Origin of the sequence: Xenorhabdus bharatensis, from assembly GCF_037996705.1 — a bacterium.
GTDB lineage: Bacteria > Pseudomonadota > Gammaproteobacteria > Enterobacterales > Enterobacteriaceae > Xenorhabdus > Xenorhabdus bharatensis.
On record NZ_JBBMXG010000027.1, the window covers coordinates 1 to 41,425 of the forward strand.

The 41,425-nt window shown below is 49.6% G+C and carries 39 protein-coding genes and 6 pseudogenes; 27 read left to right on the forward strand and 18 right to left on the reverse strand.

The window, feature by feature from the left end; all coding sequences use genetic code 11:
* The first annotated feature begins 249 nt into the window (after nucleotides 1-249).
* Complete coding sequence (locus AAC855_RS18970) at nucleotides 250-582, forward strand: phage tail protein (RefSeq protein ID WP_340611635.1); 333 nt, start codon at nucleotides 250-252, stop codon at nucleotides 580-582.
* A 1-nt stretch (nucleotide 583) separates the two neighbouring features.
* Nucleotides 584-766, forward strand: coding sequence for a phage virion morphogenesis protein (locus AAC855_RS18975; protein ID WP_340611636.1), 183 nt, complete (start codon nucleotides 584-586; stop codon nucleotides 764-766).
* On the opposite strand, the gene AAC855_RS18980 is transcribed toward AAC855_RS18975, so the two are convergent.
* From AAC855_RS18980 to AAC855_RS19005, 7 genes are all read right to left on the reverse strand, one after another.
* Nucleotides 767-973 (reverse strand): transposase, encoded by a 207-nt coding sequence (locus tag AAC855_RS18980; protein ID WP_422824409.1) that lies wholly within the window; start codon nucleotides 971-973, stop codon nucleotides 767-769. It abuts the gene before it with no gap.
* Between the two features lie 16 nt (nucleotides 974-989).
* Nucleotides 990-1,241 (reverse strand): transposase, encoded by a 252-nt coding sequence (locus AAC855_RS21700; protein WP_422824410.1) that lies wholly within the window; start codon nucleotides 1,239-1,241, stop codon nucleotides 990-992.
* Between the two features lie 22 nt (nucleotides 1,242-1,263).
* Complete coding sequence (locus AAC855_RS18985) at nucleotides 1,264-1,587, reverse strand: IS630 transposase-related protein (RefSeq protein WP_340611638.1); 324 nt, start codon at nucleotides 1,585-1,587, stop codon at nucleotides 1,264-1,266.
* A 417-nt stretch (nucleotides 1,588-2,004) separates the two neighbouring features.
* Complete coding sequence (locus AAC855_RS18990; RefSeq protein ID WP_340611639.1) at nucleotides 2,005-2,286, reverse strand: helix-turn-helix domain-containing protein; 282 nt, start codon at nucleotides 2,284-2,286, stop codon at nucleotides 2,005-2,007.
* Complete coding sequence (locus AAC855_RS18995) at nucleotides 2,283-2,474, reverse strand: type II toxin-antitoxin system RelE/ParE family toxin (protein WP_340611640.1); 192 nt, start codon at nucleotides 2,472-2,474, stop codon at nucleotides 2,283-2,285. Before AAC855_RS18995 ends, AAC855_RS18990 begins: the two co-directional genes overlap by 4 nt.
* 467 nt (nucleotides 2,475-2,941) lie before the next feature.
* Nucleotides 2,942-3,634 carry an SGNH/GDSL hydrolase family protein gene (locus AAC855_RS19000; protein ID WP_340611641.1) on the reverse strand — a complete coding sequence of 231 codons (693 nt, stop codon included), beginning with the start codon at nucleotides 3,632-3,634 and terminating at the stop codon, nucleotides 2,942-2,944.
* Between the two features lie 632 nt (nucleotides 3,635-4,266).
* Nucleotides 4,267-5,068 (reverse strand): IS5 family transposase gene (locus AAC855_RS19005; protein ID WP_340611643.1). Its coding sequence is split into 2 segments (ribosomal slippage): nucleotides 4,267-4,803 and nucleotides 4,805-5,068, totalling 801 coding nucleotides; the frame shifts between segments, so codons are not numbered across the junction.
* Nucleotides 5,069-5,478: 410 nt separating this feature from the next.
* On the opposite strand from AAC855_RS19005, the gene AAC855_RS19010 reads away from it, so the two are divergent.
* The 13 genes and pseudogenes from AAC855_RS19010 (at nucleotide 5,479) to AAC855_RS19070 (ending at nucleotide 15,478) form a co-directional block, all read left to right on the forward strand.
* The gene (locus tag AAC855_RS19010) at nucleotides 5,479-5,664 is read left to right on the forward strand and encodes a phage holin family protein (protein WP_228857893.1); all 186 of its coding nucleotides are present in this window, start codon (nucleotides 5,479-5,481) and stop codon (nucleotides 5,662-5,664) included.
* Nucleotides 5,645-6,184: a lysozyme gene (locus AAC855_RS19015; RefSeq protein ID WP_340611644.1), complete on the forward strand. Its 540-nt coding sequence runs from the start codon at nucleotides 5,645-5,647 to the stop codon at nucleotides 6,182-6,184. Before AAC855_RS19010 ends, AAC855_RS19015 begins: the two co-directional genes overlap by 20 nt.
* Nucleotides 6,181-6,633: a lysis protein gene (locus tag AAC855_RS19020; protein WP_340611645.1), complete on the forward strand. Its 453-nt coding sequence runs from the start codon at nucleotides 6,181-6,183 to the stop codon at nucleotides 6,631-6,633. The genes AAC855_RS19015 and AAC855_RS19020 overlap by 4 nt, the downstream gene beginning before the upstream one ends.
* Nucleotides 6,633-6,863 (forward strand): hypothetical protein, encoded by a 231-nt coding sequence (locus AAC855_RS19025; RefSeq protein WP_340611646.1) that lies wholly within the window; start codon nucleotides 6,633-6,635, stop codon nucleotides 6,861-6,863. Before AAC855_RS19020 ends, AAC855_RS19025 begins: the two co-directional genes overlap by 1 nt.
* A 467-nt stretch (nucleotides 6,864-7,330) precedes the next feature.
* The gene (locus AAC855_RS19030) at nucleotides 7,331-7,897 is read left to right on the forward strand and encodes a terminase small subunit (RefSeq protein ID WP_340611648.1); all 567 of its coding nucleotides are present in this window, start codon (nucleotides 7,331-7,333) and stop codon (nucleotides 7,895-7,897) included.
* 2 nt (nucleotides 7,898-7,899) lie between these two features.
* On the forward strand, nucleotides 7,900-9,519 hold the full coding sequence (locus AAC855_RS19035; protein ID WP_340611685.1) for a TerL protein: 1,620 nt from the start codon (nucleotides 7,900-7,902) through the stop codon (nucleotides 9,517-9,519).
* A complete protein-coding gene (locus AAC855_RS19040) occupies nucleotides 9,519-11,201 on the forward strand; it encodes a DUF1073 domain-containing protein (RefSeq protein ID WP_340611650.1) in 1,683 nt (560 codons plus the stop codon). The genes AAC855_RS19035 and AAC855_RS19040 overlap by 1 nt, the downstream gene beginning before the upstream one ends.
* Nucleotides 11,194-11,799, forward strand: coding sequence for a phage head morphogenesis protein (locus AAC855_RS19045; protein ID WP_340611651.1), 606 nt, complete (start codon nucleotides 11,194-11,196; stop codon nucleotides 11,797-11,799). Before AAC855_RS19040 ends, AAC855_RS19045 begins: the two co-directional genes overlap by 8 nt.
* Nucleotides 11,800-11,801: 2 nt before the next feature.
* On the forward strand, nucleotides 11,802-13,010 hold the full coding sequence (locus tag AAC855_RS19050) for a DUF2213 domain-containing protein (RefSeq protein ID WP_340611654.1): 1,209 nt from the start codon (nucleotides 11,802-11,804) through the stop codon (nucleotides 13,008-13,010).
* Between the two features lie 4 nt (nucleotides 13,011-13,014).
* Complete coding sequence (locus AAC855_RS19055) at nucleotides 13,015-13,506, forward strand: structural cement protein Gp24 (RefSeq protein WP_340611656.1); 492 nt, start codon at nucleotides 13,015-13,017, stop codon at nucleotides 13,504-13,506.
* A gap of 8 nt (nucleotides 13,507-13,514) precedes the next feature.
* Nucleotides 13,515-14,120 (forward strand): annotated as a pseudogene (locus AAC855_RS19060) (major capsid family protein); the annotation flags it as partial.
* A gap of 38 nt (nucleotides 14,121-14,158) precedes the next feature.
* A pseudogene (locus AAC855_RS19065) lies at nucleotides 14,159-15,327 on the forward strand (IS701 family transposase).
* Nucleotides 15,328-15,343: 16 nt separating this feature from the next.
* A complete protein-coding gene (locus AAC855_RS19070) occupies nucleotides 15,344-15,478 on the forward strand; it encodes a hypothetical protein (protein ID WP_340611658.1) in 135 nt (44 codons plus the stop codon).
* A 3-nt stretch (nucleotides 15,479-15,481) separates the two neighbouring features.
* Here AAC855_RS19070 and AAC855_RS19075 read toward each other — a convergent pair.
* The 3 genes and pseudogenes from AAC855_RS19075 to AAC855_RS19085 all read right to left on the reverse strand — a co-directional run.
* Nucleotides 15,482-15,586: pseudogene (locus tag AAC855_RS19075) on the reverse strand (IS6 family transposase); the annotation flags it as partial.
* A gap of 238 nt (nucleotides 15,587-15,824) precedes the next feature.
* A complete protein-coding gene (locus AAC855_RS19080) occupies nucleotides 15,825-16,976 on the reverse strand; it encodes an LLM class flavin-dependent oxidoreductase (protein WP_340611660.1) in 1,152 nt (383 codons plus the stop codon).
* A gap of 521 nt (nucleotides 16,977-17,497) precedes the next feature.
* A pseudogene (locus AAC855_RS19085) lies at nucleotides 17,498-17,956 on the reverse strand (site-specific integrase); the annotation flags it as partial.
* Nucleotides 17,957-17,991: 35 nt separating this feature from the next.
* Here AAC855_RS19085 and AAC855_RS19090 point away from each other — a divergent pair.
* Nucleotides 17,992-18,327 (forward strand): helix-turn-helix transcriptional regulator, encoded by a 336-nt coding sequence (locus AAC855_RS19090; protein WP_340611661.1) that lies wholly within the window; start codon nucleotides 17,992-17,994, stop codon nucleotides 18,325-18,327.
* Between the two features lie 98 nt (nucleotides 18,328-18,425).
* The gene (locus tag AAC855_RS19095) at nucleotides 18,426-18,668 is read left to right on the forward strand and encodes a SymE family type I addiction module toxin (protein ID WP_340611662.1); all 243 of its coding nucleotides are present in this window, start codon (nucleotides 18,426-18,428) and stop codon (nucleotides 18,666-18,668) included.
* Nucleotides 18,669-18,712: 44 nt separating this feature from the next.
* Here AAC855_RS19095 and AAC855_RS19100 read toward each other — a convergent pair whose 3' ends face one another.
* Both AAC855_RS19100 and AAC855_RS19105 read right to left on the reverse strand, forming a co-directional pair.
* On the reverse strand, nucleotides 18,713-19,027 hold the full coding sequence (locus tag AAC855_RS19100; protein ID WP_021324629.1) for a hypothetical protein: 315 nt from the start codon (nucleotides 19,025-19,027) through the stop codon (nucleotides 18,713-18,715).
* Complete coding sequence (locus tag AAC855_RS19105; protein ID WP_340611664.1) at nucleotides 19,024-30,894, reverse strand: hemagglutinin repeat-containing protein; 11,871 nt, start codon at nucleotides 30,892-30,894, stop codon at nucleotides 19,024-19,026. The genes AAC855_RS19100 and AAC855_RS19105 overlap by 4 nt, the downstream gene beginning before the upstream one ends.
* Nucleotides 30,895-30,927: 33 nt before the next feature.
* Here AAC855_RS19105 and AAC855_RS19110 point away from each other — a divergent pair, with 33 nt between their 5' ends.
* Nucleotides 30,928-31,095 (forward strand): hypothetical protein, encoded by a 168-nt coding sequence (locus AAC855_RS19110; protein ID WP_340611665.1) that lies wholly within the window; start codon nucleotides 30,928-30,930, stop codon nucleotides 31,093-31,095.
* On the opposite strand, the gene AAC855_RS19115 is transcribed toward AAC855_RS19110, so the two are convergent.
* Entirely contained in the window at nucleotides 31,092-32,801 is a 1,710-nt protein-coding gene (locus AAC855_RS19115) for a ShlB/FhaC/HecB family hemolysin secretion/activation protein (RefSeq protein WP_422824411.1), read from the reverse strand. The two genes, AAC855_RS19110 and AAC855_RS19115, sit on opposite strands and share 4 nt — an antisense overlap.
* A 782-nt stretch (nucleotides 32,802-33,583) precedes the next feature.
* On the opposite strand from AAC855_RS19115, the gene AAC855_RS19120 reads away from it, so the two are divergent.
* From AAC855_RS19120 to AAC855_RS19135, 4 genes are all read left to right on the forward strand, one after another.
* Nucleotides 33,584-33,985 (forward strand): defense against restriction DarA-related protein, encoded by a 402-nt coding sequence (locus AAC855_RS19120; RefSeq protein ID WP_340611668.1) that lies wholly within the window; start codon nucleotides 33,584-33,586, stop codon nucleotides 33,983-33,985.
* Nucleotides 33,961-34,554 (forward strand): hypothetical protein, encoded by a 594-nt coding sequence (locus tag AAC855_RS19125; RefSeq protein WP_340611669.1) that lies wholly within the window; start codon nucleotides 33,961-33,963, stop codon nucleotides 34,552-34,554. The genes AAC855_RS19120 and AAC855_RS19125 overlap by 25 nt, the downstream gene beginning before the upstream one ends.
* 1 nt (nucleotide 34,555) lies before the next feature.
* Nucleotides 34,556-34,873: a hypothetical protein gene (locus AAC855_RS19130; RefSeq protein ID WP_340611671.1), complete on the forward strand. Its 318-nt coding sequence runs from the start codon at nucleotides 34,556-34,558 to the stop codon at nucleotides 34,871-34,873.
* Nucleotides 34,874-34,999: 126 nt separating this feature from the next.
* Complete coding sequence (locus AAC855_RS19135; RefSeq protein ID WP_340611672.1) at nucleotides 35,000-35,128, forward strand: hypothetical protein; 129 nt, start codon at nucleotides 35,000-35,002, stop codon at nucleotides 35,126-35,128.
* A gap of 14 nt (nucleotides 35,129-35,142) precedes the next feature.
* Here AAC855_RS19135 and AAC855_RS19140 read toward each other — a convergent pair whose 3' ends face one another.
* Together AAC855_RS19140 and AAC855_RS19145 are read right to left on the reverse strand one after the other, a co-directional pair.
* Nucleotides 35,143-35,628, reverse strand: coding sequence for an IS630 family transposase (locus AAC855_RS19140; protein WP_340611687.1), 486 nt, complete (start codon nucleotides 35,626-35,628; stop codon nucleotides 35,143-35,145).
* A gap of 22 nt (nucleotides 35,629-35,650) precedes the next feature.
* Nucleotides 35,651-35,974: an IS630 transposase-related protein gene (locus AAC855_RS19145; RefSeq protein ID WP_340611674.1), complete on the reverse strand. Its 324-nt coding sequence runs from the start codon at nucleotides 35,972-35,974 to the stop codon at nucleotides 35,651-35,653.
* Nucleotides 35,975-36,063: 89 nt separating this feature from the next.
* Here AAC855_RS19145 and AAC855_RS19150 point away from each other — a divergent pair, with 89 nt between their 5' ends.
* From AAC855_RS19150 to AAC855_RS19165, 4 genes and pseudogenes are all read left to right on the forward strand, one after another.
* Nucleotides 36,064-36,429: a hypothetical protein gene (locus tag AAC855_RS19150; RefSeq protein ID WP_340611675.1), complete on the forward strand. Its 366-nt coding sequence runs from the start codon at nucleotides 36,064-36,066 to the stop codon at nucleotides 36,427-36,429.
* 2 nt (nucleotides 36,430-36,431) lie between these two features.
* Nucleotides 36,432-37,736: pseudogene (locus tag AAC855_RS19155) on the forward strand (DUF2800 domain-containing protein).
* A gap of 20 nt (nucleotides 37,737-37,756) precedes the next feature.
* Nucleotides 37,757-38,308, forward strand: coding sequence for a DUF2815 family protein (locus AAC855_RS19160; RefSeq protein ID WP_340611676.1), 552 nt, complete (start codon nucleotides 37,757-37,759; stop codon nucleotides 38,306-38,308).
* A gap of 52 nt (nucleotides 38,309-38,360) precedes the next feature.
* A complete protein-coding gene (locus AAC855_RS19165) occupies nucleotides 38,361-38,987 on the forward strand; it encodes an Nmad5 family putative nucleotide modification protein (protein ID WP_340611678.1) in 627 nt (208 codons plus the stop codon).
* A gap of 46 nt (nucleotides 38,988-39,033) precedes the next feature.
* Here the strand turns inward: AAC855_RS19165 and AAC855_RS19170 are convergent, their stop codons facing one another.
* Nucleotides 39,034-39,804 (reverse strand): hypothetical protein, encoded by a 771-nt coding sequence (locus AAC855_RS19170; protein ID WP_340611680.1) that lies wholly within the window; start codon nucleotides 39,802-39,804, stop codon nucleotides 39,034-39,036.
* A 30-nt stretch (nucleotides 39,805-39,834) separates the two neighbouring features.
* On the opposite strand from AAC855_RS19170, the pseudogene AAC855_RS19175 reads away from it, so the two are divergent.
* A pseudogene (locus tag AAC855_RS19175) lies at nucleotides 39,835-40,749 on the forward strand (3'-5' exonuclease family protein); the annotation flags it as partial.
* Nucleotide 40,750: 1 nt separating this feature from the next.
* Here the strand turns inward: AAC855_RS19175 and AAC855_RS19180 are convergent.
* Entirely contained in the window at nucleotides 40,751-40,885 is a 135-nt protein-coding gene (locus tag AAC855_RS19180) for a hypothetical protein (protein WP_340611682.1), read from the reverse strand.
* Between the two features lie 16 nt (nucleotides 40,886-40,901).
* On the reverse strand, nucleotides 40,902-41,425 hold a 524-nt coding region (locus AAC855_RS19185; RefSeq protein WP_340611683.1), incomplete at its 5' end, for a transposase.

Here is a 41,425-nt window from a genome sequence, read left to right on the forward strand (position 1 = left end):
TCACTCACCCAGATGGGAGAAAAATTCATCCGGACGATAGGTCAACTGCGGGCTAATTTCACGATGATGTTAATGGTGACCTGCTATGATTTACAACGTTTGGTTTATTTTAGAAAATCGGGTATTCATGTCTTTTAATCCTTGAAAAAGTCAGAAAGCGTCACACTCAATAGGGTCAATTTTATTACGGATAGGTACAAGATTGATCTTATTTTTCATGGGATAGTTTTTAGAGGTTCCCACCTGTTTGTGGAAGACGGCGCGGTGCTGGCCACCTTAGCGCCGTCGTTGTCGTATGAATACGAATATACCCTGAACCTGATTATTGAAGCCTATCCGGGCGACCAGAATATTTTAATGGCGGTGGTTAGCCACTGGCTGCGCGAACACCAGCCGGATATCTTTGCCAGCCCCGATAACCGCCGCAGCGGCTTTACTTTTGATGTCAATATCCTCAATGACCAGACCGCCGATATCAGTCTTGATCTGAAACTCACTGAGCGGGTACTGGTCAGCACCGAGGGTGGCACCAGCACCGTGACCGCTATCCCGGAGCCGGCCAATCCCTTTGAACAATGGTGAGATGATGGATGACGACTTACAACCACTGGACAGTGCCCTGACCGCCTTACTGACTAAGCTTTCCCCGGCTAGCCGAAAACAACTGGCCCGCGATATTTCCCGCGACCTGCGCAAGAGCCAGATGCAGCGTATCCGCGCCCAGCGTAACCCCGATGGCAGTCGCTATATATCTAAATCAGAATAACTAGACACATTTCACGCGTTCCATAAACAGCTCGTCAATTGAACACCTCTCTCGCCGTCTTATCGCTTTGACTTCAGCCCATTTCGGTTCGATAGGATTCAAATCCGGGCTGTAAGGAGGTAACCATTCCAACAGGCAACCGTGGTCTGCTACCGCTTTTATCGTGTCATGCCGTTTATGGAAGGAGGCATTGTCCATGACAATCACGGCGCCGCTGGGGAGCTTAGGCAGTCATCCAGGCGTGAAAGACATCTGCATTAATGCTTCCCGAAAATAAGCTTAAGGTCACGAAGGTCTTTTTGAGGATCGCACCAATGACATTGATGCGGCCTTTGGCCTGCCAATCGTGTGTCCCAAAGCAGCACCGCCCTTTCGCCGAATAGCCGTGTGTGCGAGGCATAGACTGGGCAAAACCGCTTTCATCGAGATAAACAATCGGTTTCCCCGCTTGCTTATAGTGGTCGATACGTTCGATAAAAGCCTGACGAGCCTGAGCGTCAGCGTTGGGGTGCCTTAGCGTTTTTTTTGACCGTTATTTTCAGCCGTTTCAAGGCGTAGTGGATAGCAGACTGCGCAACACCCAGGCGTTTTGCTCTTTCCCATTGATAATCATCGGGATAATTTTGGACATCGGTGAGAAGCGCTTCATCACTGATTTTCGTGGGCGGCTTATTCCGTGTCACACAGGGTTCTATTTTGTGATGCCACCGAAATAAAGTTCGCATAGAAATATCAAAATGGTGACTCGTTTGTTCGAATGTCAACGAATGTTTGTCTTTGTATGCCAATACTCGCTTTCGAAAGTCCAGGCTGTAGCCCATCGCACTTTATCCTTTGTTATGTGAATCCAGATATTATGTCATATTAATATGATTCTGCTATAGCTTGGGTAATCACAACACAGCGCACGATATTTATCGTTTGATTCTGCGTCATTATTAATAAATTTAAACGTTACCCCACTGGTTTTGCGAAGACTAATTATTGATGACATAAACGGCCTATCGGCCTGATGAAAAACCTAAAGGTTAAGATGGCTTATTAAAGCCGAGTGGTTTTTTAGGCACATCAGGCGCGGAACTCATCGAGGCGCAGGCATCCTTGCCTATAGTGACGCCGGATAGATTTAAGCAAGCCCAACATTCATCAAAATTTGCGTTGCAAAAACGAGGGTGACCATAGATTTAACCTTGGATTAAAACCAGTCAATTCAGATAAGTCACTTAATGCGGTTTTTTTTAACTGTTGCGTCGATAGCTGAAATCAAGCTGGAAACCACAGGCTTTTGCATAATTTACCAGTGTGCTTAAAGCTGGGTTGCTTTTTCCTTTTTCCAACCGGGAAATGTTGCTTTCTTTGGTTCCCATTCGATCCGCTACTTGTTGTTGGGTTAACTTCGCCTCAATACGCATACTTAGCAATGTGTTGATGAGTTCAAACTCATCATTTAACTCATCATAAGCCTGTTTCACTTCTGGATTTTGTAATGCTTTAGCTTTAAGGGCTTGTAGTTGACTCATTTTTTCACCTCTTTCATACGGCTTTTGGCTAAGTCTAAATCTTTCTTAGGTGTTTTTTGGCTCTTTTTAACAAAAGCATGGAGAATGTAGATATGCGAGCCATCAAGGTAACAGAATAATCCCCGACCAATTCCTTCCTGCGCTTTTGCTCGTACCTCAAACAAGCTGGCACGGATCGCGTGGGCCAACACCACTCAGCAAAATGGATATCAGATCTGATAGATGTCAATCTGATTCAATGGAGTGATTATAAAGCAGTTAAAGAAAAATGACTCATCTGGTTTTGTGAAGATTGGTTATTGATGACATGAACGGCCTATCGGCCTGATGAAGAATCTGTGGATAAAAATGGCTCATTGAAGCCGAACAATTTTTCAGGTTCATCAGGCGCGGGTATTCTTGCCCAAAATGATGCCGGATAGATTTAAGCAAGCCAACCCGACATCAAAATCAGTGTTGCAAAAACGGGGGGGACCATAGATTATCCTGTGTTTTTTTGCGCCATTTTTCTCATCAGACGGCGTTCGTGGCGGGGGATCGGTGATATGATGATACGTATAACTCAGTTCTTCCTTTTGCTTTTTTTATTGACAATTAAAAAATTCGCAAAAAAAGGATTGAGTTCTTTGACTTGTCTATCATTTTGAAAAGGCATTTAGCCTATGGCATTATTCAGTTTTATCTTCCATAGCTTGTACGCTTCTACGTTAAAATGAATACCATCATCCAACGAAAACTCAGGTTTTAGTCCCTGCTCCCCTATCATACCTTCGGGTAAGGGAGAAATTTCACAGTTGCTATGTTTACTGCAAGCGTTTTTTACCTTGATATCAGCAAGCTCAGCATCTTTTGCTATTTGTTTGATTTTATCTCTATTCGGAATAATTATCTGTGATATATATATTTTTTTTGTTTTTGAAGCAGTGTAATTAATTAGCTCTGCAATATCACCCCCTAACTTAGATCCTGTCTCACCTGCTAAGAGGTTATTTGTTCCTATTTCAATAAATACAGCTTTGTATTTCGAGATGTTAACTTCCTTTATGCGTTTGCTAATGCCATTTACGGTATCACCACCAATGCCTAAGTTAACATATTCGAAATGCAGCCCATTATGGTTCAATCCTTGAGTTATCGAATCGCCGAACATAAGTATTGCACTGGTACTAACCTGAGATAGCTTAATGTTATTAATTGTATTCGTTATACTATAAAAATCATCTTTTGGTTTATCTTCATGTTCATTACATGCAGAAACAAATAAAATAAATAAAATAAATAAAATAAATAAAATAAATAAAATAAATAAAATAAATAAAATAAATAAAATAACAATTATTATCTTCAATTTAATTCCTTCCTATGAATACTGATGCATTCAAAAGACTAAAATTAAAGCTTTGGTTTTATAATCAGAATACTCTTGGTTTTTTATTTATTCCCATTTTTTGTAATTGTTTTTATTTCTGCTTGTTATTATTACGTGTACAGAAGCTTTTTTTTAGGTTGTATAATTGATATATGAATCTCAGTGAAAGTCATAGAAATAAATCCATATTTGCCCAGTTTTTAGTGTATTGACTGAGCATTTAGTTAGTACGATTACTTTTCTACTCCACTCTATACCATCCCATTAACATAATGTATCTATTGGTAATGTTTAGCGCTTCTCCATTGCCAATGCTAGATGTCGCTCCTGAGACGGTATGGCTATGCGAGCCAATATTTACGGTGTGAGAGTGGTCACCCTGCGTGTCCGTAAATGCAACTTTATAATCATAATCATAGAAATATCCCCCAATAGATACCGCGTCTAGTGTTCGACCTCCCCACTTTGGTTCGTTTGTTTGATCATAAGCCAAAGGTGTAGTATGTTGATGGCTACCTGCAGTACTAGTTGTTTTTATACCATAATCAAATGAGTCAGTTGTGGTTGAAAATGAGTGATTATGTGGAGGAATATTTTTTATCTCTAAGTGCCTATTCAATATTTTTTCTGCGCAACAGTAAGACAAGGAATGCCAGATTGACGAACTGAAGGCTGGTATTCAAATCCCCCTCGCAGTTCTTCCACAGTCGTCGACATTTTTCCAACCAACCCAATGAACGTTCGACGACCCATCGCTTTGGTATTACCTTGAAAGTATGGAGTTCATTGCGTTTGGCTATCTCGACGGTTGCGCCCAAGATATGATGCACACCGTCCGCGAAGGCTTCCCCCGTATAACCACCATCGGCTAAGACATTCTTCACGCCAGCAAGTGAGTTTTTGTGCCGGGTAAATGTCATCAAAGCACCTTTTCGGTCCGTCACATTGGCCGTTGTAACGGTTATTGCATGGGGTAGCCCCTGGGTATCTACCGCAATATGTCGTTTGATACCGGAAACCTTTTTACCGGCATCATAACCTTTTTCGCGTGCCGTATCCGTATTCTTAACGCTTTGCGCATCAATGATCACGAAAGTTGTGCTGGCGTTCCGACCATGGTTGATACGGACCTCGCCAACCACATTTTTTTAAAGCTTGCTCGAGCAGGCTAGGAGCGGTATCTGAGGGCTTCTCTTTCCAGAGTTTGAAGTAATAGTAAACCGTGCTTTTTGAGGGGAAATCACTGGGTAGCATATCCCACTGACAGCCACTTTTGAGCAGATATAACAAGGCACAAAATATCTCGTAAACATCTACTTTTCTGGGACGTGTGCGTTTCCGGTTGCTAAGCAATAGGGGTTCAATTTCCATGAACACTTCTCGACTAATGTCGCTGGCATAGACTTTTCTCATGCCCACAGTTTACATGAAAAACTATTCTGGTTTAAAAATATTCTGAATAGCTTCTAAGTTCCATTATGTTAAATAGGCCCCTTTTTTAATAAATTATCTATGCCATTGGCTGACCGTCCATAAACGTTAAAATCTCGCTACACGGGGGTGTAATAAGACTCTAACCAGGATGGGCGGTCAGCCAATGGTGTAATACTGGTCGCCAACTACCGAGAAAGTGTTGGGTGCGTTGCGGATTTACATGTTCCAGCCGACCGCAAACGCTCATATTGGCAGGACCACAATCTAATATTTGAAAACAGGCAGGCTAGACCTGCTACAAACTGCGCACAGCGCATCTACAGCCCTCAACTTTGAGGGCTTTTTCATATCAACACTTCTAATGGTCACTCCGTCAGTGGGGTGGAAATATGCGTATGGATAAATACTCAAGCCCCACTGCCTATGGATGGGGCGCACTTACTGCCATGCTCGGTGCGTTATCCCTGAACGACTGGGCAATCATCATCGGCATCATCTGCACAGTCGGCACCTTTGCCTTGAACTGGTACTACAAGCACAAGGAACACACCCGAAATGGCAAAGACGAAGACTAAACTCACGGCGGCGGTCATTGGTCTGGTGCTAACCGGTGCAGGTGCGACAGCAATTCTCTCTCAGTTTCTGGACGAGAAAGAAGGTAATCGATTATCGGCGTATCGGGATGCAGGCGGCATCTGGACTATTTGCCGAGGTGTTACCCGAATTGAGGGGGCTCCCGTTCGGCAGGGCATGCGACTGTCTGAGAGCCAATGCCGTGACCTCAACGCCAAAGAAGCAGAACAGGCCATCGCTTGGGTCAGAAGCAACATCAAAGTGCCGTTGACTGAACCCCAGATAGCCGGTATTGCCAGCTTCTGCCCATACAACATCGGCCCCGGTAAATGCTTCTCGTCCACGTTCTACCGGAAATTAAACGCGGGGGACAGGCAAGGGGCGTGTGCTGAGATTAAGCGCTGGATATTTGACGGTGGTAGGGATTGCAGGCAGACCAAAGGTCAAGCCAAGGGCTGTTATGGTCAGGTAGAGCGGCGTGCTCAGGAATCAGAACTAACGTGCTGGGGGCTGGATGAATGAAGCTCAATTTTACCTACGGCGTGGTTATTGCGCTGATTATTGCTTCCGGTGCGGCTTACCTTTATCGCTCTGGCTACAAGAAACAGCTCAGTATCAATAACGACCAGCTAACCGAAATCCAGCAACTGACCGACCGAATCAACTATCAGAACACGCACATTGACATGCTGCATGAACTAGACACCAAACACACTCAGGAACTCGCCAATGCCAAGACTGAAATTGACCGGCTGCACACTGCTTCTCTTGCTCATCCTGAGCGGGTGTACATCAAAGCTAAGTGCCCCGTGCCTGAAACCGCTACCACCTCCGGCATGGATGATGCAACCACCGCCCGACCTACAGACTCCGCTGTCCGAAATTATTGGTTACTCAGAGAACGCATTGCCGAATCAGAGCAAATGATCCGAGGCTTGCAGGATTACATCAAAACGGAGTGTTTACGCTAATGTCTATCCCCCCATATCACAATGTAGAGATTGGATTAACAGGGTGTTTCCGATTTCGACCAAGCAAATTAATGGGTACTCCGATTGTTCAGGTTGAAGTCAAAACACGTCGGTATCAGATACGGTTCAGTGACGAAGACACCATATCTATCAAATGGCGTGACGCTACTTTCCAAGAAGCGATAGAAATTCAAATGAAGTATCGGTGTGATCAACCAACTACATTCTGAATAACTACCCCAGAACAAATAATTCTGGGTGGCAGGAGTATGTTAGGACACAGTGTAGGTGAGAGGACGGCGGGAGTACCGTCCTTGATTTTATTATAAACAAGCAAGGTAATCATTAGGGTGACCGAAACTATTTAACATGCACCACCCCATACATGCTGTCCAGTTTTGACCAGTCTCATGTGAACAAATCGCAGCATAAGTTCCCATTGAAGCGAAAAGCGTCGTACCAGCTACTAGGCAAAGAAGAAGATACTTTTTCACAGTTATTCTCCGCATCGTTACTATCACAAAAACTGGGAAATGTAATAAATCCACGACACCGTAACTACAAGCGAATAATACTTAACAATTGATTAATACTTGAAACTAAACCCAATATTTCTTTCCCCATTCCCTGAGTGGTTAAAGGAATACCCCAAGCCATCACATCCGTGGTGGCTTTTTCTTTTTAAGGAATCAAGAAAATGGCCAGAAAAATGACGGAAAAACAAAAGCTTTTTTGCCAAGAATATCTGGTCGATTTAAACGTTACGCAGGCCGCCATCAGAGCCGGATACAGTAAAAATCGCGCCAGTGAGATTGGCTATCAGCAGATGCAGAAGCCCTACATCATTGAGCGCATTGATGCGCTGAAAGAAGCGCGCAACCGGCAACTGAGCATCGATGCCAACTACGTATTGATGCGCCTCGTTGAAATCGACCAGATGGATGTAGCTGACATTTTGGAAGAAGACCTGAGCATCAAGCCAATAAGCCAATGGCCGGAATCATGGCGCCGGTATTTAAGCGGGTTCAATCTGGCAGAGATGTTTGAAGGCCGGGGTGATGAGCGCGATATCGTTGGCATTCTCAAAAAAATCAAATGGCCGGATAAGGTCAAGAACCTCGAACTACTGGGCAAACACGTCTCCGTACAGGCATTCCGCGAAAACGTGAAGAACGAACTCACGGGAACGAATGACGGGCCAATTGAAGTGGCTAATCTGACTCCTGAACAGGCAGAGGCTGCCTATAAGAAAATGATGAGGTGATGATGCCGGTTCCGTTTCCGTTTGATTTTCGCAAGCCCGATTACAACGTGGTGTTCGAATGGCGAATGGAGCGGCTACAGCGCATTCGCCAGACGCCCACCCTGTTACCGGCGATGCGGTCGTTTTACCGCGATAACCCGGGGCAATTTATTATTGATTGGGGCATGACCGTAGACCCGCGTAACGTGGAGCGCGGTTTGCCTGCCCGTATCCCGTTTATCCTGTTTCCCCGTCAGGAAGAGTGGATTGAATGGTTTATGGAATGCTGGCGTACCCAAGAGCCAGGCATTACGGAGAAAACCCGTGATATGGGCATCAGCTGGCTGACCGTGGCGACGGCCTGTTCAATTTGTCTCTTCAATCGGGGCGTAGCGGCGGGATTTGGCTCACGCAAAGAAGAGTACGTGGACAAACTCGGCTCGCCTAAATCATTGTTTGATAAAGCACGGAACTTTATCAATCTGTTACCGGCTGAATTCCGCGGGACGTGGGACATACGCAAGCATGCTCCTCACATGCGTATTCTTTTCCCGGATACTGATTCGGTGATGACGGGTGAAGCAGGCGACGGTATCGGGCGCGGCGACCGTGCGTCTTTCTACTTTGTGGACGAAGCTGCTTTCCTTGAGCGCCCGGAGCTGGTCGATGCGTCATTGTCCGCCACCACCAACTGTCGGCAGGATGTGCCGACACCGAACGGCATGGCAAACTCATTCGCCCAGCGTCGGCACAGTGGCAACATTGAGGTCTTTACTTTCCACTGGCGCGATGACCCGCGCAAAGATGATGAATGGTACGCCAAGCAGAAAGAGAAACTGGATCCGGTCACCCTGGCACAGGAAGTCGATATCAACTATCAGGCTTCCGTGGAAGGCATTCTTATTCCGTCTGAATGGGTACAGTCTGCGATAGATGCGCATATCAAGCTGGGAATTAATCCCACCGGTATTCGCATGGGTGCGATGGACGTTGCCGATGAAGGCAAGGATAAAAACGCCTTTGCCTGGCGGCATGGCTTCCTGATGCAGGGCATCAAAGAATGGTCAGGCAAGGGCAGTGATATTTTCGGTTCGGTTGAAAAAGTTTTCGGCTGGTGCGGCCAGCTTAATTTGGACTCTTTCCGGTTCGACAGTGATGGACTGGGAGCGGGTGTGCGGGGTGATACCCGTATTATCAACGAGCAACGTAAGTTACTCCGGTTAAATACCCTTACCGCTACGCCTTTCCGTGGCAGTGGTGCGGTATTCGACCCAGAAGGCGAAGCGGTGCCGGGTGATGCCTTCAGTGTGGCGCGGTTGAATAAGGATTTTTTCGCCAATGCCAAAGCGCAGGGCTGGTGGGCATTGCGTACCCGATTCCAGAAAACTCACCGGGCAGTGTCTGAGGGCCATTTCTATGATCCTGATGAACTGATATCACTTTCGGGCGATATGCCACTGAAAGACAAAATCATCATGGAACTGTCACAGCCGACCTATTCCGTGAATGGAGTGGGAAAAATCGTGGTGGACAAAAAACCTGACGGCACGAAGTCCCCCAATCTGGCTGATGCCACCATGATCCTTTACGCCCCGATGGATATCTCAATGGAAATCTGGAAAATGCTAGGACGAGGTTACTAATGGCGAAAAAAATACACCCTACCGCCGACAGTTACGAGAACATGATGGCCCGTGTCGGGATGCACACACCGAACCTTCATGCCGCCTCAACATACCGCCCGAACTGGACAAGCCGCAACCAGACGCTGATAGAGAATGCGTATCGTTCGTCATGGATTATCGGAGCAGCGGTGGATTCTGTCGCGGATGATATGACCCGCAAGGGCTTTCGTATTACATCGGAAATAGACCCGAAAGCCCGTGGCGTGCTGGAGTCATTGTTTGATGAGCTGGAATTGTGGGAAAACCTGAACAATATCATCAAATGGTCACGGCTTTACGGTGGGGCGCTGGGCCTGATCCTGATTGAAGGCCAAGCGCCTTTTACTCCACTACGACCTGAAACCATTGGCAACGGTAAATTCAAAGGAATATTACCGCTTGACCGCTGGCAGGTAGACCCCGATTTAAACCGCCGGATTAAGGAAATTGGTAAGGATTTAGGTAAGCCCGAATTCTATCAGGTGACTAATACCGGTCGGGGCATTCCTGAGTGGCGAATTCACCACAGCCGCCTGATCCGGTTTGATGGTGTGACCCTGCCATACCAGCAGGCACAGACTGAAAACGAGTGGGGCATGTCGATTGTTGAACGCATTTTCGACCGGCTCACCGCCTTTGACAGTGCTACTACAGGCGCAGCGCAGTTGGTCTATAAGGCGCATCTGCGTACTTACAGTATCGACAAATTGCGTGAAATCATTGCAATGGGGGGGGAGCGGCTGGATGGGTTACTGAAACATGTCGATATGATCCGCCAGTTTCAGAGCAATGAAGGTATGACGCTGATGGATAAAAACGACGTGTTTGAAACCCATCAGTATTCGTTCAGCGGGCTGGATAACGTACTAGCCCAGTTTGCCGAGCAGATATCAGGGGCGGTGGGTATTCCGTTGGTACGGTTGTTTGGTCAGTCGCCACAGGGTTTTTCTACCGGAGATGCTGACCTTGCCAACTATTACGACAATATTGGCACCCAGCAAGAGCGCCGGTTACGCCAACCTATCCGACGTTTACTGGATATTATGCACCGTTCTGAGTTCGGGCAGCCCTTGCCGGATGATTTTACTTTCGAGTTCAACCCACTGTGGCAGATGTCCGACCTTGACCGCTCCACGATTGCCGTGAATACCGTCAATGCCCTGAATGGAGCGCTGGATGGCGGCATGATGAACCTGAAAGCAGCCATGAATGATCTGCGTGAAATGGCTGACGTAACGGGCATTGGCGGCTCAATAGCCGATGAGGATATCAACAATGCCGATGATGGCGCACCACCGCTTTCGGGTGAGTGGGATAATCCGCGTCTACAGTCTGCAAATGCAGAGGGTACCGGTAATACCGACCTGAATGGTGCGCAGATATCAAGCATGGTTGAAATTGTCAGCTCCGTCGCTGCGGGTACCTTACCCCGCGATACCGGTATACAGATGTTGATGTCATCCTACCGGATGGCGCAATCAGAGGCTGAACGCATCATGGGGAGTGTAGGAAATGGCTTTGTCGCACAGACGGAAGAAAACACGTCCGAAAAACTCCCGTCAGGCAGAAACGCAGTATCGAACCAGTCTACAAAAGATAGCGCAAGCCGTCGGGGAAATAGTAAGAAATTCCTACGATGGTTCCAACGATTCGGTGACTGAAATCATGGCGGCACTGGACAGCTACAGCGAGATAATCACGCCGTGGGCGCAACGGGTGGCTCAGCGTTTCGCATTGGATATCAACCGCCACAATGAGAAAGAGTGGCGGCAACGCAGCCAGCTTATCAGTCAGGAACTGCGATATCTGGTGGACAATGCCCCCGTCGGGCAGGTGATGCGCTCAATTGTGGAGGAGCAAATCAAGTACATCAAATCGCTACCTATCGAGGCGGCGGATAGGGTGTACGACATCCACAACAAAGCCATTGAAGCCGTGGTGACGGGCGGTCGGCATGAACCCTTTGCACAGGAGATAACCAATACAGGCGAAGTGGCATTGTCACGGGCGAAACTGATTGCGCGTACTGAACTGGGCAGGGCACAGACTGCATTGACGCAGGCGCGGGCACTGTCTGTCGGCTCGACGGGCTATATCTGGCGCACCGCGGAGGATGGTGATGTTCGCCATTCTCATCAAAAAATGGAAGGGAAGTTTATTGATTGGGCCAGACCGCCCACCTTAGACGGGCTGACAGGGCATGCAGGTACTATTCCTAATTGCCGTTGTTACTGTGAGGTCGTTATTCCGGAAGATTAAACATGAAATATTTCTTTACGACTCGTATTGGTAACACCCGTTACCAACTGTCGGATGGTTCTCTGTTGTGTAAAGACGTGCCGATTGCCCGGACAGGTACACAGCTTTATGCCGATTTTGAGCTGACCAATCTTGAGCCGGATGATGACGGCGAGATTGTGGTTGAACGTTCTCCTGAAGAAGTATTCAGCGAGGCCACAATTGCTTCTTTCGAAGGAATGACCGTCACGATAAAACATCCCGAAGATACCGACGGCAACATTATCTTTGTTGATCCCGATAATTGGCGGGATTTGGCGCACGGGCATGTTCAGAACGTCAGACGGGGTGAAGGGGAACAATCCGATCTGATGCTGGCTGATCTCATTGTCAAAGATACCGATGCCATAGCGGCTATTGATGCCGGTTTTGATGAAGTGTCATGTGGCTATGATGCGGAATACCGGCAGACAGCAGCAGGCAAAGCCGAGCAATATCAAATTACAGGTAATCATGTGGCGCTGGTTCAAGATGCCCGCGCCGGTCCACGTTGTTCAATTGGAGATAGTATGTCTACAAATATACAGAAATGGTATCAGCGCCTGAGACGGGCGCATAAAACCAAAGATTCAGCGGCGATGGAAGAGGCGTTAAACAGTGCGCCTGAGTCTGTCACCGGCGATGAAGGAACGGGTGAAATACCCAAAGCGATTAACATCAATATCAGCCCACAACACCCAATCCCTCAAAAAGACCCCGAAATGCCAACGGGCGATGAAGATGTTCCGGCATGGGCACAGGCAATTTTGTCCCGACTGGATGCGCTGGAAGGTAAAACAGGCGATAACAATACGGATCCTGAGAAAAAGGAACCAACCGGGGATGATGACGAAAAAGAGGAGAAGGAAGAAAACATTACGGGCGATTCGGCCTATAAAGCGGAACTGATTGTACCGGGTGTGGATTTGTCGAAACCATCTAAACTGACTGCCTTTAAACGTCGGGTACTGGTAAGTGCAGATCAGGCGATGGTACGGACTATTGTCGGTGACGCGGAAATTAAAAAGCTGCCCAAACATATCGTTGATATGGCCTTTAATGCCGTCGCTGAACTGGCAAAAACACGCAATACCAAAGCGACGGGCGATTCATCCCATAAGAAATCTTCGGGCAATACCATTGCCGACCTGAACAAAGCCAACGCCGAATTCTGGGCAAACAGGAGTAAATAACACTATGACAGCATATTTAAAGCGGATGCCGATGGGCATTGCCGGGGCAATCTCACGTCTACAGGATATGACCGTTGAACCGGTGCTACTGAAAGCAACGGATTTGTTTCCGGCGTATGGTCTGGTAGGAAAATACGACGGTGATTACTTCGTCCCACTGAGTGAAGGCGATGCGGTTGACAAAATTCAGGGTATTTATGTGCGTCCTTATCCGACTACCAGTATGCCGGACAGGGCACATATTATCGGCACTGATAATAATCTGACCGGGGATAACCTGAAGCGCGGATACATGACCGTGAAACTCGACGGCGATGCGTCCAGCATCAGAAAAGGCCAGGCAGTTTATGTGCGCGTGGGTAAACCGACGGAAACCAGTCCGTTAGGTAGCTTCCTGAATACGGCGATAGACGGTGAAACAGTCTTATTGTCGAATGCGCAGTTTACCGGTGCGGGTGACGCTCAGGGTAATGTTGAAATTTCTTACAAGATTTAAGGGGACTTATGCTTACATTTGACCAACGCACCATCGATAACAGTGGTGTGTTTCTGAAGGGCGAGCTGGAACGCATGGACCAGGCTATCAACCTGCCCTTAGTACAATATACCTACAGCCGCGATATCCAGATGCGGGAAGACGTGACCATTGCCGATGAAATGGCGACCTGGACAAACACGCAGTTTGCGGCAGCGGGTTCCGTCAATCCGAACGGTAAGAACTGGGTCAGCGGCAATGCTACCGCGCTGGCAGGTATCAGTGTCAACATCGAGCGTGACGGGCATCCATTGACGTTATGGGGCATGGAGCTGGGCTGGACCATCATTGAACTGAATGCGGCACGGGAAGTTGGTCGTCCTATCGATTCCCAGAAGCATGATGGCATGATCTTAAAATGGAACATGGACGCAGATGAACAGGTGTATGTCGGTGATGACAGTCTGAACTTACAAGGACTGTTTAACCAGAAAAGCGTGAAACCCAGCAATGCCCGTAAACCGTGGGCACAATCGACACCGGATGAAATCCGCGAAAGCATCAACCAGTTGCTGAGTGAAGCGTGGGCCAAATCTGCCTATTACTACAGTCGTAGCCCACATTGTGTCATGATAGCTATCTTCTTTCTTCCTCATCCTAAGGGAGGTGCCCTATGGCCTCACCTGTCAATCTCTGGGAACAGGCGCTTCTGCGGGCTCATTCCCGTCTGATCCCACTATTTTGCTCTGCCAGTTCTCAGCAACGTTGTCTGGCGTATCTTCGTGGGTTACTCAGCGATGTTGAACGTAAAAACGGCTGGCAACTGGCTGAATGGCTGGGTGAACGCTCACCGGATGGCATTCAATATTTTCTGGAACGGGCCCATTGGGATGCTGAAGCCGCCCGCGATATCTTACGTGATTATGTCACCGCACATTTGGGGGATGAGCAAGGTATCCTCATTATCGATGAAACCGGTTTTATCAAAAAAGGACGCATTCTGCCGACGTGCAGCGTCAGTATAGTGGAACGGCGGGACGGATTGAAAATAGTCAGATAGGGGTTTTCCTGTGTTACGCCGGCAACGGCGGTCATGCCTTCATTGACCGGGCTTTATATCTGCCTAAACAGTGGACGGCGGATCGTCTCCGCTGTGACGCCGCCGGCATGCCTGACTCGGTCAGTTTTGCCACGAAACCCCAGCTCGCCCAGAACATGCTGGCGCGGGCATTCAAGGCCAATATCCCCTGTCGCTGGGTCACCGCTGATGCGGTCTATGGACAGGATCGTCGCTTGCGATGCTGGCTGGAATCTCAGCATCAACCGTTTGTCTTAGCGATCCCCCAAAATGAGCGCCTCTGGTGGCAAACACCGCACTACACCCGAGCAGACACCATTGCAGCCAGTCTGACCACTGATGACTGGGAAAAACCGTCAGCCGGGCTGGGAACAAAAGGCGAACGTTGGTATGACTGGGCACGGATCCCGCTCTGGCGCTTGCAATTGAGTGAAGAGGAACGGCGTTATAGCCATTATCTGCTGATCCGGCGTAACCGGGATGAGAAGCAGGAACGGGCCTACTATGTTGTCTATGCCCTTAAAGAACAGGCCGATCTCAAGACGTTGATTCAGGTGGCCGGCCATCGCTGGGAAATCGAAAGCGGTTTTGAGGAAACAAAAGGCGAGTGCGGTCTGGATCATTACGAAGTCCGGCAGTGGCACAGCGGGTATCGGCATATTACGTTGTCATTATTGGCGCATGCGGTTCTGGCAGTTTTGCGGATACAGGAGAAAAAAAACGCCGGCGGGACTGATAGCCCTGAGTGTAGCGGAACTGCGTAAGCTGCTGTCAAAACTGATGGAAAAGGCAGGAGAAACGAGAGAACAGATTTTATTTTGGTCAGACTGGCGACGACGACACCAGTATCGCGCCCAACAATGCCATTATCGCCGCCGAGAGGAATATCTGGTCATGGGACAGTTACGACTGTAGTACTAGGTTGCGTAAACTCAAGGCATAAGCTAAATACCAGCGAATACACTGAGCCATAATATCAGTCGGATAATGGAGACGTTTGAAGGTTTTTTGAATTAAAGACATGATGAGACCATACAATAAAAGCGGATATCTTAGCTAACTTTGCCTTAATGCGACAGAACCAAAACATGGTTCAGCGAATGCGAGTTATCTCCCCAACGCATCCATGCGCTTCAATGTGGGACTCCCAGAGAAGTGTTAAACTTATGGTGTTGCGTTTAGATGATATTTTGACCGAGTTGGGGGAATCACATTATCATCAATCATCACAGTAAAAAGCATATTTTATAGCGCCAAAAAATTAATCGCTCTCAGGATTAAATTGGAGTCGTAAGCCAGCTTGCTCCATAGCTGGTAAGACATCTCTCACGAAGCTCTTAATGCCCTCGTGATAATCCAGCCAGGTCAGAGCAATACCATCGATTCCCCAGTCTGAGTATTTCTTGAATTGCTTGACAATAGATTCGACAGAGCCAACAAGTGGAACTCCTGCTAAGCCGGCTTTGAAGTGGAATTTGAATTCTTGTGCTTCTTCAGGAGTAAATATACCCGTTTGTATCCCTAACTCCTTGGCGATATTGTCGGCACCTTCGTCATCTCCCTGCTCGACTGCGTAGTAATTCACATATTCAGCCGCCTCTTCATCAGTATCCTTCTGTACAACGTAACCATAGCACCATATCTGTATATCTTTACCGAATTCCGTCTTCGCCAGATCTTTATATGAGGCAATTTGCGATCTAACAGCATCTTCGCCATGCATGTGTTTTATTATTAAAAACGCTGCATCGCAGTATTGGGCGCAAAATCGCTTGCCCCGGGGCGATCCCCCGGCGTTAATCAGGAATGGTTTGTTTATAGGCTTGGGATCAGAAATAGCTTCGACAATCGAAAAATGTTCTCCAGTGAAGTTGAACGGTTCCTGCTTTGTCCATGCATTTTGAGCAATCTCTAACCATTCTTCGGCGTAATCATAACGCTTATCGTGGTCCATCATAGTGCCGTTGAACATTCGCATTTCGGCACCGTACCAACCGCAGACAATGTTCAACCCGAAGCGTCCACTGCTGATATGGTCGATAGTTACCGCCTGTTTAGCCGCGAATAATGGGTGCACTGTGGATAAATGGGATGTTGTGAAAACCGCTATCTGATTTGTCAAAGCTGCAATTCCAGCAGCCCATGTGTAAGTCTCGTAGCAGACGCCACTGGTATTATTTTCCCCACCAAATCCCTTCCATCGCCCTACAGGAATGAATGCTTCAAAACCTGCTTGATCGGCAATTTTCGCTATCTCAAGATTCCCCACCCAGTCGTCACCACGCAATCTCTCAGGTGCGTTAGTTACAGTGCAGCCGCCCTCAGTATTGGTAGAAAAAACGCCCAATTTCATTAAATTTTTGCTTGTACGAACTGGATTTTCCTTCACAAAATAATCTAACTTTTTATTCATGTTTTTCTCCCGGCTAGGCCAGATCAAGTGTATATCCAGACAATTGTGTTGCAGGGAGATTGTAGCATTGTATTCAACTGCAATTCTGCGACAACACAACCTATGATATACACATACGGGAGAAATCGAAGGCAGCTTAATGCCTGAACACTTAGTAATTCTTTGCTTGAAACGCTCCAGAGGTTTGCAGGCTTGATGCTCCCTGTTATATTTTATTTAATCTATTATTTTTTATGATAATAATGGAAAACTATATCAACTTTAACCCTATCTCACCCAATAAAAATCAGGAGGTTTATCACAGTACCTAATCATTGGGAGAATGACCGTCCATCACATCCTACAGCCTAAGCGCTTCCTCTGAGCCCATTACTTACTTCAGACACGGACAGCCGTATTGAATGATGATTTGAAAACCCAATTTGAGCATTGGTATCCGGGCATAAAATTAGGTGACGAAGCGGAGCATTCTTGGGCAGAAAAGATGGCTGCATAAATGCCCCCCGGTTTTTTTATGGTCTCCGCCGCATACCCGTTGACCAGAGCAGTTCCATTAAGGTCTGGTCACGCACGCCCTGCAAGGTGTCAAGATCCGGCTGTGCCAGTATCAGGTTCTGTCTCGCCAGCCATTTAAACCAGACCTGTAACGGCTGCAACTGGGTACGTTGTGTCCGGGTACTCAGCCGTTCGCCATTCGTTTTGCGGTACAAGAACAGGTGCCGCTGATAGCGCTCCAGTATCGGAAGCGTAATGTCGCTGGCGTAGTACAGACCGCGCTCCGTTGCCCACAGGATAAAGTGGTAGGTATGGTGGGTCTGTACTTTCAGCGTGGTATCTGACCAGTTCCGCGCCCGCCGCCAAGCCACGAAGCGCAGCAGCAGGGCATACAGGCTCTTCGGGTCATGTACCGGACCGACGGGCTTGCGGTACACCTCATCCACGGTCAGCAGGCTGCCCTTGCGCGGTTTACGGTTCGCCATGATCCACCTCCATCAGTAGTGAAGAACAGGTATTTATGATGACGTTAAGTCAGCGGATTTCTGCCCTGCGTAAACACGCCGGACTCACACAAGCGCAACTGGCTCAGGCACTGAACGTTTCTCAGCAAGCGGTTCAGTCATGGGAAGCAGGCAGAAGACGGATCCAGATCTCTGTTCTGCCTGAGATAGCAAAGTTACTTTCTGTTTCACTGGAAGAGTTGTTCGGCGAAGAGAGCGACACGATCCCCCGTAAACGGGGACCCGCCTCACGGCTTGAGCAACAGATACAGATTATCAGCCAGTTGCCCCGCGCTAAGCAGAAACTGGTGTCGGAGATGCTGGAGGCGGTGATTGCACAGACGCAACAGTAAAAGACAGGTCACTAAGGGAAAGGTTTTTTTAACGCGGATGGAGCAGGCGGCAACCTGCCACAACCGCTAACCACAACCCACTATCAGAGGTAGTTACCATGGCTAACCGCGATTGTAATGCAGATTTAAAAATTTCAAAAGCCCGGCGCAACTATAAGGTGGGGTATACCAGTACCCGGCACGAAGACCGAACCACCGGTATGACCCGCTATTACAGCCAGCATCCCAGTTTGTACTTAAAAGGGAACTGGCTGCAAGAAGCGGGCTTTGCGACCGGGCAGCCAGTGCAGGTCAGTGTTGAGCACGGACAGTTGATTATCCGGCTTGTTGAGAACGGCTGACGGTTAAAAGCAGGAAGCTCCCGGCCACTGACCGGGACGCCTAATTAACAAAAATCCTGTTCTATATTACCTTCCGCTTTTAGGATTGCCAAAAAGCGTTGATAAGCAGTTTCATCTAATTCAAGAAGATCATCCAATAACCTCTCTTTAATCAAAGCCCAATGGTAAATACCCGGATTATTATTTTGAAAATATACCAGTTCACCATTTAATGTAGGATCGATTACTGTTACTTGCGAAAGATCATAAGCAGATAATCCGCCATAATTTCTTGGCATTCCTAAACATAAGGATTTTTCATTTATCCAATAAATAGCAAATACATCAATGACTTCACCATCTGATTCTTTTATTTTCATTTAACATTATCCTTTATTGAATCTATTACCTTTTTAGGATCCTGTTGGATTCTCTGAGGGGTAATAATTTTCATGTCATAGGCTTTACCAGTATTTGAGTTGTACTGGTAATGTATAGTTATCGTTTGTCCATCAGGGAGCTTATGTTTTGCTTCCATTTTTTGGAAACCTGCTGCCATAGGAAAACGCGGATCATTATTTAATCCTGGTAGATCTTTTCCTTGCAGGGGATTAGATTGCACCTGTTTCCAGAAAGTTTGCTCATTCAAATCCCTTGGTGCTGCAACTTGTTGCCCCGGTTTCGCGGTAGATATCTTTTCAGCATTTTTGATAACCTGTTGATGATAAACAGTATTAGCCGATTTATCACCCAGATTCGTTGTGCCTTGACTGTTTTTCCCAATCTTTTCCAGCGCCGCTTTCTCTGTATTAACAACCGCGCCTGTGCTTCCTTTTGTTGTTGGAGATGATTTCGGCCCTTTGCTGCCCTCAACAATAACAGGCAGCATCATCGCCATAGCAGCGGCAGTCTCTTGATTCATGCCCATTGCTTCAAAGCGTTTTGTCCAACCGAGTTCGCCTACCTTGCCTGTAGCCGCCTGACCTAACGTATTCACCGCCGACAGGTAATTTCTGAACTCAACCGGCAATGTGCCGTCCCGGTCCATATTTTTGAGGGTACGCTCAAACACCGGCCACTGATCAACCAGATAACCATACTTCTGCGCACACTGGTTCGGATTGCTGTTACAGAAGTCCATCATTTCCTGCTGATTACGGATATTAGTATCAACCATATCCTTGATCACTTGTTTGCAGCTTTCGCCTTCACAGGTGCGGGCTTTATGCGCAAAACTGTCCAGCTCATTCACGCTCAGATAGTTATTCTCAATCGCATTTTTCGCGCTCTGCGCCCCTTCCACCCCGCCGGCAGTAGAATCCGTTGTTAATCCGGCCGCAATGCCTCCGGCCAATGTAGACAGGTTACTGATTTTTTCTTTCTCATCCGGGGTGAGTTCACTGGATGCTTTACCGGGATACAGGGCCTGTGCTATAGCCGAGGCAGCCAGTTCGCCACCAACCGCGCCCGTGGCACCCGCAATCGTGGAACCGCCTTTCATTTCGGCAATCACACCGCCCAATATCGCGTGGGCCAACAAGTTAGTGGCTTGATTGCCGTCAGTCGCCGCTTTCACGGCATTGGCCAGAGACGGCGCGGCACCCGCGGCAATAGCGGCTTGGATATCTCCCCCTGCCAGTCCCTGAAGCGCCGATACCACGGCAGTGACTGCCTGACGGCGGTTGCCGCCAAGGTCGGCCCCCTGAGCCTTAATCGCCGCATGGTAAGCAAGCTGGTAGGCCCGGTCAGCCAAGGCGTCCGGCGTGACCTTCACGTTTTCTTGGTCAAGCTGGGCTTTGGCTTTCTCTTTCCAGTATTGCTGTCTTTGCGGTTGATTAAAGTCGTCCGTCGCTTTTTTCGTGGCGGCAATCGCTTCCTGCGTAGTGTAAATATCCAGCACCTGTGTACCGATATCGGCTATCGTCTGTGCCTGTGCCAGCCGTTGCTGCTCTTGCTCTTTGTCGAAAATCGGATTAAGGCTATTAGCCGCATTCGCCGTATCACGGCTGAGCTGGCTCACCGCCTGTTTCTGCTGACCGCTATCCCGGATAGTAATCGTTCCTTCACTCACCGCCGCCTGGGTTGTGGACGTTTTGCTGTCCTGATCCCCCGTACCGGAAAGCGTGTTCGAGGCCATATTGGAGACCAGTTGACTGCCCACAGCACCGCCCGTGCTGATCCCGGCACTCTGCTGTTCAGTTTGGTATGCCGCTTTATTCTGGATATCGCTAAAACCAAGCGTACCGGTATTCAGTCGGTTTTTGTCTTTGTCTGCTCGACTGGCAATGACGGCGCCGTCCAGTTGGGTATGCTTGCCAACGTTGAGATCAAACCCGCCTTTCCCGGCAAAAATGCCGGTCTGTTCGTTGACGGACTGGTACTGGCTGTCCATTTTTTCCCGGCTGGTATGGGCTGAGAATGTTCCGCCCGGCACACCGTAGGTCACGCTGGCGCCGATACTGGCATTTTGTTGTTTGCTGCCGTAGTTGTCGGTGTCCTGCTCACTTTGCAGGTGCAGGTTACCCCCTATATTGGCGGTCACTTTCTCACCGTGCACCTGTGCCCCTTTCAGCCCGGCATCCTGTCCGGCATTCAGGGTCACCTGACCGCCTGCGGTGATCTGGGTTTCCGTATGGGTCAGCTTATCCCCGCTTTCATGACCTTTGCCGGCATTCCCGCCTGCGGAGAATTTCAGACCGGTTCCGCCCTGTCCCACGGTCAGCCCGACACCGATATTGCCTCCTTTACTGCGGTTCTGGCCCCGGAGTGTCTCGGTATTGTGGCCTGACGTCAGGGTCATATCCCGTTTTGCACTTAGGCTGATATCCCTGCCGGCGTTCAGTTCACTACCCTGGATCTGAACATCCCCACTGCTGTCGGGTTTTTCTTTCTCGCCGGTGGCGGTGATACGGATATCCTGCCCGGCATTCAGGGCGCTGCCCTGCGAGATCGTTTGTTCACGACGGGTGTCTGATTTCGATGACTGACTTCCAACACCCAGCTGGACACCCACGACATCCGTGGGTTTTGCCGTCTGACCACCGGCCTGATTGATGGCCTCCGCTTTCGCCGCTTGCACTTCACTCAACTGCACGGCCAGCGCTGCCTGCGCGGCGGACAAGGCTGCCTGCGTCTTTTTCAACGCCTGCATCCGGCTGTTCTGGCTTTTCTTCGCTTCATGCGCAGTCTGAACGGCGGTATTCAGGGCACTGCCTACCGTCCCGCCCAGTGACACCGTCAGGCCACGTTGTTCCTGCTCGGTTTTGCTGATGTCAGTATGCGTATTTTTTGCGGCCGTGATGGCAACATCTTTCCCTCGCAAGGTCAGATCTTTTCCGGCCACCACCTCACTGCCGTGTACCCTCGCCTGCTTTTTCGCCATGAGTGTCACATGGCCTTCACTGCTGCCAATGGTACTCCCTTTATGCCGGGTATTTTCGCTATCGGTGGACTGCTTCAGTGCTTTGCTGCCAAGCGTAAAGCCGATGCCTCCGGTGCCCATCAGCCCGGATTTTTTCTCAGTCTGGCGGAAACTTTCACGGTTGCGCTCCTGGGCCGTGGTGACGCTCAGGTCACGGCCTGCTTCCACACTGACCGCCTGCGTCCCCACCACATTACTGCCCCGGATTGTCGCATCCCGTCCGGCCTGTACGCTGACCGTCTCCCCACTCAGGGTGCTGCTCTGTGCCTGCTGACGATCATACTGGTGTCGGGTCGTTGTGGTGCTGGAAGACACAAGGCTATTGCTGCCTTTCACTTTCAGGTATTCATCATGTTTCTGCTGCTGCGCCCCGGCCAGCAGGTGAACATCCCGTCCGGCGTGGGCGTACAGACGGTCACCCGCGTTCACTTCTGCTGCTTTCGCCGTGATATCCCGCCCGGCGACCAATGCAATCTGCCCGGCGCTGTTAATCGCCGTGCCCACCTCCTGTGAGGCATGGCGGGTAATGCGATTGTCGGCACTGAAGACGGCCTGTTCATCCCTCGCGATCTTCTTCGTCCCCAGCATCAGATCCCGCCCGGCTTCCAGCCAGATGTCGCTGTTTTTATGTTGTGTGGCCAGTTGCGCCGCCGTGAGGTTCAGGTCATTACCGGCTTTCAGGCGCAATTTACCGTCCTGACCTTCGACGTAAATCCCCGCGACATCGTTAATGTAGGTTGAGCGGTGACGGACACCGCCTGACGGGTTATCGTGAGTGCGCACCGTGCTGCCAATATCAATATTCCGGTTAGCCTGAATAGTGAGGTCATTGGCTTTGATTGAACCACCACGCTGTACCATATCAGTCCGGGCCTGTAAGGCGACGTTATCCCCTTGCCAGTGACCGCCCTGAGTACGGATTGTGTCAGCCAGGACGTTAATGTCCTGCCCGGCCACGCGCCCCTGATTCAGGAAATCCCCCGTCAGTTGCAGATTGACCTTGCTGCCGCTGAGGAGTGCCCCGTTTCCGTCCAGTTGGTGTCCCTGCGTGCGCACATAGATCTGCGGCGCCAGCACAGTTTGTCGGCTACCGTCCGGCAATTCAACCGTGGTGTTCACCAGCCAGACCATATCTTCTGTCAGCCGGGCCATTTGTTCCGCACTGAGGGAGACTCCGGGAGTCAGGTTAAAGGCTTGCTGGGCACGTATCCCCGCATTCATTAACGCTTTAAACTGGTCTTCATCACTCTGATAGCCGCCCAAATAACGCTGGCCTGTTAGATTTATAATCTGGTCCCGGATCAGACGCTGCTCATAAAAACCATCGCCCAGACGCTTATGCATATTATTGTGATCCCAGCGTAGCTGGTTTTGCATATAGTCGGTCCCCAGCCAGCGTTTATGCTGGGTAAAGTCGGGATCCGTTTCAATCAATACATGAGTATCCGGCACTGGCGGTGGATTCAGACCACGGCGGTCTGAGGGCATAGACAGTTTCAGTTCAGGCGTGTTGCCTTTTGAGGGCAGATCCAGATTCAGTGTGGCCGGATGGGCGCCTGGGGACAGAGTCAGCTCTGTCAGCTCACCTTGTGGTGACGGATTCAGTCTCAATTCAGTGGGCTGATATTTGGGGGATAAATTCAGCCTGAACAGACTATTGTTGGGCAAACGGTAATTGGGCACCTCGGTTTTGACCACGAACGGCTGCTCGCCGGCTGCCACCGGCTGTTGACTGATGACGTCCAGCCGTTGTCCCTGCCGGGGGGCGGTTTCCGGCCTTTTCAGTGTTTCCCCGCTAAACGTGCTGTCAATCTGGCGGTCATTGACTGAAGTCATCTGGGCCGCGATGCCCTGATAGTGTTCAATCCGTGGCCGATTGCGCGAAACGTGTCCCTGTCCCGACTGCGTGGTACTGGTTTCCAGTTTAATGTTAAGAACTTGTGAGTCGTTATAAGGTGTTGATCTGTAACCCTGTCTGTCACGTCCCCTTTTCTTGATACGCCAAAATGACTCCAGCTGTCCTTCATCCGTGATATACCGTTTACCCTGTGTTTCAGCGTTATTGATACGGCCACCGGAGGCGGTCAGCACGCCTCCGGCAATAATCTGGCTGTGCCGGTTATTCACCCTGCCTCGTGCCCCGGTCTGGAGCGTTAAGTTTTTACCGGCCAGAATTTTTGCCGGATCAGAGGTGATAACCCGCGTTTCTTGTACCGTCCGGGTAAAATCGTACCGCTGGAACCGGTCGTTATCGGTGGTGCAACGCTGGTCATCCACACACAAATGCTTCACTTCATCGTTTTTCAAATACGTCTTGTGCGCTTTGGTGTCATACCGTGTGCCCCGCATCTGATATATCTGTTCCGGTGCTTGTGAAATTTGTCGCAGGCCTGTTCTCAGATTGTCATTGACATTGTTGATTGCCGTCATCGCCAGCTGCATATTCCCGGTGGATTCAATACTGGCACTGTGATTATTGATCACACTTCCGTACCCCGTCGCTCGCTGCTGGTCGTTCAGTTGTCCCCCCACCGCCAAATCTCCGTCACTGAAAATCAGGCTGTGGGTTCGGTTGTTCAGCACGTTGGTGCCAATATCTAACCGCTGACGCGCTGCGATGACGGCCGCGCGTCCGTTTACCCCGGCCAGATTGCTCACGCGGTCCGCTTCAATGGCCACATGATCGCCGTAAATACGCCCCGTGCCCTGATTGGTGAGCGTGTTGGCTTTCAGATGCGTTTTCACGCCATCCAGCAAACCGGTATTGTTCAGCGTGCCTTTAACTGTCCATTGGTGATCATTGGCGAGCAGACGCCCCATCGATTCATTGGTTAACGTGGCGGCCTGCCCTTGCAGGGTATCAGCGCTGATCAGACTGCGGTTGGTGAGTGTGCCTTGGTTGCTCAGGTACAAACGGCCATTGGCGAGGATTTCACCAGTATGGATAAAATTTTTCTGCACAGCCAGCGTGATATCTCCCAGTGAATGCAACTTACCATCCCCGGTCGCGGACTGCCCAATAACGGACAGGCTCTGCCCCGTCTTGATTTCCCCATTCGTGTTGGTCAGGGCCAGCTTTTCGCCCTGCACCTTTAAGTGTTGATTGGCCTGAATATAGCCTTGTGTATTATCCAGCCCGAGGCTCAGGGCCAGTTCCGCATTCCGACGGATCAATAGTTGCCCCTGTCGGTTATCCAGTTTATCTGCCTTAATATCAATATGTTGACCTTCAATCCCCGCGTCTGACTGACGGGTACGGGTGTTGTGCACCGCTTTCGCGTGCAGGCGTATATTTCCGCCGCTGTGTATCCGCCCGGCGGTATTATCAATCTGCTGTTCGACCTGCACTGTTAAGTCATTCAGCGCCAGCAACTGGCCCTGTTGATTCAGCACTCTTTCTGCCTTCACGTTCAGTGTCTGCTCACTGAGGATCTGACCGCCGTGCTGATTATCCAACTGGCGGCCAGACAGCCGGACACCGGATTTTCCGTGTAGGGTGCCCCCGCGATTGGCGATATCTCCGCTGGTCACCGTCAGCGTATGCTGGCTGTCCAGCACGCCGCTCGTATTCTGCAGCTGCTGGCCTTGCGTATCAACGGACAGCGCCTGTCCCGCCTGTATCTTCCCCTGCTGATTATTCAGCGCCAGACTGCTAAGGCTCAGGGTTTGTTGGGCGTTCAGCTCACCTTTTGCGTTATTGACCCGCCCGGCATTTACCGTCAGATTGTCCGCCGACACCACCACGCCTTCCACGTTATCCAGCTTGCCGGTTTCCAGTGTCATGGCTTGTTTACTGGTGATGCCATGCCGATCCCCACTCTGCCGGTTAATCAAAGACGGGGTTTTCAGGGCCAGTTTACCGCCACTTTGCAGCAGCCCCTGGGTGTTGTTCAGTTCAGCCAGACTGAGTACAGTGTCTTTTCCGCCCAGTATTTGTCCTTGCTGATTGCTGACGTTTTCACCGGTGACGGTCAGGCTACCCTGACTGCCAATATGACCGGACTGGTTTTGAATATGGCCGGTTTTCAGGTGCAGTTTCCCTCCGCTGAATATCCCGGCCTGTTGCCCACTGTCCCGGTTATCCAGTGACGCCCCGTGCGTATCAATCCACAGATCCTGCCCACTTTGTATCCGACCATACCGGTTCAGCAGCTCGCCGCTGCGCAGGAACAGGTTTTGTTCTGCCGCGATCACCCCACGCTGGTTATTGAACGACTGCTGCACCGTCTCAATATCTACCGTGCCGGCTTCAATCTGCCCGTTTTCATTATTAATGGCGCGGGTATTCAGGCGCAGTTGTTGTTGTCCGGCAATGCGGCCGGACTGATTGTTCAGTTGTCCGGTATGCAAAACCACCTCGCCGGATGACGCGGTCAGGTGCCCCTGCTGATTATTTATCTCTGAGGCCGACACCTGAAGTGCGTTGGCCCCTAGTAACTGCCCGGCCTGATTATTCAGTGTATTCACCACCGCCACCTTCAGCCGACCGTGCCCGGTAGCCGCAATTTTGCCGGGTGGGTGATTGACCGCCGGCTTTTTCAGCCGGGTTTTAAGCGGATTTTTATCGTCATTGTTCAGCTGATGCTCGGTCAGGGTATTGTTGTGCAGGCTGGCCGCGTTGACGGTGATATCACCGTTACCCGTAATATTACCGCTGCCGTTATCCAGCGCCCCTTTCACCTGAAGCAACAAAGGTCCGTTGCCATGCTGAATCATGTTCCCCAGGCGATGATCCAGTGACTGAATATCGGCCATCATCTGCCGGGCCGATATTCGGCTGTTCACCAAATGGTAGTCTCCGCCGAGTAGGTGTAACTGATTCCCCGCGAGCAGGCGGCTTTCTTGCCCCTGAAACAGCGGGGTTTCAATGGACAATGTGCCGGAACCGTGATGACTCAGGGTGCCGTTGTCACTCACAATGGTGTCTGCCTGCATGATCAAATCCTGTCCGCCGGACACGATCTCTCCCGCATTGTTTTCAATCCCGGCCTGATGATCCAGTTTCAGCGATTGGGGGCCGGTTTGGCTAATTCGGCCCTGATTGTTCTTAAGTTTTTTGCTGTGAAGAACCAGTGTTTCAGCACTCAGGTTCCCGCGCTCGTTATCAATGAGTTCAGGCGCCGTCAACGTGAGATTTTTACGGGCCTGTACATTCGCTGCCTGTAAATTCAGTTGCGTTTCGGACGTCAGTTGCAGGTCTTTCGACGCGGTCAGGCTGCCGGCAAGGGACAGGGAGGTTGCCATCACGGACAGGTTATCATAGGCCAGATGACGGCCATTCAGCTGAGCACGGTCACGGGCGGTCAACGTCAGATTACCGGGCTGGGTCAGTTGTCCGTGCTTGTCAACGCCCGCAGCCAACAGGCTATCGGACAAATTGTGTAATGTGGTACTTTGGCTGTTAAGATGGCGACCCGCCAGTATGTCACCCTGATTCTCCACCCGATCACGGGTGTTGATCGACAGATCCCGATGGGCTTTCATTTCGCCCTGGTTGGTCAGGTTACCCTGATTATGGAGCGTGAAATCGTTTGATACCGCCACCTTTCCCCTGTTAGTGACGTGTCCGTCACTGTTTATCATTAAATCGTTGGCCTGCACCGTGCCCTGATTGCTCACCTCGCCCTGATTGTCCAGCGTCATCACGTCGGTGGCGGTCATCACCCCGGCATTGGTGATCTGGTGCTGACTCTTCAGGGTCAGGTTACCGTTTTTTCCCACGCCGGCAGCCAGTTCCCCGTTCTTCTGATTGGCAAACGCCGCACTTTCAATACCAAGGTGACGGCCAGCCAATAGTCTCCCCTGATTTTCCACCGCTTCACGCGCCTGAATAGTCATGTCCTGACGGGTGCTCATCTCCCCCTGATTGGTCAGGCTGCCCTGATTGCGGATCGTTAACGCATTGGCCTGCACTATGCCCTGATTGGTTACCTTGCCCTGATTGGTCAGATTCATGGTTTCAGCAATCACCATTTCACCCACGTTGGTGACATCGTCACCGCTGTTTACCGTCAACGTGTTCGCCCGCACCGTCCCTTGGTTCACCACTTTGCCCTGATTGTCCAGCGTCATGGCCTCCGTGGCGGCCATCACCCCGGCATTGGTGATTTGCTGCTTGCTCTGCACGGTCAAGTTACCGGGCTGGGTCAGCTGCCCGTTTTTGCCCACGCCAGCGGCCAGTTTTCCGTTTTTCTGATTGGCAACCGCCGCACTGTCGATACCAAGATGGCGGCCTGCCAGCAGGCTGCCCTGATTTTCCACCGCCTCACGCGTCTGGAGAGTCATATCCTGACGGGTGCTCATCTTTCCCTGATTGGTCAGGCTGCCCTGATTGCGGATCGTTAAGGCGTTGGCTTGTACCGTTCCCTGATTAGCCACCTTACCCTGATTTTTCAGGCTCATGGTTTCAGCAATCACCACTTCACCCGAGTTGGTGAAATCGTCATCACTGTTTATCGTCAAGGACTTCGCCTGCATTTTGCTCTGATTCACCACCTTGCCCTGATTGGTCAGGGTCATGGTGTCGGTGGCGGCCATCACTCCGGCATTGGTGATCTGCTGTTTGCTCTGCACGGTCAGATTACCGGGCTGGGTCAGCTGCCCGTTTTTGCCCACGCCAGCGGCCAGTTTCCCGGTTTTCTGATTGGCAACCGCTGCACTGTCGATACCAAGATGGCGGCCTGCCAGCAGGCTGCCCTGATTTTCCACCGCCTCACGCGTCTGGAGAGTCATATCCTGACGGGTGCTCATCTCCCCCTGATTGGTCAGGCTGCCCTGATTGCGGATCATTAAGGCGTTGGCTTGTACCGTTCCCTGATTAGCCACCTTACCCTGATTGGTCAGGCTCATGGTTTCAGCAATCACCACTTCACCCGAGTTGGTGAAATCGTCATCACTGTTTATCGTCAAGGACTTCGCCTGCATTTTGCTCTGATTCACCACCTTGCCCTGATTGGTCAGGGTCATGGTGTCGGTGGCGGCCATCACTCCGGCATTGGTGATCTGCTGTTTGCTCTGCACGGTCAGGTTACCCGGCTGGGTCAGCTGCCCGTTTTGACCCACGCCAGCGGCCAGTTTCCCGGTTTTCTGATTGGCAACCGCCGCACTGTCGATACCAAGATGGCGGCCTGCCAGCAGGCTGCCCTGATTTTCCACCGCCTCACGCGTCTGGAGAGTCATGTCCTGACGGGTGCTCATCTTCCCCTGATTGGTCAGACGGCCCTGATTGCGGATCGTTAACGCATTGGCCTGCACCGTTCCCTGATTAGCCACCTTCCCCTGATTGGTCAGGGTCATCGTTTCAGCGATCACCATCTCCCCTGCGTTAGTGACATCATCATCGCTGTTTATCGTCAAGGCTTTTGCCTGCACCTTGCCCTGATTCACCACCTTGCCCTGATTGGTCAGGGTCATGGCGTCGGCGGCGGCCATCACCCCGGCATTGGTGATCTGCTGCTTGCTTTGCACGGTCAGGTTACCGGGCTGGGTCAGCTGCCCGTTTTTGCCCACGCCAGCGGCCAGTTTCCCGGATTTCTGATTGGCAACCGCCGCACTGTCGATACCAAGATGACGACCAGCCAGCAGGCTGCCCTGATTTTCCATCCGGTCACGGGTGCTGATCGTGATGTTCTGATGGGCGGCAATCTCCCCCTGATTGGTCAGATTGCCCTGATGATGGAGTTTGAGATCGTTTGACGCCTTCATCACGCCCCGGTTGGTAAGGTGCCCCTCATTACGGATCGCTAATTCCCTTGCTTCCACCGTCCCCTGATTGCTCACATCCCCTTTATTCTGAAGGGTGATATCCCTGGAGGCCGTCATGATACCGCTGTTAGTCAGTGATCCGTTGCTGTTCAGTACCAAATCCCCGGCCTGTGCGCCCAGATGCCCGGCATTGCGCACTCCTACCCCCTGCTCAGTGCCGACCAACTTGATTTTATTGGCATACATGCCACCAATTGCCGCCACATCCAGACTGAATTCAGGTTTATCCTGACGACTGCTGGCACGGGTCTGCACCACATTACCCTGTGCATCCACCCGGTTCTGACCGGTGGTGACGGTCAAATCCCGGGCATGTAATTTCGCATTAATTTTCACGGCCCGGGCAATCAGGCGGGTATGATCGCTCTGGGTATCATTCAGTCCTTTTCCTTCCACGGCAATCTGACCATTTTTCACCTCAAATCCTTTCAGACGGCCATTTTCCAGCACCGTCTGCCCGGCGGCCAGCGTAGTCTGGTTGGCATTGATAAAGCCGCAGCCTTTACAGGTAATCCCAGCCGGGTTGGCAATCACCACATCGGCCCGTTTGCCCGCCACCTCAATGAAGCCATTCAGTTGACTGGGATCTCGGCTATTGACTTCATTGAGGATAATTTTAGCTTCCCCTTTTGCCAGCCACGGGTTACCCGTAATGTGCCCGGCCAGCTCCGTTTTGGTGTTGACCGCACTGTTATTCAGGATGGCGCCTTTCTGTTCCACATCAAATTGGCGGTACTGGTTGCGAGAAACCCCATCAGAATTCGGTGTCTGAATATTAACCTGTGTCACCCCGTTAGCCGTGGGTATCACCGTGGGTTGTTCATGACCCGGAGCAGTGCGGTCGGCCGCAATGTTGGCCCAAACGGGCTGGCTCACGAGTCCCAGTGCCAGTGAAATACTCAGGATAAACGGCATCAGTGAAACCCGCCGAGATGCATACACGGAAGAGGCGGTCGGTTCGCCCCGTGCCTGTCCGGCTGCATGACTGCTTGCCAGTTCAGAAACCACCATCAACATTTGGCGGGTCTTGCTGAAAATCACGCGATAACAGAGTTTATTCATCGTGCGAACCTCATTTCAGTAGTGTCACCGGGGATGGAAAACCGCCAAGAGTGCGGCCAGCGCACGGCTAACTTCAGCCCCTTTGCGTTCGGTTATAGGTTGATTTCGCACAGTACCGGGGATACCCGAGGGCACTGTGAGCAAAAATATCCGCTGAACGTAGATATCATCAACGCCAATCAAGTCAGTATTGGCTTTTAGTACTGCCAGTTCAGATTGAAAGCGACATATGCCGGATCGGTTTTGAAGCCGTCCGGCTTTGAAAACGGTGTGCCAACGGACAGGTCATAGGCCAGATTCGCGGGCCGGATCGGGCCTTTCAGGCCCATCACGCCCCCGGCCAGTGTGCGCCCGATAATCGATTCTGCTCCACGCCTCCCCACTCGTCCGTAATCCGCTCCCAGATAAAGCTGCTGCTCGGGTAACGGGGTGTGCCATGACAGCGTATTGCGCAGTGTCCAACCCGCGTCAGCACTCAGTGAGCGTTCGCCGTCAAATCCGCGCACGGTCCAGCGGTTGCCGATACTGAACAAGTCCTGCGGTGTCAATGGCGTATTGCTCCACTGTCGCTGGTATTCGATGAGATGCTGGAGTTTTTGCTCCGATAAGCTGAACGGCGTATTCAGTGAGGCCGAAAGCTGGATAATTTCGGATTTTGCCGTGGCATAGTTCGGGGTCGATTTATCGCGGGATTCTTCCGGTGCTGATAGTGCCCCAAACCAACGGGTGCCTTTTTGATAACCGGTTCCGACATCCAGCACCGCATCGCCAAAGTAATGGCGATGATTTAATCCCAACCGCCAATGGCTGGTACGGCGTTTTTGCCCCTCAATTTCCGTCTGATTGATGAAGTTGCGCGTCTGACGCAGATTGACACCGTAGGTTAATGTTGTTTTCGAACGGGCGTTGCGGTGCAACACTCGGCTTAACTGGGCATTGAGATTACTGCTGCGGCCAAGGTACTTAGTCTCCTTGTTATCGAGGTGCGGCACCGTTTGCGCATAACTGTATTGACTGCCGGTCAGCCCAAACCGCCAGTAACCAAACGGCACTGAGTAATGGGCGGTGTAATTGTCTGAATGTTTGCTGCGAGTAAAAGATAAATCCTTGGTCGCTGCCACATACAGCAGATCACTCAGCGAGGTTGGGTTATCCAGCGCAATCATCAGTCCGCCCTGATTACGCCCGGTCGTTTTAGTGCCGCTGTTGTCTAACCATGCCCCCATGTGCCAATAACGGGATTGCTGTCGTTGGATCACAATATCACTCTCACCCGGCTGTTCACCCGGCACCAGCTCCATTGCTGCCTGAACATTTTGCACCGACTGGAGGTTTTCCATCGTTTGCTCAATGGCGCGTAAGTCGAGTAACTCGCCCTCACGGGCTGGCATAGCGGTGGTCAGTGACGCGTACTGATCTGCATCGTCCGCATAACGGATATGGCGGATTTTCCCCAGCACCACATTCAATTTAAGTTCACCCTGACTGAGATCCTGCTCCGGAACCAATATCCGCGTTGTCACCCAACCGTGTGAAATCAGTCGGTTCTGCATATTGCTCATCAACAGCCCAATCCCTTTTGTCCCTAAGCACCGCCCGACAGCCTGATCGGCCAGACGCTGCAACGGCACCCAGTGCGGTAACGCTTCCCGCCCCGATAACGTCACCTGACGAATATCAAAACAGGGTGACTCTTTCGGAAAAACCAGCAGGGAAAAAGTGCCCGGAGGAACAGCGTCATCGGACAGGTTGACCCGGGGAGGCCGGGCTTCTAATCGTTGCTCCTGCGCCTGTTGTTGCTGTTGTTGATGAATTAAGGATTGGTCATCTGCGTATACGGGCAGTACGGTGAGTACACAGTATCCGGCCAGCCCTGTCGTGATTTTGCTGGAAGATCTCTTTGTCATCATTTTAATTTTTCTCAAATAAATAAAAATGTGTGTGTTTTTATCTTTAAGTCATGATGAGAAAAACAAGTGAAGGATAATTATGCATCCATTTGATGGATTTTCAATCAAATGGCAATGACTAGGAGAAAGTTTATTTTCAGAATTAAAAGCTGAAATTAAGTTTAATTTTGTTTTGTTTTTTTATAAAAATCCATATTTAATGTTATTTTTGGGTTTTAATATTTAATTAAAGAAAGAAGAGGATATTGATTAATAAATATTAAGAATATTCTTACTGAATTATTTTAATCAAAAAAAAAGAAATAATACTTATTATAAGTTTCCGTTTAGAAAGTTAATTGGAAATATTGATAATGACATGAAACTTACCTCAATTTTCAATCATGTTATTAAGTATGATGAGATTAAGTGTTTTTTCATTATTATGAGTTTACCACTATCTCACAATGCCAATTTATAGCTATATACACTAGATTATTCATAGCAAAGATTAATGTGATCAACCCCGCTTGTTGTACTTTCAAAAAAATCAATCACAATGGACGTTCACATTCTTCAACGTTATCTTTGCCAACCCTGCATTCATTCCTTATATGACTGAGTCATGCCAGAATTGACAAAATATTCTTTAATTACCCCATAAAACCCCGGCCCTGAAGTATCACCTCATCCGAAAAGTTCAAGAAACAATCTGTAGCTAGCAGGAAATAAAATATGTTATAAACATTAAAGTTTAAATATCGGAATTAGGTCAGGAATGCGTCGCCAGTGATACCGCCATGTTCGAGAGTATTACCACCACCCGAATGCGTTTATCCCAAACCATGCGCGCGTTTATCCGCAAACTGAATCAGGGCTTGTCAGGCACCGGTATTACGGCGGGAACCAACGATAACGGCGATACCGAGGGCGGAATGCCGTCAATTGGCGGGGCTGAAATTGGCCGCGTCCGTCGCGTCGGCACGATCCCGGTGATGGCGGCGAAAATCCCCCTGTCAGACGGCCAAAGTGTTTCAATCATTTTCCACAGCCCCACCAGCGGTAACGGACGCATTCAGAATGAGGATATGCTCACCGCATTTCGTTTTTTGCTGAACAAACGGGATGTTTCTCACGTCGTTACACCGATGAACGGGCGGGATATTTCACTGCGCAAGTGTGCCAGTCCCTGTCAAACCTGATCGAACGCAATTCCGCTAAGTTTCAGCGACAGGTCGCCAATGCTGCCAAGGTAAAAGCGGATATTGATGCAGAATTAGCGCGTGCTGAGGCACTGGAACAGCAAAAAGTGACCCTGATTGAAAAAGGGGATCAGTTACAGCTGGGCACCGAAACAAAAAACGCTGAACTTGCCAAACTCCAGACCCGTTTGAATCGACAGATTGAGATCAACGACACCTTACGTCGTCAGCTGGCCCAATTGAAAAGCCAAGCGGCGCAGAAACAGACACCCACAGAGACTGATTCGACCGGCACCCCTGCCCATAAGACGGACAAGACGGCAAACGAAACCCGCGCAGTAGACAAAGCCGCGTCCGAGGCGATCACGTTCCTGAAATCCCTCCTGCACCTTGAGAGTAATAATATTCAAGAGCTGGCAACAATCCGGACACAAACCCGCGCCGCTATTGCTGCCCTGAATGCCGCCACGGTTTACGAAGAAAATTTAGGACTGGTCACTGATGCGGTGAACCACCTGTCAGGGCTACTGGCGGCGATAGCCAAATCCGCAATGGCAGGGGGGCAGTAAAATGAATTTATCCCCGCTTGATATTTTGGATCTTCAGGATGAAATCACCGCTATCATGGCGAAGTTAGGCTATGGCGTATCTCCCGTGCCTGCGACACCCGCAGATGAGACATCCCCCGATCCGGCACAGACCGCCCCAGAGATCCCCCGGATTGTGACGGACTATCTGTCCGGTCAGTTCGTGAAACAAAATACCGATGAATTTATTGCCACCCTTGAACAGCTTGAACCCTACGTGACGACTTTCATCACCATGCTGCAAGTGTGCGACGGGGCAAATAGCTGGTGGGAAAAAACCGGCAAGCAGTTAGCGGCCTGATAACACCATGAGAGAGAGCCACCCACACCAGACCATTCGGGGAAGGAATGTCTAATACACAAACAACGTCTACGGTTCAGCTGCCTAGCGCAGGGGGGGGCAACTGCCAAGCCAGCCTATGGCCGCGTGTCTTACGTGAAAACCATCAAGGGGGATGAGATTAAAACCACGTTTACTATCGTAGAAGCCGCAGACCTCATCCTCTCCAATCATCTGGATGGCCGGATCAACGCAGCGTACCCACAGGCACTATAGCTGAATCAAAATAATTAGACATATTTCACGTGTTCCATAAACAGCTCGTCAATTGAACACCTCTCTCGCCGTCTTATCGCTTTGACTTGAGCCCATTTCGGTTCGATAGGATTCAAATCCGGGCTGTAAGGAGGTAACCATTCCAACAGGTAACCGTGGTCTGCTATCGCTTTTATCGTGTCATGCCATTTATGGAAGGAGGCATTGTCCATGACAATCACGGCGCCGCTGGGGAGCTTGGGCAGCAAATCTTGTGTCATCCAGGCGTGAAAGACATCCGCATTAATACTTCCCGAAAATAAGCTTAAGGTCACGAAGGTCTTTTTGAGGATCGCACCAATGACATTGATGCGGCCTTTGGCCTGCCAATCGTGTGTCCCGAAGCAGCGCCGCCCTTTCGCCGAATAGCCGTGTGTACGGGGCATAGACTGGGCAAAACCACTTTCATCCAGATAAACAATCGGTTTCCCCGCTTGCTCATAGTGGCCGATGCGTTCGATAAAAGCCTGACGCGCCTGAGCGTCAGCGTTGGGGTGTCTTAGCGTTTTTTTTGACCGTTATTTTCAGCCGTTTCAAGGCGTAGTGGATAGCAGACTGCGCAACACCCAGGCGTTTTGCTCTTTCCCATTGATAATCATCGGGATAATTTTGGACATCGGTGAGAAGCGCTTCATCACTGATTTTCGTGGGCGGCTTATTCCGTGTCACACAGGGTTCTATTTTGTGATGCCACCGAAATAAGGTTCGCATAGAAATATCAAAATGGTGACTCGTTTGTTCGAATGTCAACGAATACTTTTCTTTGTATGCCAATACTCGCTTTCGAAAATCCAGACTGTAGCCCATCGCACTTTATCCTTTGTTATGTAAATCCAGATATTATGTCATATTAATATGATTCTTCTATAGACGCCTTAGACTGCGCACTACAGGGCTTGCAGGAACTAAAAGCACTCACCAAAACCCGTATTTTAGACCTGTGTCTGGAAATGGTGGAAAATTGGGGCGATATCCCCGGTATCACTGAACGTCGTGAATTCGCTCTGGCATTGTTGGATGAAGGTAAGCCCATTACCGATACCGCAGACTCTGAGCCAGAGCCAGAGCCAGAGCCAGAGGTTGATTATGCAGCACAATTCACTCAAGCAGAAGAACATATTTTGAGGCTAGCTAAAGGTGGATACCGTAACGAAGCAGTCGCGATCTTGAGGAAATTCGGCGGGGCTATAAAACTGGGCCAAGTGCCTAAAGAAAACCTTGCCGAGGTAATTCAACTGGCTCAAGCAGCATGGGAGGGCTAAACATGCCGGAGGTACATGCAAAGCTCTCACCCTCATCCGCGCACCGATGGCTACACTGCCACGGTAGTCTGGCGATGGAAGCCGGTATGCCGGATAGCCGCTCCCCGTTCGCGCTTGAGGGAACAGCGGCACATACCCTTGCTGAACTGGTGCTGAATAACCGCCAGAACCCGAAAACGCTGGCTGGAAGACCTTTCACGATGGGACAAGATACGACCGAGTATATTGGTCAGCATGTCTTGCTCAAGCCCGATACGCCGAAAGTCGATGAAGAGATGGCCGAAGCCGTCGGGCAATACGTTAGCACCGTCTGGAATCTGGCTCAGGAAGGCCATGAGTTAATGATTGAACAGCGTGTCGATTTTTCTGCTGTGATTGGCGTCGAAAAGTCGTTCGGCACCGCCGACGCTATCATCGTTAATGGCCCTGAACTGCAAATCCACGACCTGAAGTACGGTAAAGGTGTGCGGGTTTATGCCGAAGAGAACGAGCAGTTAATGCTGTATGCACTGGGCGCACTCGATCAGTTCGACATGCTGTACGATTTTGAGACCGTGCGTCTGTTCATCCACCAGCCACGGCTGAACCATGTTTCAGAATGGTCGGTCAGTGTTGATGACTTACGGCAATTTGGCGAACGGGCCAAAGAAGCCGCAGCATTAGTCATTGTCACCTTTAATATTGCCCAGTGTGAAGGCGTGGAAACCTTACCCGCCGACTCATTCACTCCAGGCGAAAAACAGTGCCGGTTCTGTAAGGCCAAAGCCACATGCAACGCATCCGCTAATCATGTAAGAAACATAGTCTTAGATGACTTTGACGACCTGACTCAGCCGTTAGCGCCTCAGTTACAGGCTGCGGTTGAAAAAGTGACCACCTACGACCACCAGACACTGGCCGATAAATATATGCAGGTCGATTATATCGAAAACTAGTGTAAGGCTGTGAGAGCACAAGTCAGTACGGAGCTGAATGCAGGCCACACTATCCCCGGCTTTAAACTGGTTGAAGGTAAGTTAGGTAACCGTTCTTGGGGCATGGAGTCTGAGGCGGAAGCGATGCTGAAATCGTTTAAGCTTAAGCAAGATCAGATGTACACCAAGAAGCTGATAACCCCACCACAAGCGGAAAAGGTACTTAAGAAAGAGTATCCGAAAAGGTGGGCCAAACTGGAGGCACTCATCACCCGGCCTGACGGTAAACCGACTGTCGTACCGGAATCAGATCCCCGTCCAGCACTGGGCATCAACCCGATAAACGATTTTGACGACGTATCTGACGATGCGCTCGTTTCTGATCTCATCTAATCAATAAAAAAGGCAAAAACATGAAAGTTAAATTATCTAACGTGCGTCTGGCATTCCCTGAATTATTTGAAGCAACCCAAGTGAACGGGCAAGGCGATTATAAATACCGTTCGGCGTTCCTGATTGATAAATCACGTAAAGACCTTATCGCTGAAATTGAAGCCGCGATTTTAAAAGTCGCTACCGAGAAATGGGGTGCAAAAGCGGAGGGTATTATCAAAAGTATCCGTGGCAATAACATGCGCTTTAATTTCCGTGATGGTGACGATAAGTCTGATTACGATGGTTATGCAGGCTGTATGTATATTTCCGCCAGCAATAAAGCCCGCCCACTGGTGGTTGACCGTGACCGTACACCACTTACGGCTCAGGATGGTCGCCCGTATTCCGGCTGTTATGTCAACGCCACTATCAATATCTTCGCCTATGACAATAACGGCAAAGGTATCTCGGCTTCTCTGGGCGGGGTTCAGTTCTTACGGGATGGTGACGCATTCACTGGTGGCGGAGTTGCCAGCATTGAAGAGTTCGACGACCTGAGCGAAGGCGCAGAGGCAGAAGAGTTAATTTAATTAGATTAATTGCCCCGTTAATGATGCGGGGCTTTTCTTAGGATAAAAAACCATGATACAAAAAACATTAACTAAAGATATAAAAAATGAAATTGTTAACAATGCGCTGACAAAAGCCGGTATTTTCGAAAAAGAAGAACAACTTTATAAAGACCGTGCAGACTGGACTGAAAAAGTCAGAATAGAAGCCATCGGCGGTGAAAATATGGAACAGGGCATACAAGATATTATGTCCGAAATGAAAAAACTGGCTGACAAAATACCAGAAGCATTGCGAACAGGTTTAAATAATATTCGAGAGTCATATTACATTCAAATCAATTTAGCAGGTAGTCGTGTTACTGCGTATTTTAATGGCGACCGAAAACGATACACCGGAAGAAGTTATGTGTATAAAATAACGCCTGACGATACCACGCTATTAGCCGATAATCCGCTGGTTAATGCATTCTATGAATTGGAAAAACGCCAAGACGAATTAGAAAACCAACGGGAAGATATCACTAATAATGTCGAAGCGGCATTATCAAAAGTGCGCACTGTGAAACGTTTATTAGCCGAATGGCCGGAAGCCGCAGAGATATTGCCTAAAGATACGGCGAAAGCTCCTCCAGTTCCCGCCGTTCGCCGTGAGGCACTTAATGAAATGATTGGGTTACCGTCAGAGAGTGTTAGCTGAAAATACATAGCCCCTTAAATACGGAGGGGCTACAATAAGAATAGGGTTATTCAGGTGTATTGATATAACGAAGAATCTCAGCGGAGAGATGGGGGTCTAATTCCATAATATTTTTAAATAAATCTAGTATTTTACCACATGCTAAAGCTGGCTGCTTAGCTAGCTCTTGCGGGTCTTCAGTATAATAATAATCACCATATTTTTCGACTAACTTATTATTGATGATTGAGATTGCACCTTCAATTTGTTCAACAGGTAACCTATCAACTTTATCACGGCGAGCTACTGAATCTGCGATGCTATTCAAATAGTATTTATCGTATGCCATTCCTTTAGTATCATCTTTTAATTTAAACGCATCAATCTCCCCGAGCACTCCAGGATACGTTATATTGAAACACTGAACGCCAGTAGGATCAGTCTTTAATAAAATGTCAAAGACTCTAACCATATGGCTACCATATTTGTTTACCGCTTCATCAGAAGCAGAATTTAATAAACGACCTAGATTGGCATCAAACCATGCGCTAACAAATCCCAAAACTTTCAATATAGATTCATTTTGAATCGCCTTATCCTCTTTATAAGGCATTAATTGTATTTCTTTATACACACTCTCAAATGCTTCTGGATCAATTTTATTCAATGCATCAAACATTGGATATGATTGTAATACTTTTTCCCGTGTTGGGATATTCTTGTCAGTTACATTCCCAGCGAAAATATTTCCTGATATGAAACAATAAAGCAAGAAAACCACAACAATAACAGCAATCACTAATTTTTTAATATCGACAAAATCTTTCAAACGTCCCATGTATTCCTCACCCATTTAAAACTAACGACTATGAATAATACTATTCTCTGGCTCGACCTCGAAACTTACAGTGAGACACCGATTAAAAATGGTACTCATATTTACGCCGAACATGCCGAAATTATGTTATTTGCATGGGCGATAAACAATAACCCTGTTCAGGTATGGGATATTACAAGCCATATTTCCATGCCAGCCGAATTACGTAAAACTTTAATTGACCCGAACGTTATTTTGTTCGCCCATAACAGCCACTTTGACCGGACTGTTTTACGCCATTACATGCCGAAACTGCATCTGGATATTTCCCGTTGGCGTGACACGATGGTACAGGCACTGACACACGGCCTCCCCGGTGCATTAGGCGCATTGTGTGAAGTTCTGGGTATTCCGGCGGATAAAGCAAAAGATAAAGAAGGCAAAGCATTAATCCAATTATTCTGTAAGCCCCGCCCGAAAAACTCCGCACTTCGCCGTGCCACCAGCAAAACGCATCCTGAAGAATGGCGGCGTTTTGTGGCTTACGCGGGGTTGGATATTGAGGCTATGCGCGAAGTACATAAGCGCCTGCCTAAATGGAATTATCAGGGCACTGAATTAGCCCTCTGGCACCGTGACCAACAGATTAATGATCGTGGTGTATGTATGGATATTGAGTTAGCTAAATCTGCCGTTGAAGCCGTCGAGCAGGAACAAAAGCGGCTGGCGAAACGCACACAGAAGCTGACCGATGGCGATGTACAGGCAGCAACTCAGCGTGATGCCATGCTACGGCATATCACCTCAGCCTTTGGTATTGAACTGCCTGATATGCAAAAAAGTACATTGGAGCGACGGATTGCCGATCCCGATATCCCATTGGCTTTGCGAGAACTGCTATCTATCCGGTTACAAGCCAGTACCACCAGCACCAGTAAGTACAAGGCCTTGATGAACGGGATTAGTACTACAGTCGTAACTGTTCCATGATCAGATATTCCTCTCGGCGACGATAATGGCATTGTTGGGCGCGATACTGGTGTCGTCGTCGCCAGTCTGACCAAAATAAAATCTGTTCTCTCGTTTCTCCTGCCTTTTCCATCAGTTTTGACAGCAGCTTACGCAGTTCCGCTACACTCAGGGCTATCAGTCCCGCCGGCGTTTTTTTTCTCCTGTATCCGCAAAACCGCCAGAACCGCATGCGCCAATAATGACAACGTAATATGCCGATACCCGCTGTGCCACTGCCGGACTTCGTAATGATCCAGACCGCATTCCCCTTTTGTTTCCTCAAAACCGCTTTCGATTTCCCAGCGATGTCCGGCCACCTGAATCAATGTCTTAAGATCGGCTTGCTCTTTAAGAGCATAGACAACATAGTAGGCCCGTTCCTGCTTCTCATCCCGGTTACGCCGGATCAGCAGATAATGGCCATAACGCCGTTCCTCTTCACTCAATTGCAAGCGCCAGAGCGGGAGCCGTGCCCAGTCATACCAACGTTCGCCTTTTGTTCCCAGCCCGGCTGACTGTGTTTCCCAGTCGTCAGCGGTCAGACTGGCTGCAATGGTGTCTGCTCGGGTGTAGTGCGGTGTTTGCCACCAGAGGCGCTCATTTTTGGGGATCGCTAAGACAAACGGTTGAT

Bases quoted from the DNA above. Each gene is read 5' to 3' on its own strand.
- AAC855_RS18985 (WP_340611638.1), bottom strand. From the start codon at position 1,587: ATGGGCTACAGCCTGGACTTTCGAAAGCGAGTATTGGCATACAAAGAC.
- AAC855_RS19015 (WP_340611644.1), top strand. From the start codon at position 5,645: ATGGCAAAGACGAAGACTAAACTCACGGCGGCGGTCATTGGTCTGGTG.
- AAC855_RS19040 (WP_340611650.1), top strand. From the start codon at position 9,519: ATGGCGAAAAAAATACACCCTACCGCCGACAGTTACGAGAACATGATG.
- AAC855_RS19055 (WP_340611656.1), top strand. From the start codon at position 13,015: ATGACAGCATATTTAAAGCGGATGCCGATGGGCATTGCCGGGGCAATC.
- AAC855_RS19090 (WP_340611661.1), top strand. From the start codon at position 17,992: ATGATGACGTTAAGTCAGCGGATTTCTGCCCTGCGTAAACACGCCGGA.
- AAC855_RS19050 (WP_340611654.1), top strand. From the start codon at position 11,802: ATGAAATATTTCTTTACGACTCGTATTGGTAACACCCGTTACCAACTG.
- AAC855_RS19120 (WP_340611668.1), top strand. From the start codon at position 33,584: ATGTTCGAGAGTATTACCACCACCCGAATGCGTTTATCCCAAACCATG.
- AAC855_RS19160 (WP_340611676.1), top strand. From the start codon at position 37,757: ATGAAAGTTAAATTATCTAACGTGCGTCTGGCATTCCCTGAATTATTT.
- AAC855_RS19035 (WP_340611685.1), top strand. From the start codon at position 7,900: ATGCCGGTTCCGTTTCCGTTTGATTTTCGCAAGCCCGATTACAACGTG.
- AAC855_RS19165 (WP_340611678.1), top strand. From the start codon at position 38,361: ATGATACAAAAAACATTAACTAAAGATATAAAAAATGAAATTGTTAAC.
- AAC855_RS19130 (WP_340611671.1), top strand. From the start codon at position 34,556: ATGAATTTATCCCCGCTTGATATTTTGGATCTTCAGGATGAAATCACC.
- AAC855_RS19080 (WP_340611660.1), bottom strand. From the start codon at position 16,976: ATGAATAAAAAGTTAGATTATTTTGTGAAGGAAAATCCAGTTCGTACA.
- AAC855_RS19105 (WP_340611664.1), bottom strand. From the start codon at position 30,894: ATGAATAAACTCTGTTATCGCGTGATTTTCAGCAAGACCCGCCAAATG.
- AAC855_RS19095 (WP_340611662.1), top strand. From the start codon at position 18,426: ATGGCTAACCGCGATTGTAATGCAGATTTAAAAATTTCAAAAGCCCGG.
- AAC855_RS19030 (WP_340611648.1), top strand. From the start codon at position 7,331: ATGGCCAGAAAAATGACGGAAAAACAAAAGCTTTTTTGCCAAGAATAT.
- AAC855_RS19070 (WP_340611658.1), top strand. From the start codon at position 15,344: ATGGAAAAGGCAGGAGAAACGAGAGAACAGATTTTATTTTGGTCAGAC.
- AAC855_RS19110 (WP_340611665.1), top strand. From the start codon at position 30,928: ATGGAAAACCGCCAAGAGTGCGGCCAGCGCACGGCTAACTTCAGCCCC.
- AAC855_RS18975 (WP_340611636.1), top strand. From the start codon at position 584: ATGATGGATGACGACTTACAACCACTGGACAGTGCCCTGACCGCCTTA.
- AAC855_RS19170 (WP_340611680.1), bottom strand. From the start codon at position 39,804: ATGGGACGTTTGAAAGATTTTGTCGATATTAAAAAATTAGTGATTGCT.
- AAC855_RS19025 (WP_340611646.1), top strand. From the start codon at position 6,633: ATGTCTATCCCCCCATATCACAATGTAGAGATTGGATTAACAGGGTGT.
- AAC855_RS18990 (WP_340611639.1), bottom strand. From the start codon at position 2,286: ATGAGTCAACTACAAGCCCTTAAAGCTAAAGCATTACAAAATCCAGAA.
- AAC855_RS19115 (WP_422824411.1), bottom strand. From the start codon at position 32,801: ATGACAAAGAGATCTTCCAGCAAAATCACGACAGGGCTGGCCGGATAC.
- AAC855_RS19010 (WP_228857893.1), top strand. From the start codon at position 5,479: ATGCGTATGGATAAATACTCAAGCCCCACTGCCTATGGATGGGGCGCA.
- AAC855_RS19100 (WP_021324629.1), bottom strand. From the start codon at position 19,027: ATGAAAATAAAAGAATCAGATGGTGAAGTCATTGATGTATTTGCTATT.
- AAC855_RS19180 (WP_340611682.1), bottom strand. From the start codon at position 40,885: ATGGAAAAGGCAGGAGAAACGAGAGAACAGATTTTATTTTGGTCAGAC.
- AAC855_RS19020 (WP_340611645.1), top strand. From the start codon at position 6,181: ATGAAGCTCAATTTTACCTACGGCGTGGTTATTGCGCTGATTATTGCT.
- AAC855_RS19145 (WP_340611674.1), bottom strand. From the start codon at position 35,974: ATGGGCTACAGTCTGGATTTTCGAAAGCGAGTATTGGCATACAAAGAA.